This is a genomic window from Pseudoalteromonas tunicata, assembly GCF_002310815.1.
GTDB lineage: Bacteria > Pseudomonadota > Gammaproteobacteria > Enterobacterales > Alteromonadaceae > Pseudoalteromonas > Pseudoalteromonas tunicata.
This window is the reverse complement of the sequence record NZ_CP011032.1, coordinates 3923015-3978968: the sequence shown is the minus strand read 5'-3', so window position 1 is coordinate 3978968 and position 55954 is coordinate 3923015. Positions and strand designations below refer to the sequence as shown.

At 39.9% G+C, this 55954-nt stretch carries 57 protein-coding genes (1 of these 57 only partly in view); 29 read left to right on the top strand and 28 right to left on the bottom strand.

The annotated features are described in order from the left end of the window. The first annotated feature begins 339 nt into the window (after window positions 1-339). The 6 genes from rpmH to mnmE all read left to right on the top strand — a co-directional run bounded on the left by rpmH (window position 340) and on the right by mnmE (window position 4430). The gene (gene rpmH / locus PTUN_RS17990; protein WP_009838893.1) at window positions 340-474 is read left to right on the top strand and encodes a 50S ribosomal protein L34; all 135 of its coding nucleotides are present in this window, start codon (window positions 340-342) and stop codon (window positions 472-474) included. Between the two features lie 4 nt (window positions 475-478). Continuing rightward, window positions 479-886, top strand: a complete 408-nt coding sequence (gene rnpA / locus PTUN_RS17985) for a ribonuclease P protein component (protein WP_009838894.1) — start codon at window positions 479-481, stop codon at window positions 884-886. Between the two features lie 146 nt (window positions 887-1032). Further along, window positions 1033-1299, top strand: coding sequence for a membrane protein insertion efficiency factor YidD (gene yidD, locus PTUN_RS17980; RefSeq protein WP_009838895.1), 267 nt, complete (start codon window positions 1033-1035; stop codon window positions 1297-1299). Continuing rightward, window positions 1271-1381: a PQ-loop domain-containing transporter gene (locus PTUN_RS22605; RefSeq protein WP_119081615.1), complete on the top strand. Its 111-nt coding sequence runs from the start codon at window positions 1271-1273 to the stop codon at window positions 1379-1381. Before yidD ends, PTUN_RS22605 begins: the two co-directional genes overlap by 29 nt. After that, window positions 1350-2945: a membrane protein insertase YidC gene (gene yidC, locus PTUN_RS17975; RefSeq protein ID WP_370302131.1), complete on the top strand. Its 1596-nt coding sequence runs from the start codon at window positions 1350-1352 to the stop codon at window positions 2943-2945. The genes PTUN_RS22605 and yidC overlap by 32 nt, the downstream gene beginning before the upstream one ends. A gap of 120 nt (window positions 2946-3065) precedes the next feature. Continuing rightward, window positions 3066-4430: a tRNA uridine-5-carboxymethylaminomethyl(34) synthesis GTPase MnmE gene (mnmE, locus tag PTUN_RS17970; protein WP_009838897.1), complete on the top strand. Its 1365-nt coding sequence runs from the start codon at window positions 3066-3068 to the stop codon at window positions 4428-4430. A gap of 3 nt (window positions 4431-4433) precedes the next feature. On the opposite strand, the gene PTUN_RS21840 is transcribed toward mnmE, so the two are convergent. Both PTUN_RS21840 and PTUN_RS17965 read right to left on the bottom strand, forming a co-directional pair. Continuing rightward, window positions 4434-4610, bottom strand: a complete 177-nt coding sequence (locus PTUN_RS21840; protein WP_009838898.1) for a hypothetical protein — start codon at window positions 4608-4610, stop codon at window positions 4434-4436. Window positions 4611-4926: 316 nt separating this feature from the next. Then, window positions 4927-5199, bottom strand: a complete 273-nt coding sequence (locus PTUN_RS17965) for a hypothetical protein (protein WP_009838899.1) — start codon at window positions 5197-5199, stop codon at window positions 4927-4929. Window positions 5200-5761: 562 nt separating this feature from the next. Here PTUN_RS17965 and PTUN_RS17960 point away from each other — a divergent pair. The 16 genes from PTUN_RS17960 (at window position 5762) to glmU (ending at window position 22380) form a co-directional block, all read left to right on the top strand. Then, on the top strand, window positions 5762-6202 hold the full coding sequence (locus PTUN_RS17960; protein WP_009838900.1) for a flavodoxin domain-containing protein: 441 nt from the start codon (window positions 5762-5764) through the stop codon (window positions 6200-6202). 428 nt (window positions 6203-6630) lie between these two features. Then, window positions 6631-8520, top strand: coding sequence for a tRNA uridine-5-carboxymethylaminomethyl(34) synthesis enzyme MnmG (gene mnmG, locus PTUN_RS17955; protein WP_009838901.1), 1890 nt, complete (start codon window positions 6631-6633; stop codon window positions 8518-8520). Between the two features lie 14 nt (window positions 8521-8534). Next, window positions 8535-9155: a 16S rRNA (guanine(527)-N(7))-methyltransferase RsmG gene (gene rsmG, locus PTUN_RS17950; protein WP_009838902.1), complete on the top strand. Its 621-nt coding sequence runs from the start codon at window positions 8535-8537 to the stop codon at window positions 9153-9155. A gap of 15 nt (window positions 9156-9170) precedes the next feature. Next, window positions 9171-9956 carry a ParA family protein gene (locus PTUN_RS17945; RefSeq protein WP_009838903.1) on the top strand — a complete coding sequence of 262 codons (786 nt, stop codon included), beginning with the start codon at window positions 9171-9173 and terminating at the stop codon, window positions 9954-9956. Between the two features lie 21 nt (window positions 9957-9977). Beyond that, window positions 9978-10901 (top strand): ParB/RepB/Spo0J family partition protein, encoded by a 924-nt coding sequence (locus PTUN_RS17940; RefSeq protein WP_009838904.1) that lies wholly within the window; start codon window positions 9978-9980, stop codon window positions 10899-10901. 145 nt (window positions 10902-11046) lie between these two features. Continuing rightward, window positions 11047-11427 (top strand): ATP synthase subunit I, encoded by a 381-nt coding sequence (locus tag PTUN_RS17935; RefSeq protein ID WP_009838905.1) that lies wholly within the window; start codon window positions 11047-11049, stop codon window positions 11425-11427. Window positions 11428-11442: 15 nt separating this feature from the next. Then, window positions 11443-12285 carry a F0F1 ATP synthase subunit A gene (gene atpB / locus PTUN_RS17930; RefSeq protein WP_009838906.1) on the top strand — a complete coding sequence of 281 codons (843 nt, stop codon included), beginning with the start codon at window positions 11443-11445 and terminating at the stop codon, window positions 12283-12285. A 75-nt stretch (window positions 12286-12360) separates the two neighbouring features. Next, window positions 12361-12594, top strand: coding sequence for a F0F1 ATP synthase subunit C (atpE, locus tag PTUN_RS17925; RefSeq protein ID WP_009838908.1), 234 nt, complete (start codon window positions 12361-12363; stop codon window positions 12592-12594). A gap of 55 nt (window positions 12595-12649) precedes the next feature. After that, a complete protein-coding gene (atpF, locus tag PTUN_RS17920) occupies window positions 12650-13120 on the top strand; it encodes a F0F1 ATP synthase subunit B (protein ID WP_009838909.1) in 471 nt (156 codons plus the stop codon). Between the two features lie 16 nt (window positions 13121-13136). Further along, complete coding sequence (gene atpH, locus PTUN_RS17915) at window positions 13137-13670, top strand: F0F1 ATP synthase subunit delta (RefSeq protein WP_009838910.1); 534 nt, start codon at window positions 13137-13139, stop codon at window positions 13668-13670. A gap of 15 nt (window positions 13671-13685) precedes the next feature. After that, on the top strand, window positions 13686-15227 hold the full coding sequence (gene atpA / locus PTUN_RS17910; RefSeq protein ID WP_009838911.1) for a F0F1 ATP synthase subunit alpha: 1542 nt from the start codon (window positions 13686-13688) through the stop codon (window positions 15225-15227). 50 nt (window positions 15228-15277) lie between these two features. Further along, window positions 15278-16138, top strand: a complete 861-nt coding sequence (atpG, locus tag PTUN_RS17905; RefSeq protein ID WP_009838912.1) for a F0F1 ATP synthase subunit gamma — start codon at window positions 15278-15280, stop codon at window positions 16136-16138. Window positions 16139-16172: 34 nt separating this feature from the next. Further along, window positions 16173-17558, top strand: coding sequence for a F0F1 ATP synthase subunit beta (gene atpD, locus PTUN_RS17900; RefSeq protein WP_009838913.1), 1386 nt, complete (start codon window positions 16173-16175; stop codon window positions 17556-17558). Between the two features lie 14 nt (window positions 17559-17572). Then, complete coding sequence (locus tag PTUN_RS17895) at window positions 17573-17989, top strand: F0F1 ATP synthase subunit epsilon (RefSeq protein WP_009838914.1); 417 nt, start codon at window positions 17573-17575, stop codon at window positions 17987-17989. A 223-nt stretch (window positions 17990-18212) separates the two neighbouring features. After that, the gene (locus tag PTUN_RS17890; protein ID WP_162892533.1) at window positions 18213-20528 is read left to right on the top strand and encodes a methyl-accepting chemotaxis protein; all 2316 of its coding nucleotides are present in this window, start codon (window positions 18213-18215) and stop codon (window positions 20526-20528) included. Window positions 20529-21021: 493 nt separating this feature from the next. Next, window positions 21022-22380: a bifunctional UDP-N-acetylglucosamine diphosphorylase/glucosamine-1-phosphate N-acetyltransferase GlmU gene (glmU, locus tag PTUN_RS17885; RefSeq protein WP_009838917.1), complete on the top strand. Its 1359-nt coding sequence runs from the start codon at window positions 21022-21024 to the stop codon at window positions 22378-22380. Between the two features lie 65 nt (window positions 22381-22445). Here glmU and PTUN_RS17880 read toward each other — a convergent pair whose 3' ends face one another. Beyond that, window positions 22446-23159 (bottom strand): pesticin C-terminus-like muramidase, encoded by a 714-nt coding sequence (locus tag PTUN_RS17880; RefSeq protein ID WP_009838918.1) that lies wholly within the window; start codon window positions 23157-23159, stop codon window positions 22446-22448. A gap of 206 nt (window positions 23160-23365) precedes the next feature. On the opposite strand from PTUN_RS17880, the gene PTUN_RS17875 reads away from it, so the two are divergent. Then, the gene (locus PTUN_RS17875) at window positions 23366-24172 is read left to right on the top strand and encodes a PhzF family phenazine biosynthesis protein (RefSeq protein ID WP_009838920.1); all 807 of its coding nucleotides are present in this window, start codon (window positions 23366-23368) and stop codon (window positions 24170-24172) included. 8 nt (window positions 24173-24180) lie between these two features. Here PTUN_RS17875 and PTUN_RS17870 read toward each other — a convergent pair whose 3' ends face one another. Together PTUN_RS17870 and PTUN_RS17865 are read right to left on the bottom strand one after the other, a co-directional pair. Further along, window positions 24181-25440, bottom strand: coding sequence for a serine hydrolase domain-containing protein (locus PTUN_RS17870; RefSeq protein ID WP_009838921.1), 1260 nt, complete (start codon window positions 25438-25440; stop codon window positions 24181-24183). Window positions 25441-25528: 88 nt separating this feature from the next. Next, the gene (locus tag PTUN_RS17865; RefSeq protein WP_009838922.1) at window positions 25529-26596 is read right to left on the bottom strand and encodes an AraC family transcriptional regulator; all 1068 of its coding nucleotides are present in this window, start codon (window positions 26594-26596) and stop codon (window positions 25529-25531) included. Window positions 26597-26717: 121 nt separating this feature from the next. On the opposite strand from PTUN_RS17865, the gene PTUN_RS17860 reads away from it, so the two are divergent. Both PTUN_RS17860 and PTUN_RS17855 read left to right on the top strand, forming a co-directional pair. Next, window positions 26718-27149, top strand: a complete 432-nt coding sequence (locus tag PTUN_RS17860) for a hypothetical protein (RefSeq protein WP_009838923.1) — start codon at window positions 26718-26720, stop codon at window positions 27147-27149. A 45-nt stretch (window positions 27150-27194) separates the two neighbouring features. After that, window positions 27195-27590: a DUF3224 domain-containing protein gene (locus PTUN_RS17855; protein ID WP_009838924.1), complete on the top strand. Its 396-nt coding sequence runs from the start codon at window positions 27195-27197 to the stop codon at window positions 27588-27590. Between the two features lie 50 nt (window positions 27591-27640). Here the strand turns inward: PTUN_RS17855 and PTUN_RS17850 are convergent, their stop codons facing one another. Together PTUN_RS17850 and PTUN_RS17845 are read right to left on the bottom strand one after the other, a co-directional pair. Next, window positions 27641-28453, bottom strand: coding sequence for a LytR/AlgR family response regulator transcription factor (locus tag PTUN_RS17850; RefSeq protein WP_009838925.1), 813 nt, complete (start codon window positions 28451-28453; stop codon window positions 27641-27643). After that, window positions 28419-29468, bottom strand: a complete 1050-nt coding sequence (locus PTUN_RS17845; protein ID WP_009838926.1) for a sensor histidine kinase — start codon at window positions 29466-29468, stop codon at window positions 28419-28421. Before PTUN_RS17845 ends, PTUN_RS17850 begins: the two co-directional genes overlap by 35 nt. Before the next feature lie 298 nt (window positions 29469-29766). Here PTUN_RS17845 and PTUN_RS17840 point away from each other — a divergent pair, with 298 nt between their 5' ends. The 3 genes from PTUN_RS17840 to PTUN_RS17835 all read left to right on the top strand — a co-directional run bounded on the left by PTUN_RS17840 (window position 29767) and on the right by PTUN_RS17835 (window position 34346). Further along, entirely contained in the window at window positions 29767-31803 is a 2037-nt protein-coding gene (locus PTUN_RS17840) for a winged helix-turn-helix domain-containing protein (protein ID WP_009838928.1), read from the top strand. 161 nt (window positions 31804-31964) lie between these two features. After that, a complete protein-coding gene (locus tag PTUN_RS21835; protein WP_009838929.1) occupies window positions 31965-32132 on the top strand; it encodes a hypothetical protein in 168 nt (55 codons plus the stop codon). A gap of 45 nt (window positions 32133-32177) precedes the next feature. Then, window positions 32178-34346 carry a winged helix-turn-helix domain-containing protein gene (locus tag PTUN_RS17835; protein ID WP_009838930.1) on the top strand — a complete coding sequence of 723 codons (2169 nt, stop codon included), beginning with the start codon at window positions 32178-32180 and terminating at the stop codon, window positions 34344-34346. Window positions 34347-34445: 99 nt separating this feature from the next. Here PTUN_RS17835 and PTUN_RS17830 read toward each other — a convergent pair whose 3' ends face one another. From PTUN_RS17830 to PTUN_RS17730, 21 genes are all read right to left on the bottom strand, one after another. After that, complete coding sequence (locus PTUN_RS17830; protein WP_083781283.1) at window positions 34446-34751, bottom strand: 2TM domain-containing protein; 306 nt, start codon at window positions 34749-34751, stop codon at window positions 34446-34448. Beyond that, window positions 34748-35680 carry a 2-dehydropantoate 2-reductase gene (locus tag PTUN_RS17825; protein WP_009838932.1) on the bottom strand — a complete coding sequence of 311 codons (933 nt, stop codon included), beginning with the start codon at window positions 35678-35680 and terminating at the stop codon, window positions 34748-34750. Before PTUN_RS17825 ends, PTUN_RS17830 begins: the two co-directional genes overlap by 4 nt. A 61-nt stretch (window positions 35681-35741) precedes the next feature. Beyond that, window positions 35742-36086: a pentapeptide repeat-containing protein gene (locus PTUN_RS17820; RefSeq protein ID WP_009838933.1), complete on the bottom strand. Its 345-nt coding sequence runs from the start codon at window positions 36084-36086 to the stop codon at window positions 35742-35744. Window positions 36087-36112: 26 nt separating this feature from the next. Further along, window positions 36113-37342, bottom strand: a complete 1230-nt coding sequence (locus PTUN_RS17815) for an ATP-grasp domain-containing protein (RefSeq protein ID WP_009838934.1) — start codon at window positions 37340-37342, stop codon at window positions 36113-36115. Window positions 37343-37367: 25 nt separating this feature from the next. Beyond that, on the bottom strand, window positions 37368-37943 hold the full coding sequence (locus PTUN_RS17810; protein WP_009838935.1) for a hypothetical protein: 576 nt from the start codon (window positions 37941-37943) through the stop codon (window positions 37368-37370). After that, window positions 37933-38340 (bottom strand): hypothetical protein, encoded by a 408-nt coding sequence (locus PTUN_RS17805; protein ID WP_096035260.1) that lies wholly within the window; start codon window positions 38338-38340, stop codon window positions 37933-37935. The genes PTUN_RS17810 and PTUN_RS17805 overlap by 11 nt, the downstream gene beginning before the upstream one ends. An 11-nt stretch (window positions 38341-38351) precedes the next feature. Then, entirely contained in the window at window positions 38352-38726 is a 375-nt protein-coding gene (locus PTUN_RS17800) for a hypothetical protein (protein WP_009838937.1), read from the bottom strand. A gap of 13 nt (window positions 38727-38739) precedes the next feature. Further along, entirely contained in the window at window positions 38740-40005 is a 1266-nt protein-coding gene (locus PTUN_RS17795) for a phenylacetate--CoA ligase family protein (protein ID WP_009838938.1), read from the bottom strand. Window positions 40006-40016: 11 nt separating this feature from the next. Further along, on the bottom strand, window positions 40017-41471 hold the full coding sequence (locus tag PTUN_RS17790; protein WP_009838939.1) for an AMP-binding protein: 1455 nt from the start codon (window positions 41469-41471) through the stop codon (window positions 40017-40019). Between the two features lie 6 nt (window positions 41472-41477). Further along, a complete protein-coding gene (locus tag PTUN_RS17785) occupies window positions 41478-42761 on the bottom strand; it encodes a beta-ketoacyl-[acyl-carrier-protein] synthase family protein (RefSeq protein WP_009838940.1) in 1284 nt (427 codons plus the stop codon). Further along, window positions 42761-43897, bottom strand: a complete 1137-nt coding sequence (locus tag PTUN_RS17780; protein WP_232285015.1) for a beta-ketoacyl-[acyl-carrier-protein] synthase family protein — start codon at window positions 43895-43897, stop codon at window positions 42761-42763. Before PTUN_RS17780 ends, PTUN_RS17785 begins: the two co-directional genes overlap by 1 nt. A 17-nt stretch (window positions 43898-43914) precedes the next feature. Beyond that, window positions 43915-44280, bottom strand: coding sequence for a hypothetical protein (locus PTUN_RS17775; protein WP_009838942.1), 366 nt, complete (start codon window positions 44278-44280; stop codon window positions 43915-43917). 82 nt (window positions 44281-44362) lie between these two features. Beyond that, window positions 44363-45079, bottom strand: a complete 717-nt coding sequence (locus tag PTUN_RS17770; RefSeq protein WP_009838943.1) for an SDR family NAD(P)-dependent oxidoreductase — start codon at window positions 45077-45079, stop codon at window positions 44363-44365. Between the two features lie 23 nt (window positions 45080-45102). Next, window positions 45103-45360, bottom strand: a complete 258-nt coding sequence (locus PTUN_RS17765) for a hypothetical protein (RefSeq protein ID WP_009838944.1) — start codon at window positions 45358-45360, stop codon at window positions 45103-45105. 1040 nt (window positions 45361-46400) lie between these two features. Continuing rightward, window positions 46401-47183 carry a 4'-phosphopantetheinyl transferase family protein gene (locus tag PTUN_RS17760; RefSeq protein ID WP_009838945.1) on the bottom strand — a complete coding sequence of 261 codons (783 nt, stop codon included), beginning with the start codon at window positions 47181-47183 and terminating at the stop codon, window positions 46401-46403. 64 nt (window positions 47184-47247) lie between these two features. Further along, complete coding sequence (locus tag PTUN_RS17755) at window positions 47248-48012, bottom strand: outer membrane lipoprotein-sorting protein (RefSeq protein WP_040643984.1); 765 nt, start codon at window positions 48010-48012, stop codon at window positions 47248-47250. A 37-nt stretch (window positions 48013-48049) separates the two neighbouring features. Next, a complete protein-coding gene (locus PTUN_RS17750) occupies window positions 48050-49267 on the bottom strand; it encodes an ABC transporter permease (protein WP_009838947.1) in 1218 nt (405 codons plus the stop codon). Next, window positions 49255-49980 carry an ABC transporter ATP-binding protein gene (locus PTUN_RS17745; RefSeq protein WP_009838948.1) on the bottom strand — a complete coding sequence of 242 codons (726 nt, stop codon included), beginning with the start codon at window positions 49978-49980 and terminating at the stop codon, window positions 49255-49257. Before PTUN_RS17745 ends, PTUN_RS17750 begins: the two co-directional genes overlap by 13 nt. A gap of 2 nt (window positions 49981-49982) precedes the next feature. After that, complete coding sequence (locus PTUN_RS17740; protein WP_009838949.1) at window positions 49983-50624, bottom strand: hypothetical protein; 642 nt, start codon at window positions 50622-50624, stop codon at window positions 49983-49985. A gap of 445 nt (window positions 50625-51069) precedes the next feature. After that, window positions 51070-52263 carry a hypothetical protein gene (locus PTUN_RS17735; RefSeq protein WP_009838950.1) on the bottom strand — a complete coding sequence of 398 codons (1194 nt, stop codon included), beginning with the start codon at window positions 52261-52263 and terminating at the stop codon, window positions 51070-51072. Window positions 52264-52441: 178 nt separating this feature from the next. After that, on the bottom strand, window positions 52442-54541 hold the full coding sequence (locus tag PTUN_RS17730) for a TonB-dependent siderophore receptor (RefSeq protein ID WP_009838951.1): 2100 nt from the start codon (window positions 54539-54541) through the stop codon (window positions 52442-52444). A 114-nt stretch (window positions 54542-54655) separates the two neighbouring features. Here PTUN_RS17730 and PTUN_RS17725 point away from each other — a divergent pair, with 114 nt between their 5' ends. Then, a protein-coding gene (locus PTUN_RS17725) for a pyridoxal phosphate-dependent decarboxylase family protein (protein ID WP_119081515.1) crosses the window boundary here: on the top strand, window positions 54656-55954 show its 5' portion. The gene runs 285 nt beyond the window's last position; the window shows 1299 of its 1584 coding nt (coding positions 1-1299); it begins with the start codon at window positions 54656-54658; its stop codon lies beyond the right edge, outside the window.

Here is a 55954-nt window from a genome sequence, read left to right as displayed (position 1 = left end):
TTTATATACTTATATATTTTTAATATTTAAGAAGATAAACTGGTGATAACTTATTAGATCCGGTGAAAAAAAACCGATCTATCCAAGTTTTCCAGAGCTTGTTGACTATTTAGCCACTGAAGTTGTGGAAAACTTTGTTAGTGAAAGGATCTATTTTGATCCAACTGAAAAAACGCTACTATATATAGCTATTATTAAGTTCGATTAAATCATGTGCAAAGCGCTTTTATGATTGACTTTAATAAGTGATGTCTATAACATCTCGCGCTCGCAATGGCACCTGTGCCAGGATCGCGACCTGCATAGGATGTTTTTACTTTAACCGATCGGAGAAATGTTATGAAAAGAACTTTTCAACCAAGCGTAATCAAACGCAAACGTAATCACGGTTTCCGTGCTCGCATGGCAACTGTAAATGGACGTAAAGTCTTAGCACGTCGTCGTGCAAAAGGCCGTAAAGTACTTTCTGCTTAATTTAGTGGAAAGCTTTGGCTTTGGCAGGGAGTTACGTTTACTAACTCCCTCGCATTACTCAAAAGTCTTCAATGAGCCTGTTCGGGCTGCAACTGAAAATTTTACCCTTCTTGCAAAACCTAATGATGTTAACAAACCTCGTTTAGGTCTTACTGTTGCAAAAAAACGTGTTAAACAAGCTAATCAACGTAATCGCATCAAACGACTCGCTCGTGAAAGTTTTCGCTTAAGCCAACATAAACTCGATAATATCGACATAGTGTTAATGGTTAAAGATGGCTGTGCTTTACAAGACAATACGTTACTACGTAAACAACTCGACAAACTGTGGTTAAAAATTAACGAACGCTGTAAACCAGGTGCACCAAAACCCGCTCCGTTTATAAAACGTCCACGCAAGCCTTCAAAATAAAACAATCAATAACATTAGCGATAGAATTCACTAGGCAATTAAGGTATCTTTAGCTCACCTTTTAATCATGCCGTTTTGCCTGATGCAAAACAAACAATAGTAGGTAAATCACTGTTGTTAAATAGGCTATTGTGTAGGCAAATACTATGATTCGAATTGCTAAAATACCGCAAGCTATTTTATTGCTTTTGATCACCGGTTATCAAAAATGGATTAGTCCATTCTTAGGCCCACATTGTCGCTTTAATCCAACTTGTTCGAGTTATGCCATGGGCGCAATTAAAAACCATGGTGCAATAAAAGGTGGTTGGTTAGCATTAAAACGCATATTAAAATGTCACCCTTTGCATTCAGGCGGAGATGATCCTGTGCCTGAAATAAAACATCCAATTAATCATAAATACGAGAAATAAGAGCTGTTATGGAATCTCAACGCACGTTTTTATTTATCGGTTTATTGTTAGTGTCATTTTTATTATTTCAAGAATGGAATAATGACTATAACCCTCAACAACAAGCCGTACAGAGTGCTTCAACACAAGTAAAAGATGCAACCCAATCAACTGGTGATACGTTTATCCCATCATCAAGTGACTCTTCTGTTCCGGGTCAAATTCAACGTCCAAGTCAATCTTATATTTCAGTCACTACTGACGTATTGAAAGTTAAGTTAGATACCAAAGGCGGTGATATTGTAGAAGCAGACTTAATTCAATATCCTGAAAAACAACATGGCGACGTGCCATTTATGTTACTAGGTGAATTTACTGGCAATCAGTATTTTTCTCAAAGTGGTTTAATTGGTATTGATGGCCCAGATGCAAGTCAGCAAGGTCGCCCTGTTTATAGCGCTGAGCAACAAAGTTACACGTTAGCCAATGACGAACTTCGTATTCCATTGACGTATGTAAGTGACGCTGGCATTGAATTTGTTAAAACCTATGTGTTCAAAAAAGGTGATTATGCTGTCGATGTTGAATACACCATCAATAATAAATCAGCTAATCCAGCTACGGTACAGTTATTTACTCAAGTAAAACGTACTATTCAAGCTAAAGGCAGCATGGTTGACCAATCCTATTTAGGTTTTGCTTATGGTGCATTTGAAAAACCTTACGAAAAATATTCTTTTTCTGATATTGAAGATAAAAACTTAAGTATTGATACCCAAGGTGGTTATATCTCGTTTATTCAGCATTATTTTGTTAGTGCTTGGGTACCAAAACAAGATGAACAAAACACTATTTACTCACGTAAATTATCAGATAATTCAGCCATGATGGGTATTAAAGGTCCACTTACCACCATTGAAGCAGGTCAACAGCAACAATTAGCTTCGACTTATTATATGGGACCAAAAGACCAAGAAGCGCTTAAAGCACTGCATGATGACCTACATTTAACGGTAGACTACGGTATTTTATGGTTTATTAGCCAGCCACTCTTTGCATTACTAAAATGGCTTTATGCACTTCTAGGTAACTGGGGTTTAGCTATAATTTCAATCACGATTATCGTTAAAACCTTCTTATACCCGCTAACAAAAGCGCAGTACACCTCAATGGCGAAAATGCGTAACCTACAACCAAAAATCATGGCGTTAAAAGAAAAACATGGCGAAGACAAACAAAAGTTTGGCCAAGCTATGATGGAAATGTACCGTAAAGAGAAAGTAAACCCTATGGGTGGTTGTTTCCCTCTACTATTACAAATGCCTATTTTCTTAGCCTTATTTTATGTATTCCTTGAATCTGTAGAATTACGCCATGCTGAATTTGGTTTATGGATAATGGACTTATCTGCAAAAGACCCATACTACATTTTACCAATCTTATTTGGTGCCAGTATGTTCTTAACCCAAAAACTGCAACCAATGACTGTAACAGACCCAATGCAGCAAAAAATGATGACCTATATGCCGGTTATCTTCTCTGTATTCTTTTTATGGTTCCCGTCAGGTTTAGTTTTATACTGGTTAGTATCAAACCTTATCTCTATTGCTCAGATGCTTATCATCTACCGCGGTATGGAGAAAAAAGGAATTAAAGTTAGAGGCTAATTATCTAACGACTAAAAAGGCGACTTAGGTCGCCTTTTTTTATTGCTATTGCCCGTCTGCGTAGCCGCATTAAATGCTTTGTTATACAATAAAAGCCATGTCCTTCTTTGAAATAACATCATGATCAATCAAGAAACAATCGCAGCACAAGCAACAGCCCCTGGTCGAGGCGGCGTTGGGATCATCCGTGTATCGGGAAAACTTGCGCGTTCTGTCGCAGAACAACTGCTTGGTAAGTGTCCAAAAACGCGTTATGCCGAATACGTTCCTTTCAAAGCCTTATCGGGTGATGAATTAGACCAAGGCATCGCATTGTTTTTTGAAGGGCCCAATTCATTTACTGGTGAAGATGTCCTTGAATTACAAGGTCACGGCGGTCCAGTTGTACTCGATATGCTACTCAAAGAAATCTGCAAAATAAACGATGTTCGCCTCGCCAAACCAGGTGAATTTAGTGAACGTGCATTTATGAATGATAAGCTCGATTTAACGCAAGCCGAAGCAATTGCCGACTTAATCAATGCAACCTCAGAACAAGCAGCTAAAAGTGCCCTACACTCGCTACAAGGTGAATTTTCAAAACATATTTCGACGCTTGTAGAACAAGTAATTCATTTACGCATGTATGTCGAAGCGGCTATTGATTTTCCTGATGAAGAAATCGATTTTTTATCTGATGGTAAAGTATCAGCCGATTTAAATGCCATTATCAGCCAATTGAGTGAAGTAACTAATCAGGCGAAGCAAGGTAGCATCATTCGCGAAGGCATGAGAGTGGTGATAGCTGGGCGCCCGAATGCGGGTAAATCAAGTTTACTTAATGCCCTTGCGGGGCGTGATGCAGCCATTGTAACTGATATTGCAGGCACGACTCGAGATGTATTACGAGAGCACATTCACATCGATGGCATGCCGCTTCATATTATAGATACCGCAGGACTTCGCGACAGCCCAGATATTGTTGAACAAATAGGGATTGAACGCGCTTGGGATGAAATTAAACAAGCCGACCGCGTATTGTTTATGCTTGATGGCACAGAAAGTACAGACACCGATCCTGCGGCAATTTGGCCTGAATTTATCGATAAATTACCGGCCAATTTAGGCATTACGGTGATCAGGAATAAAATTGATTTATCCGGTGAGCAAGTCAGCATTCAAGAACATCATAACCATCCAGTGATCAGTTTAAGCGCTAAAAATAATCAAGGTATCGATTTAGTGCGTGAACATTTAAAACAATGTATGGGCTATCAAGGCGCTACCGAAGGTGGATTTATGGCGCGTCGTCGCCATTTAGAAGCACTTTCAAATGCAGCTTACCATCTTCAAACAGGTAAAGATCAACTAGAAATGCATATTGCAGGTGAAATATTAGCTGAAGAGCTTCGCCTTACTCAGCAATTCCTCAATGAAATAACAGGTGAATTTACTTCCGATGACTTACTCGGAAAGATATTCAGCTCATTCTGTATCGGTAAATAATTACTATTTAAATAAAAAGACCCTCAGTAATTGGATAGTCCAACTATTGGGGGTCACTTCAATCAGCGCCTTTTTACTTTCCATCCACTGCCAAATCAAACGATATTGGTGCCATGCTCTTTTCAATAAAGTAGCAAAACGATGCTTTCTTGCTGCAATAATATTATATAAACAACGCATTAAAATGGCTCAGAAACTAGCTAATGGGTGGTGCTGACTGCATATTTTTAGCTAGTTTAATCGACGAAAAACATTGATATGATCAAAAAAGATAACGCAAATTCTCAATATTATTGAGTAAAAATGATGAATTTTAATATCAAAAAACTACTTTATTAAACATTCATCGCCTCTCTATTAGTGATGCTTTATCGAATGACGCGCTCTCATTTATCAATAAAATATGCAGTATTCTGGATAAAAATAACGACACAAACACCCTATTTAGCCGTTCAGAACTAGCATCTAAATTCAAATTTAAAGGCAAAAATCAGCGTTAATCGGTATAATCTGGATTCATTCTGACGTTAAAACAAGTAAATCCTAAGCGCTTGATAAGGGCTGCCAAAATGTCTAAACGCCACTCTCGCATGCTATCAGTGCGGCCATGACGGACAACATAGCCTATTTTTGTTTGCGTATTAATGCCAAGTAAGTGATACTTGTTTGGCGTTATTTGTGACTCTTGAATGAAAATATCGTTGATCCCATGAGCTTGTGCTAGCCGAATGAACTCCCCTTCTTTGATCCGATGAAAGATCACACTCATACAAAACCTCAAAATTAACACTACATAATGACATTATGTAAATAATAACGAGTTTTAACCATTATTCAAAATCATTAAATCAGGCATAAACCTATTTTATAAAATTATTTTTTCTGCAATTTAGCTTTTTTACGCTATTTCGGTGTTAATTCTCTCTTCATTAAAAATTTTTTAAAAATAATTTACTGCTTAAATTAATGAGATCGAGCCTCTTTTTGAATAGATCTATCCACAAGCATCAAAAAAATAACAAAAACTGATTTTTTAGTCTGATTGGAGTTAAATGCACAGCTTTTGTATCGCTATCCACATATTAAAAATCACCTTACCCTCACGTTAATGACACATTAATCAGATCTTTCCCCACCTTTATTCACAAGTTGATCAACTTATAAAAACATACAAAAACTTAATTAAATGTTAAAAATCATAAAGTTAATTAACAAAACCCAACTATTGTACATAAAAAGGTCAAAACTTTTTTATTAATACCCACAGATGATCTTCTGTTAAGCAGTTTAATTGTTTATGATCATCACATGTAAGGCTTACACAATAAAAAATGAAAACGATCCATATTATAGTTGGCAGTCAAATGGGATCTGCTGAGTACACGGCAGATCAGATCCATCAAGAACTTAACGCAATTAATATCGCGAATGAACTCCATGAATTTCCCGATCCAACCATGATCCCATCTGAAAATGTGATCTGGTTAATTTGCACTTCAACTCATGGAGCTGGTGATTTACCTGATAATTTACAAGAATTTGCAGCGTATATAACTGAAGTAAATTCATTATCAGAAATAGAATATGGCATAATTGGTTTAGGTGATCGCAGTTATGACACCTTTAATCTAGCCTGCAAAACAATTGATGATTTGCTAGCACTTAAAGGTGCAAAACGCATCGGCCAAAGGTTAGAAATAGATGTGCTTGATGAACAATTACCTGAAGACAGCGCACTTGCATGGTTACCAACTTGGTTAAAGCAGATCTAAAGCAAAATTATAAAAGATCGTTTTCAATAGCTTATCCACAAAATATCATTTTTTTAGATCTGATTGTGGATAAGCACTGCTTAACCTGCATTTATAGCATGTACTATCCACTGGATAAAAAAACACTTGGATCACCCTGTGCATAAAAGAGGCTTTTAAACAGAGCTTACACAGAGGAAGATCCGATCATATCAACACGATTAGATCTGTTCTAACTTCATGATGCTACAAATGAAAAAAGACTTATCAACAGAAAAGCCGATCACTAGTAGTAAGATCTAATAAAGATCTCTTTAAAAGATCCTTTATTTATATAAGATCTTTTCTTTAGATCCTGCGTAAAATTTAACCGTTTCCCTTCTGCGAATTTATAGGTAGAATACGCTCCCTTTGGTAATTTGCTGACACTTTGTAATAGGATCTGATAGATGATTTTTCATGAGCATTTCGATGTAATCGTAGTAGGTGGTGGACATGCTGGCACTGAAGCCGCTTTAGCCTCTGCTCGAATGGGAATGAATACTCTGCTGCTAACGCATAATATGGATACACTTGGCCAAATGTCATGTAATCCTGCGATCGGTGGGATCGGAAAAGGTCATTTAGTAAAAGAGATTGATGCACTTGGCGGTGCTATGGCTCAGGCGATTGATAAAGGTGGTATTCAATTTAGAACACTTAATTCATCAAAGGGCCCTGCGGTCCGTGCTACGCGAGCACAAGCAGATCGCAAGCTTTACAAAGAAGCAATCCAACAAACGTTACAAAACCAAGAAAATTTAAAAATATTTCAACAATCATGTGATGATCTGATTGTTGAAAACGATCACGTTGTTGGTGTTGTCACACAGATGGGACTTCGTTTTTCAAGCCGCTCTGTAGTATTAACCGTTGGTACATTTTTAGGTGGCCAAATCCATATCGGTATGGAAAGTTTTAGTGGTGGCCGTGCAGGTGATCAACCTTCAATCGCTTTAGCTAAACGTCTACGTGAGTTGCCATTCAGAGTAAGCCGTTTAAAAACGGGTACTCCACCACGTATTGATGCACGTACTGTTGATTTTTCTAAAATGCAGATTCAGCCTGGTGATACACCAACTCCTGTATTTTCATTTATGGGTAAGCAAAGCGATCATCCAACTCAGATCCCTTGTTACATTACTTACACTAATGAAAAAACACATGATGTGATCCGTAATAATTTAGATCGTTCACCAATGTATGCAGGCGTTATTGAAGGTATTGGTCCGCGTTATTGCCCGTCGATCGAAGATAAGATCATGCGTTTTGCAGATAAAGATCGTCATCAGATTTTTGTTGAACCTGAAGGATTAACAACACACGAGTTATATCCTAATGGGATCTCAACAAGTTTACCTTTTGATGTGCAATTACAAATTGTGCAATCAATCACCGGTTTTGAAAATGCACATATTTGCCGACCAGGCTATGCCATTGAATATGATTTCTTCGATCCGCGAGATTTAAAACAATCACTCGAAACAAAATTTATTAGTGGTTTATTCTTCGCTGGCCAGATCAATGGTACAACAGGTTATGAAGAAGCCGCTGCGCAAGGTCTTATTGCTGGTATGAATGCCGCGCTTCAGGTGCAAGGTAAAGATGCTTGGACTCCTCGCCGTGATGAAGCTTATGCTGGTGTACTTATTGATGATTTAGCGACACTTGGTACAAAAGAACCGTACCGCATGTTTACCAGCCGTGCTGAATATCGTTTATTACTGCGAGAAGATAATGCAGATTTACGCTTAACTGCTAAAGGCCGTGAGTTAGGATTAGTAAATGACGAACGCTGGGCGGCATTTAATATCAAAATTGAAGAAATAGAAAAAGAAGCACAACGCTTAAAAGAAGTGTGGATCCATAAAGATCATCCTCAACTTGAAGCGGTAAACAATTTACTAAAAGCGCCTTTATCAAGAGAAGCAAGTTTAGAAGAATTGATCCGTAGACCTGAAGTAACTTATAACGAGCTAGTTAAGATTGAAGGTTTAGGATCTGAAAGCACTAATGAGCAAGCTTTAGAGCAAGTTGAAATTCAAATTAAATACGCAGGTTACATCGCGCGTCAACAAGAAGAGATTGATAAACAGCTTCGTCATGAAATGACTTTATTACCTGCTGATTATGATTATGCAGCCGTTTCAGGTTTATCAAATGAAGTTGTTGCAAAACTTTCAGATGTACGTCCGCAAACTATAGGCCAAGCATCTCGTATTTCAGGTATCACACCTGCAGCAATTTCGTTATTATTAGTTTATCTTAAGAAGCAAGGTCTGCTTCGTAAACTGGCTTAACCAAAAGGCTTAGTGTGTTACTCGAAAAATTAAATCAATTGTTAGCTCAAACATCTATTGAGCTAACACAATTGCAAAAACAACAGCTTGTTAAATATGTTGAATTATTAAACAAATGGAATAAAGCCTACAATTTAACCTCAGTGCGTGATCCTAACGAGATGATGGTTAAACATATTTTAGATAGTTTAGTAGTTGCACCACATTTACCGGGAAAGCATTATATTGATGTTGGAACTGGGCCTGGTTTGCCAGGCGTTGTTCTTGCGATTGCATTACCTGATACTCAGTTTATTTTGCTTGATAGTTTAGGTAAGCGCGTGCGCTTTTTAACTCAAGTAAAACATGAATTAGGCTTAAGCAATATTTCTCCAGTGCAATCTCGAGTGGAAGACTTTCAACCACCTGTTAAACTAGATGGTGTTCTGAGTCGCGCATTTGCATCGTTACAAGATATGGTAGATTGGTGTAGTCATTTGATAGACAGTTCTGGTAAATTTATTGCCTTAAAAGGTCAATATCCAGAAGAAGAATTAACGTGTTTGCCTCAGAATATTAAATTTGAGCAAGATATTTCGCTGGAAGTGCCGCAGTTAAATGCACAAAGGCATCTAATAATACTAAAAAAAGACTAAGCGTCAGGGGATACTGTGGCAAAAGTCATCGCAATAGCTAACCAAAAAGGTGGTGTAGGTAAAACTACGACCGCGGTTAATTTGGCTGCTTCAATGGCGGCAACAAAACGTAAAGTATTACTGGTTGATTTAGATCCTCAAGGTAATGCAACTATGGGCAGTGGTGTTGATAAATATGCCGATATTGCAACCGTCTATGATTTATTAGTTGAAGAAAAACCGTTTGATGAAGTTGTTCAAACAGAAACTTCAGGTGAATACCATTTGATTGCTGCTAATGGTGATGTTACCGCAGCAGAAGTTAAATTAATGGAGTTATTTGCTCGAGAAGTGCGTTTACGTAATGCACTAGACCTTATTCGCGATCGTTATGAATTTATCATTATCGACTGCCCACCTTCTTTAAATATGTTAACCGTTAATGCAATGGCTGCCGCAGATTCGGTATTAGTACCGATGCAGTGTGAGTATTATGCACTTGAAGGTCTAACTGCGTTAATGGATACCATTACTCAATTAGCTAAATTGGTGAATCCAAAATTACAAATTGAAGGTATTTTAAGAACGATGTACGATCCTCGAAATCGTCTTGCGAATGATGTATCTGAGCAATTGAAACAGCATTTTGGTGAAAAAGTATATCGCACCGTAATCCCTCGCAATGTTCGTTTAGCAGAAGCGCCTAGCTTTGGTACGCCTGCTATGTATTACGACCGTTCGTCTTCAGGTGCTAAAGCTTATTTAGCCTTGGCAGGTGAAATGTTACGTCGTAAAGAGAAAATCAACTCTGCAGTCGCATAATATTTAAAAATAAGGGTTACTATGTCAGCAAAAAAACGTGGACTAGGAAGAGGTCTAGATGCTTTATTGATGTCATCAAAGCCCCCTTCAGCCACTGCTGTGGATCATGATTCGTCAGTTACTCCAGATTCACCTGAAGCACAATTACAAACACCTAGTGAGCTACAAAAGCTTCCTATCGAGTTTTTGCAATCTGGTAAGTACCAACCTCGCAGAGATATGTCAGAAGAAGCGCTTGAAGAACTTGCAGCTTCTATTCGTGCTCAAGGCATTATTCAACCAATCGTGGTTCGTACGATTAGTGAAAATAAATATGAAATCATTGCCGGTGAAAGACGCTGGCGCGCTGCACAGATAGCGCAACTTGATGTTGTACCTTGTTTAATCAAAAATGTACCAGATGAAGCGGCTGTTGCGATTGCCTTAATTGAGAATATCCAACGTGAAGATCTCAATGCAATGGAAGAAGCGGTTGCGCTTGAGCGATTGCTGACCGAGTTTGAACTAACACATCAACAAGTTGCTGATGCAGTTGGAAAATCACGTACCACAGTCACTAACTTACTTCGTTTAAATAATTTAAATGAAGATGTTAAAAAGCTGCTTGAATATGGTGATATCGAAATGGGCCATGCCCGCTGTTTACTTGCGCTAGAAGCTGAACTTCAATCAGAAACAGCACGTCATGTGGTTGCAAAAGCACTCACAGTTCGTGAAACTGAAAAGCTTGTAAAACAGACTCTTGAACCCCTACCAGCTAAACTTGAAGTTGCTAAAGATCCTGATGTTGAACAATTAGAGCGTCAATTATCGGATAATTTAGGGGCACATGTTGCGATTAGCTACAACAAAAAAGGCAAAGGGAAATTGGTTATCAGTTATACCAGTCTTGAAGAACTTGATGGCATTATTGAACGAATAAATTCTGAACTGATAAATGAATAAATATCAGGCTTTAACGGCTGTTTAAGTTATTTTTATTTACTGCAATTATGTGTCAGCCAAGTTGCAATAACGCTAGAAATCGGTATAATTTTGCGAGTTTTTTTATACTCTGATGATTAATTGTCATACGAAAAGGGTTGAATAAGTGCAAAACCGTTTAGCTAATCATTTTCGTTTGGCTGCATTTAAACTAATCGCCCTCCAGAGTGTTATTGCTGTTGTATGTGCAGTGTTTGTTTTTGTTGGTTGGGGAGTCAATGCTGGCTTATCTGCTTTTGCAGGTGGCTTAGTATCTGTACTTCCTAATTTTGTTTTTGCTGCTTATGCTTTTAGATTTGTGGGCGCAAGTAAAGCAAAACAAGTGTTTGCCTCGTTTAAACGCGGCAATGGATTAAAATTTTTGCTAACAATCTTGTTGTTTGCACTGATATTTAAACTTTATCCGGTAATGTTTTTACCGTTTTTTAGTAGTTTTGTATTGGTGATGTTCGCTGGATTGTTCGCGCCAGTTTTTTTTAATCATTAACTTTTGGGATATAACATGGCTGCAGGTGAAGAGCTAACTCTAACGGGTTACATCAAGCACCATCTTACAAATGGTCAGGTGCGTCTAACAGACGACCCTAACAATTTGTTTATGGTACTTAATGTCGATACCCTAGCATGGTCTATCGGTTTAGGATTAATTTTTCTATGGATTTTCAAGCGCGCTGCCAATAAAGCAACGCTTGGTGTTCCTGGTAAAATGCAATGCTTTATCGAGATGGTCGTTGAATTCGTTGATCAAAACGTGAAAGATACTTTTCATGGTAAAAGTCGACTAATTGCCCCTCTTGCTCTGACAATTTTTGTCTGGGTATTCTTGATGAACTTAATGGATTTAATTCCTGTTGATTTCTTACCTACGTTAGCTGCGCTAGTGAGTGGTGAGTCATGGGAAGTGATTTCAAGCGGTCAATCACACACATATATGAAAGTGGTACCAACAACTGATCTTAACTTAACGTTAGCGATGGGTTTAGGCGTATTTGCACTTATCATTTTCTATTCGATTCGTGTTAAAGGTGTAATGGGTTTTGTTAAAGAACTTACTTTACAACCATTTAACGTAAAGAATCCTGTGATTCAAGCCTTCTTTATCCCAGTGAATTTAGTACTTGAACTAGTAACTTTATTTGCTAAGCCAATTTCATTGGCACTACGTTTATTTGGTAACTTATACGCAGGTGAATTGATCTTCATCCTGATTGCAGCAATTGGTTTATTCCAATTACCTCTGCACTTCGTATGGGCTGTATTCCATATTCTCGTAATCGTATTGCAAGCATTTATTTTTATGATGCTGACAATTGTGTACCTGAGCATGGCGTCAACTGATCATTAATCAGATCAGATGCTTGCACAAAAAAAGATTTTTTTTACTTAAACTTTAAACTTTGAAAATTAATCGGAGAAAACAATGGAAATCGTACTAGGTCTTAAATATATCGCTGTAGCGTTACTAATCGGTTTTGGTGCTTTAGGTACTGCTATCGGTTTTGGTAACTTAGGTGGTAAATTCCTTGAGTCTGCTGCACGTCAACCTGAATTAGCACCACAACTACAAGTTAAAATGTTCATCGTAGCTGGTCTTATCGATGCGATCGCTATGATCGGTGTTGGTATCGGTCTATACATGTTGTTCGCACTTTAATATCGAAAAAACACGTTATACGCGAATAATAATTGACTTGTAAGGAGGAGTGGTTGTGAGTTTAAATCTTACTCTACTCGGTGAGTTAATCGCATTTATCGTTTTTGTTTGGTTCTGCATGAAATATGTATGGCCACCATTAAACGGCGCGATTGAAGCTCGTCAGAAAAAAATTGAAGATGGCTTGGCCGCTTCTGATAAAGCTGAAAAAGATCTGGAACTTGCTCGTCATAAAGCAACAGAACAGCTTAAAGAAGCAAAAGCACAAGCTGCTGATATCATAGAACAAGCTAAAAAGCGTGCCACGCAAATCGTTGACGAAGAGACTACTCGTGGTCACGAAGAGCGTGAAAACATCATTGCTCAAGGTCGCTCTGAAGTAGAAGCTGAACGTAACCGTGCAAAAGAAGAATTGCGTAAGCAAGTTTCTGCACTGGCTATTTTAGGCGCAGAGAGAATTCTTGAGCGCGAAATTAATGAAGCCGCTCACAGTGACATCGTTGAAAAACTTGTTACTGAGCTGTAATTAGGAGGGTCTGAGCATGTCTGAATTGACTACTATCGCTCGCCCATACGCTAAAGCGGCTTTTGAATTTGCCGTTGATAAAGGTGTTATCGCACAGTGGAACGAGATGTTATTTTTTGCCGGCGAAGTCGCAAAAAATGAATATATCGCTCAAGTGTTAACAAGTAACACTGCTGCTGAAAAACAAGCTGAATTAATTATTCAAGTTTGTGCTGAGCAACTCAACGAATATGGTCAAAACCTTGTTAAGGTAATGGCTGAGAACAAACGTTTAGTCGCCCTACCAGCTGTTGCTGAATTATTTGCTGAATTTAAGGCAGATTATGACAAAGAAATCGACGTAACTGTGGTTTCTGCAACAGAGCTTGCTGCTAGTCAGCAAGAATCATTGGTCGCGGCACTAGAAAAACGTTTCGCACGCAAAGTTAAGCTGAATTGTAGTGTAGACGCTGCAGTTGTTGGCGGTCTTATCATTAAGGCGGGCGACACTGTAATTGATGGCTCTATTCGCGGTAAATTAAACCGCTTAGCCGTAACACTTCAATCGTAATTGGGAAGAAAGAGCATGCAACTTAATTCCACTGAAATTTCTGATCTGATCAAAAAACGTATTGAGCAGTTCGAAGTTGTAAGTGAAGCGCGTAACGAAGGTACAATCGTATCTGTTACTGATGGTATCATCCGCATTCACGGTCTAGCTGACTGTATGCAAGGTGAGATGATTGAGCTTCCAGGCAACCGTTTCGCTATCGCATTAAACCTTGAGCGCGACTCTGTAGGTGCGGTAGTTATGGGTCCATATGCGGATCTAACTGAAGGCCAAAAAGTATTATCAACAGGTCGTATTTTAGAAGTGCCAGTTGGTCGTGGTTTACTAGGTCGTGTTGTTAACACACTAGGTGCACCGATCGATGGTAAAGGCGCTTTAGATAACGACGGTTTTGAACCAGTAGAAAAAATCGCTCCAGGCGTAATCGAGCGTCAATCTGTAGATGAGCCAGTGCAAACTGGTTATAAATCTATTGATGCGATGATTCCGGTAGGTCGTGGTCAACGTGAATTAGTAATCGGTGACCGTCAAACTGGTAAAACAGCATTAGCAATCGATGCAATCATCAACCAAAAAGGTACAGGCGTTAAATGTGTGTACGTTGCGGTTGGTCAAAAAGCATCAACAATTGCAAACGTAGTACGTAAACTTGAAGAGCATGGCGCATTAGCAAACACTATCGTTGTAGTGGCATCTGCTTCTGAGTCAGCAGCACTTCAGTTCCTAGCTCCTTTTGCTGGTTGTACTATGGGTGAATATTTCCGTGACCGCGGTGAAGATGCCTTAATCGTATATGATGATTTATCTAAGCAAGCAGTTGCTTACCGTCAAATCTCATTACTATTAAAACGTCCACCAGGTCGTGAAGCTTACCCTGGTGACGTTTTCTATCTTCACTCACGTCTACTTGAGCGTGCATCACGTGTAAACGCTGATTACGTTGAAAAGTACACTAACGGTGCTGTGAAAGGTAAAACAGGTTCATTGACTGCATTGCCAATCATTGAAACTCAAGGTGGCGACGTTTCTGCGTTCGTACCAACAAACGTTATCTCTATCACTGATGGTCAGATCTTCTTAGAAACTGACTTATTCAACTCAGGTATCCGTCCAGCTGTAAATGCTGGTATCTCGGTATCGCGTGTTGGTGGTGCAGCGCAAACAAAAATCGTTAAGAAACTAGGTGGTGGTATCCGTCTAGCATTAGCTCAATATCGTGAATTAGCAGCGTTCTCTCAGTTCGCTTCTGATTTAGATGACGCAACTCGTGCACAGTTAGAGCACGGTGAGCGCGTAATGGAGTTAATGAAACAGAAACAATACGCACCAATGTCTGTTGCTGAAATGTCTCTGTCTTTATTTGCTGCTGAAAAAGGCTATTTAAAAGATATCGAAGTTAGTAAAGTAATCGACTTCGAAGCTTCAATGCTTTCTTTTGCTAACAGCACATACGCAGAGCTAATGGCTCTAATCAACGAAACTGGTAACTACAACGCCGAGATCGAAGCGCAGCTTAAAGAACTTCTAGAGAAGTTTAAAGCAACGCAAACTTGGTAAGTTATTAATTAGGTGACTTCGGTCACCTAGATTGATTCGGAGATTAGGTCATGGCCAGCGGAAAAGAGATAAAAAGCAAGATCGGGAGTATTAAAAATACTCAAAAGATCACCAGTGCAATGGAAATGGTTGCTGCTTCTAAAATGAAGAAAGCACAAGACCGTGTGGCTTCAAGCCGTCCATACGCTGACAATATACGCAAAGTGATCGGTCATATCGCACATGGTAACCTTGAATATCGCCATCCATATTTGGAAGAGCGCGAGGTAAAACGTGTCGGTTATATCGTCATCTCTACTGACCGTGGTCTGTGTGGCGGCTTGAACACTAATGAGTTCAAAAAAGTTGCACTTGAAATTAAAGCGTGGAAAGAAAAAGGTGTAGATGCAGATTTCGCCGTTATAGGTAGTAAAGCTGCAAACTTTTTTAAGCGTTTTGGTGGAAAAGTATTAGCACAAACTTCAAGTTTAGGTGATGTACCTTCTGTATCGGATGTAATTGGTCCGGTAAGAGTAATGCTTGATGCATTCAATGAAGGTAAATTAGACCGCTTGTTTGTTGTTTACAATAAGTTTGTAAACACGATGAAGCAAGAGCCAACGATCGATCAGTTATTGCCTTTGCCAAAAGCAGAAAGCCAAGAGCTTTCACACCGCTGGGACTACATCTATGAGCCAGATCCAAAAGCAATTTTGGATACATTAATGGTTCGTTTCGTAGAGTCTCAGGTATACCAAGGTGTTGTAGAGAATGCTGCCTCTGAACAGGCCGCCCGTATGGTTGCAATGAAAGCTGCAACAGATAACGCTGGCGACCTAATGGATGAGCTACAGCTGATATACAACAAAGCTCGACAAGCAGCGATCACGCAAGAAATCAGTGAGATCGTAGCAGGTTCAGCGGCAGTTTAATCTGCTTAGGCAAAGTTTAACGAGAGGAATAGACATGAGTTTAGGTAAGGTCGTCCAAATTATCGGCGCCGTTGTGGATATTGAATTCCCACAAAATAGCGTGCCTGCCGTATATGACGCAGTCAACATTACAGATGGCGATTTAGCTGGTTTAACTCTAGAAGTTCAACAGCAGCTAGGTGGCGGTGTGGTACGTGGTATCGCACTTGGTACTACAGACGGTTTACGTCGTGGTGCTACAGTACAAAACACTGGTAAAGCAATTCAAGTGCCAGTAGGTAAAGCAACACTAGGTCGTATCATGAACGTACTTGGTGAGCCAATCGATGAAGCAGGTCCAATCGGTGAAGAAGAGCGTATGTCTATTCACCGTGCAGCACCAAGCTACGAAGAGCAATCAAGCTCAATCGAACTTTTAGAAACGGGTATCAAGGTTATCGACCTTGTATGTCCATTCGCTAAAGGTGGTAAAGTTGGTTTATTCGGTGGTGCCGGTGTAGGTAAAACCGTAAACATGATGGAACTTATCCGTAACATCGCAATCGAGCACAGCGGTTATTCAGTATTCGCTGGTGTTGGTGAGCGTACACGTGAAGGTAACGATTTCTATCACGAAATGAACGAATCTAACGTACTTGATAAAGTATCGCTAGTTTACGGTCAGATGAATGAGCCACCAGGCAACCGTTTACGTGTTGCTTTAACGGGTCTAACTATGGCTGAGAAGTTCCGTGACGAAGGTCGCGATGTACTTTTCTTCGTAGATAATATCTACCGTTACACACTAGCTGGTACAGAAGTATCTGCACTTTTAGGTCGTATGCCATCAGCCGTAGGTTACCAACCAACGCTTGCTGAAGAAATGGGTGTACTACAGGAGCGTATCGCTTCTACTAAAACAGGTTCAATTACTTCAATCCAAGCGGTATACGTACCTGCGGATGACTTAACAGATCCATCACCAGCAACAACGTTTGCTCACTTAGATGCAACAGTTGTACTTTCTCGTGATATCGCATCTTTAGGTATCTATCCAGCGGTTGACCCACTAGATTCATCATCTCGTCAACTTGATCCATTAGTAATCGGTCAAGAGCATTATGATGCAGCACGTGGTGTTCAAACAGTTCTTCAACGTTATAAAGAACTAAAAGACATCATTGCGATTCTAGGTATGGATGAATTATCAGATGAAGATAAGCAATTAGTATCTCGTGCTCGTAAAATCCAACGTTTCCTATCTCAGCCGTTCTTCGTTGCTGAGGTATTTACAGGTGCGTCAGGTAAATACGTTTCATTAAAAGATACTATTGCAGGCTTTAAAGGCATCTTAAACGGTGACTATGATGCGCTTCCTGAGCAAGCATTCTACATGGTTGGCTCTATCGATGAAGCGATCGAAAAAGCTAAAAACATGTAATTTTGGAGGCTAGAATGGCAATGACTGTTCACTTGGATGTAGTAAGCGCCGAAAAGACTATCTTTTCTGGTCGTGTAGAAACGCTTCAAGTTTCAGGTAGTGAAGGTGAGTTGGGTATTTACCCAGGACACGCTCCATTATTGACAGCCCTAAAACCTGGTATGGTTCGTGTAGTTAAGCAAAACGGCGACGAAGAGATGATCTACGTTGCTGGCGGTACATTAGAGGTTCAACCTGGAAATGTAACTGTACTTGCTGATATTGCTACTCGTGCAGAAGACCTTGACGAACAAACAGCACTAGATGCTAAACGCCGTGCTGAAGAGCATATGGCTAAAGCTGATGCTGGTGATTTTGATTACGCAGAAGCTGCAATTGAATTGTCTCGTGCAATCGCGCAGTTAAAAGTACTTCAAACACTTCGTAAGTAAGCATTGTACCAAATTAAAAAGCCACCCAAGGGTGGCTTTTTTTATATCTAAAATTATTTAAATCTACGTAACCTCTTATTAATTCGATAAAGAACCGCGTCCGAATTAAATATGAAAAAAAAACACGTTCCTTTTTTTGCTTAAACAACGGTTTTACCCATACTTTCTATGAGCTAGGTAAATGCTGGTTTGGATTGAATGTCATCAAGGAAAGGAACATAAGATGAAGATTAGGACTAAATTAATCCTTATGATGATAGCGCTCGCTATCATTCCACTAATTAGTCTTTCTATATTGCTTGGAAAGACAACAATTAACAGTGTGCTAAATACTGCAATAACCGAAAGTGAAAACTCACTAGTTGCATCTCGAGAGCAGAAAAAGCAGCAAATAGAGGGTTATTTTCATGGCCTTGAAAGCCAGGCTATTTCCTTAGCTAATAACTTAATGGTGGTTGACGCAGCGACGCATTTTAAACAAGGTTTTTTTGAACCAGCTACCTTAAATAGTAGTGAGCTTTTTCGTAATGTGAGCCAGTTTTATCAAAATCAATTTGATGGTGAGTACGCCCGTCGAAATGGTAATAAAAAGATCGACAGTGCCATTTTATACCAATCGGCAGACCCAATAACCTTATATTGGCAAAATCAATACATAGTACAAAATAGCAATAAATTAGGCGAGAAGGAGTTACTTAATAAAGCAGTTGATGGGTCTAGCTATTCACAATGGCACCAACTTTATCATCCAATTTTTAGAGATTACGTGAAACAATTCGGTTTCTACGATCTATTTATTATCGATGCCAGTACCAGTAAAGTGCTTTATTCAGTTTATAAAGAAGCTGATTATGCTACTCAGCTCAATAGTGGCGAAATGCAAAAAACTGGACTGGCAAAGGCTTATTCGAATGCAATTAACTTAAGTAAAGATCAAACTTATCTATCAGATTTCTCTCCTTATTTACCGTCATATTTTGATGGTGCAGCTTTTATTTCAACTCCAATTTATCAAGGTGATCATTTGGTTGCTGTTCTAGCCTTGCAAATGCCTATTGGTAAAATTAATACGGTAATGACAAATAATAAAAACTGGCTCAATGTTGGTATGGGGAAATCGGGTGAAACTTATTTAGTTGGACCCGATAAGCTGTTACGAACAGAAAGTCGATTTTTAATTGAGAACAAAGCAGGGTTGATTGATGTCTTAAGTCAAAGTGCCCCTCAAGTTGCAGAGAAAATAGCTAATAAACACACAGCGATAGGTATTTTACCAGTCACAAGTCCAGGAGTCGGATTAGGTCTTGCTGGTAAATCAGGATTTCAAGAATATATCGATTATCGGGGCGAACCTGTTTTTTCAGCGTATGCGCCAGTTAAAGTCGGCGATATGACTTGGGTATTGATGAGTGAAATTGATAAGGCAGAGGCGCTAGCCAGTGCCAATACCTTGCTTGAAAATATCGTATTAATCTCTTTTGCGGTTACGCTCTTTATTGGTTTAATTGCATTAGTAGTGAGTTGGCTGTTTTCTCAATCAATTACTAAACCTTTGCAGCATCTTATTAATAATCTGAAAGATATTGCTACTGGTGGCGCAGATTTAACTCGTCAGCTAGAGGAGGCTAATCGTAAAGATGAAATTGGTGAATTAGGTAAAGCCTTTAATCTGTTTAATTTATTCATCAAAGAACTAGTAATCGATATTAAAAATACCAGTGAGCATCTAGCAGCTTCATCATCTCAGCTAAGTGGCAGTACTGAAATTGCCATGGATGCAGCCGCTAAACAAAAAACTCAAACCGAAATGGTTGCAGCAGCAGTTGAGCAATTTCATGCATCGATTAGAGAAGTAGCAATGAATACTGAACAATCATCAGATTCTTCTGAAAATGCCGATTCAATTTCTAAACAAAGTGCAGAGTTTGCAGAGCAAGCACGCCAGCAAATAGATAAATTAGTTACAGGCGTTAAACAAGCGTCAGTAGCAATCTCAGATCTGAATAATGAAGTAGATGAAATCAACTCAATTTTAGTGGTAATTGATGAAATTGCAGAGCAAACAAATCTACTGGCACTTAATGCAGCGATAGAAGCGGCCAGGGCGGGTGAACACGGTCGTGGCTTTTCGGTTGTTGCCGATGAGGTACGAAGCCTTGCAGCTCGCACTCAGGTCAGCACAGTTGAAATACAAAATCGTATTAATGCATTAAAAACCGCGGCAACAACGGCGGTTTCATCGATGGATCATGCTGCATCAATGGCTGAGTCGGGTATCGATTTAGTGTCACAAGTACGAAACCGCTTAGTTGATGTTTCAAATGTAATCGCGAGCTTATCGTTAATGAATGCATCGATAGCACAGGCGGCTAATCAGCAAAAATTTGCAGCAGACTCTGTATCTGAAAGCATTTGCTCAATAGATGAATATGCTCAGTCTAATGCTGCTCTTTCTATTCAAGTGAAAACATCATCACAAGAATTAAACTGCCAAGCCACCAGCCTTTCAAATTTAGTTGGTCGTTTTAAAACGTCTTAATTAAATTACATGCCCAGAAACAAAGGGTTAACTTTTTAGTTAACCCTTTTTATTTTTCACATGAAATATTTAAATCCAGTCTTGGATGAGAGATTTTCTAACTCATTGAATTAAAAGTAAATATCTGAATTATTCATCTCTAACCAGAGATTTTCAAGGCTAACAAAGCAGATTGGCGCGTCAATAGCTAGCCTATTGCAAGTTAATTCAACGTTTTTAGTGTTGAAAATAGCTGCCTGATAGTGATTTCTTATCCAGTATTGAGGTTATTTAATAAGCGATAACGCTGTCTTAAGTTATTTTTGACTTATATCCGTCAACGATCCCCGTTACAATAGCGCCCATTCAAATTGGGTTATTTTTGATTCACATTTTACTATTTTCAAACTGAATTTAATTCGGTTATGCAAGCGCACAGGACAGTGGCTGAAAATAATGAAGAGCGTGAAGCTGACCAACTCAATTAAAACAAAGAAAAAAGGAAATTGTTTTAATGTCTTTAACTACAGTCATCCTTGCCGCAGGCAAGGGAACACGTATGCGCTCAGCGTTACCAAAAGTTCTGCATAAAGTAGCAGGTAAAGCGATGGTGCAACATGTCATCGATAACGCTAAAGCACTGGGTGCGACCACCACTAATTTAGTTTATGGTCACGGCGGTGAGTTGTTGCTTGAACAACTTGCTCATAACGAAGCTAATTGGGTATTACAAGCCGAGCAGCTCGGTACAGGTCATGCGGTGGCGCAAGCTGTGCCTCACATCAATGATGACGATACCGTATTGGTATTGTATGGCGATGTGCCACTGACGCGCCAATCAACACTTGAGCGTTTACTTGCTGTTACGCCTAAAAATGGCTTAGCTGTACTTACCGTGCATTTAACCAACCCAAATGGTTATGGACGCATGTTGCGTGATAACGGCAAGCTGGTGGGTATTATTGAACAAAAAGATGCAAGCCCAGAGCAGCTGGCTATCACCGAAGTTAATACCGGCATCATGGCGGTAAATGGTGGGTTATTAAAAGGCTGGCTTAGTCGTTTATCTAATAACAACGTGCAAGGCGAATATTATTTAACGGATATCGTCGCCATGGCGCACGCAGATGGCATCGAAATCACCTCAGCGCATCCTGATCACCCAATGGAAGTTGAAGGCGCTAATAACCGTGTTCAGTTAGCTGGCTTAGAGCGAGCATTGCAACAATGGCAAGCCGAAACCTTAATGCTGAATGGCGCAACGCTTGCCGACCCTGCGCGTATTGATGTGCGTGGCAACGTTACAACAGGTGAAGATGTCTTAATTGATATCAACGTTATTTTTGAAGGGAATGTCACCCTAGGTCACAATGTGGTGATCGGTCCTAATTGCGTACTGAAAAACTGCACTATTGGTGATGGCACTGTGATTAAAGCCAATACCATGATAGAAGATGCCACTGTTGCCGCTAAATGTACCTTGGGCCCCTATGCGCGCTTACGTCCAGGCTCAGTGATGGAAGAAGACTCACACGTTGGTAACTTTGTCGAAATGAAAAAAACCCGCTTAGGTAAAGGCTCAAAAGCCAATCATCTTACTTATTTGGGTGACGCGGAAATTGGCGAAAAAGTAAATATTGGTGCAGGTACTATTACGTGTAACTACGATGGCGTAAATAAATCAAAAACCATCATTGGTGATAATGCGTTTATTGGATCTAATTCATCACTGGTTGCGCCAGTTAACATTGGCACTATGGCAACCATTGGTGCAGGCTCAGTGATTACAACTTCAGTGAATGATGAACAGTTAGCGGTCGCACGCGGCAAACAACGTAACCTTGATGGTTGGCAACGACCGGTTAAGAAGTAATAAATAAAAGAATTTATTAAGTAAAAATGCCATCTTAAGATGGCATTTTTATGGTGATTTTTCAGTTAAAACCGCAGCTTAATTTTCTTTATTAAAAAAGCACCAGCCCATTTAAGTATTTTTTTCCATAAAGCGGCTTTTATTGTGGCATGTTTTCTACTCTTACTGCGCTGTGGCGCTTGCATCGGTTTTTTACCTGCCGCACTTAAAAACAAACTTTTTATATGCTCATTACGCGCTGCCTGAATACCTTTTCGGTTACTTTCTTGTGCCGCTAGTTGCCAGTTTTGTTGTTTAATAGCCTGATGTAATTTGGGCCACTTGTGCTGTAAATTAGTGGTGCCGACGTTGTAGGCTAAATCGAACAAGGCAATTTGTACTGGGCTAGGTAGTTGTTCAAAGTCGCAGTTATAACCTCGGCTGCGTTTAAAAACTTGGCGCAATTCGTGGTGAAAGCTGCGCAAATGTTCTTCATGAATGCTGTTAATCGTTTGCTCTGGTAAACGCAATTTACAAAAGGCGTGATACCACGAGGCATTATAGCCTGCTGGTTTTTGTTTTATGGTTTGATATTCAGCAATTTTTTCTTGTTCAGATGCAGGTTCTCCATCACTGATACGGATCATTGCCAGCTGAGTAAAAGCGGCTAAGTTAGCTACACAATGACCAATCCCTATTGTTGGATAGCCATTGGTATTTAAATACAAATGATCCGTTTTACCTTCAAACAGTACTAAATTTTCGGCAATACATTGGCGAACAGCAGAGTTGAGTGGCATAGCGAGTAAGCAAAAAAATACAATAATACATTTTAAGCGAGAGTTTTAATGCTGAAACTCGATTTGCGCCCAGATAGCAGGCATCAGCGATGAACTACCAAAGAAATGACAATAAAAGAGATGCCCAGAGCAAATATGCAAAACTTGTTTTCCTTTTTTAATCATGGCAGTTTGTTTGCCAAGCTTATTCACGCAAGGACGTAGAGTTGAAAATCAAGATTAACATTGTTGATGCCTTTACTCATACTCGATTTAAAGGTAATTCAGCGGCGGTGATCATTACCGACACTTGGCTCACTGATGATCAAATGCAGCAAATTGCGACGGAAAATAATTTGTCAGAAACCGCTTATCTTATTCCACAAGGTTTACAAGAATTTGCCATTCGTTGGTTTTCACCGTTAACAGAAATAGACTTTTGTGGCCATGCCTCGCTCGCCAGTGCCTATGTTTTGTTTCAAAGCCATCCTGATTTTGAGCACCTTATCTTTCATACTGAGAAATTGGGCAGTTTTAAGGTGCAGCAATGTGATAATGGTTTTATCGAAATGGACTTTCCTAATTGTTGCCCCCAGCCCATTTCTGATATTCCCGCTGCATTATTGGTGGGTTTATCGATTAAACCGCAGCAAGTACTGAAAAGTGAACAGGCTTATTTTGCGGTGTATGCCAATGCAAGCGATGTTGAAACTGTTCAATATGACAGCTCGCAACTTAAATGCCTTGCCCCGTTTGATGTGGTCGTCACAGCGCAAGCTACGCAGTTGAGTCCGTATGATTTTATTTCTCGTTATTTTTGGCCCGCCAATGGCGGTGATGAAGACCCTGTTACAGGTTCAATTCATGCCGGTCTTGCGCCATTTTGGGCTGAAAAGCTCAATAAAACCGAGCTTTTTGCCTATCAAGCGTCCAAACGAGGTGGCGAACTGCATTGTAAAATCCAAAATGACCGGGTTTTAGTTTCAGGTCAAGCTGTGCAATATCTTGAAGGTGTGCTGACCCTGACGGATTAGCATAAGTATTAGTTAATGGCTGCGCTGTGGTTATTAAGAAAGATCTCAGCCAGTTGTAAACTGATTTTACCAAAGTCCCAAAATACCTCTGTATTGGTATTAATATTAATCGCAATGGCGGTTTTATATTTTGGTAATACTATTAATAAACTTTGCGACCCTCTAGAAACTCCTCCGTGATGAATGAATTTGGTTTTACCCAATGGAGCGGCAAGTGCTGCTTCCCCAACTCGCCAGCCCAACGCATAATTTTGTTCATTTACTTGGCCATTTGCCAACTTTTGGGGTGTCCAAAAGAGCGATTTTATTTCGTCAGATAAATAATGTGGGTTTAAATAAGCGGAGCCTAGTTTAACTAAATCGCTCGGAGTTGATAAAAAACCACCAGCAGCGAGTCGATGACTTAAATTGACACTTCGCCAAGGTCGTAAAAGATGGCTTTGTGACGCATTTTGCCAATAAAAAGTCGCTTGGTTAGGGGTTTTATTACTTTGTGATTCAGCTTGAGTGGCATCCATTAATAAAGGCGAAAAAACCCGTTGTTGCATCACATCTAAATAGGTCGAACCGCTTACCTGTTGCATCAACGCGCTTAAAAGCACAGTACCATAACTTGAGTAGCTAAATTGTGTGCCAGGCTTAAACAATAACTCGCTACTATCAAATAATTCAAGTGCATCTGTAACATCATCAAATTGCTCATTTAGAGCGATGCTTTTATATAAACCAATTAAATCGGTATTGTTCTTATAGTGAGGTAGGCCTGATGTATGTGAAGCTAATTGACGAGCGGTGACTGATTGCCAAGCAGGATTCGCAATAGGATTAAAGTAATATGAAAGTGGTGCATCAAGGTCAATCATTTTATCTGCGACCAATTGCGCCAATGCCGTTGCCGTAAGTGCTTTTGATGTGCTGCCAATTCGAAATTGAGTTGCTGTGGTTGCGGAGCATTGGCACGCTAAATCGGCATAACCAGATGCCCCAGCCCAAATGAGTTGCCCGTCTATTGCAACAGCGGCAGAGATTGCAGGGCTATTAATACGCTGTTGTTGCTGATGTAATAATGCCATAGCTTGCTTTGCAGAATTGGCATATTGCACTAAATAAGTGGTTTGCTGCTGAGGCAAACTTTCGGGTAAATGAAAAGTAGCATCTTGCCAATAAGGCAAATCGCCTTTATGGGCATAAAAGCCATAGACGGGTACTAATAACCAGACTAGTAGTGCCAAAATAATTATGACAATGAGTGATTTTAATTTAGACATTATATTTGCTCCATAAAATTCAATGGCGGCTAATATGCTGTTTTTAATGTGGTTAAATCTTGCTGATTTTAAATAATTAACACTGATTTTAAATATTTTTGCGAAATTCGCTCGGGGTGATCCCTAGTTGCTCCTTAAAAGCTCTATTAAAGGGGCCAATCGAACCATAACCTAAATCTAAAGCGATGGTTAAAATCGGGATGCGAATGTTATCTATATCTGAAAACGCTTCACACGCTGCTGCAATGCGATAGCTATTTAAGAAGGTGGTAAAGTTTTTGAATCCCAGCTCTTGGTTAATTAACTCACGCAAATGATGTTCAGGCATGGCAAGTTGTAACGCTAGGGCTTTAACCGTTAAGTTACTTTGTTTAAAGCCTCCGTTTTCCATTAATTCAAGCAAGGTCTGGTATTGTTTTTTAAACGTCCGTGAAACCGGATCAGATATGGGGGGTGTCGATTGTTCAAGGTTTATATTGGGCTCTTCGCTGTTTTTTAAGGTAATTAAAGGTATGTGCTGGATAAATTTGAGCTGATAAATTGAAAAGAGGCCAATAGAGATAAAAATAAGCAGCGCATTAAAAAGAGTAAAATACTCGGAGTTTTTTATATTGGTATTGAGTAATTCAATACTAGCCAGCGAGATAAAATAAATACAGCCATAAACCATTAAGTAAACTCGGTGCTTGCGTCGTTCATTGATTAAATCATCTGCTAAATCATGTGCGCAGATATAAATAATATGAACTAACAAAATAATGGCCATTAGGTGATTAAAAGTATGAAACCAACCTTGGCCTTGTAAGACAACAAAAAAATAAGCAAACCACCCTAAAGCCAAACATAACAAACTATTAAACCAAAAAGGCCACTTAGCGGGTGAACAGGTCTGATTGACTAAGGAATAGGCAAATAACCAAAAAACCCAAGGCAGTAATTCGGTTAAGAATAAAAATACCCCTCTAAATGGAGTAAAGCGCAGAGCATCATTCGAAATTGTCATGATTAAGTAGCCAGCAATACAAGCGATCAGTACCCGAGCAAGTGTTTGGTTAAATCGTGTTTTTGTACTTACTAAGCAAAATAAAAGTGCTAATTGGCCAAGTGCCATAAAGCGGATTAGGAGCTCGGTTAATTGAAAGGTTGAAAATTGCATTGTTGCCTAGCTCCAAAATACTTAGCGATTAAACTAACAAAAATAACCGCTAAAAAATAGCGCTGTAAGATCCTATTTATTGTGAGATAGTTAGCTTATCTGTACCTCATTAATAACTAAAATGAATAAACTCTTTTTGATTGCTGGTGGTTTAAGTGCTGTGGCTGCGTTGTTGCATTTAGGCTGTATTTATTTTGGTGCATCTTGGTATCGCTTTTTTGGTGCCGGTGAACAAATGGCGCAATGGGCCGAGCAAGGCTTAATAAAACCGACACTCATAACGTTATTTATCTTTAGCGTATTAAGTGTATGGGCTATGTATGCATTTTCTGCTGCTGGGCTTATTTTGCGACTGCCGCTGTTGCGATTAGGGTTAGTATTAATTACAGCAGTGTATTTAGTGCGAGGGATTGCAGGGTTTTTCTTTTATGCCAACCCAATGGGGCGCAGCCCTGAGTTTTGGCTTTGGAGTTCAGGCATTTGTTTAACCATAGGTGTAATTCATAGCGTAGCACTGGCGCTGTCATGGCAAAAATTAGCAGTGCCAAATTAGTAGTATCAAATTAGAAATATAATAAAACATAAAAAGGAACAGGATATGACACAAACACAACTTATAGGCACGTTTCAAATCACCAATTGGCAAGAAACTCCTTATAGCGAAAGTGATACGGGTGCTAAACAAAGCCTTGCAATTATTAGCCAGCAATACAGTGGCGATGCCGAAGGCACAAGTGAGCTGAGGTATTTAATGAGTTATCAACCTGATGGCACAGCGCAGTTTGTTGGCTTTGAAACGTTTACTGGCACTATTAATGGTCAAGCTGGCACCTTGGTTTTACAACACCAAGGGCAATTTGTTGCGGGAGTTGCCAGCTCTACGTTTAGTATTGTTGAAGGCTCTGGTACAAGTGAACTGGCTACGGTCAAAGGTGAAGGATCTTTTACCACCGTAGAGCATAGCCAAGCTAATTATCAAATCTCACCGAGCTAGTTGATGGCAAAACTGTTGTTGATGAGGGCTGTGCTCCTAATCGATTAGCGTTACATTTGCTTAAAAAGATGCTGATAGCTGCGGCTAACATTTAAGCGGACAGGCTGGCCGGTTTTGGCGCTTTGTTTTAAATAAACAAACAAATATCCCGAGAAATCGCGCTCAACTTTCGCAATTTGGCTGACGCGGACAATGCAATTGCGATGCACCCGCCAAAAGACATCAGAGTCGAGTTGTTCTACTAAGCTGGTGATAGTGGTTTTGATTAAATATTTTTCCTCATCGCAGCTTACTGTGGTGTATTTATCTTCAGCCAGAAAATAGTCAACTTCTGCAATATCAATCATATGAATCACATTGTTTTTACTGGCTCGGATCCATTTCAGTTGTGCTGTAGGTGCAGTAGCGGGTAGTACTTTTTCGAGCAAGGCGAGTAGTTTTTGTTGCTCAGTAGTGTTATTTGCCTCGGGCTCGTTGTTTTGTTTTTCGGCCAGCTGAGTTTTTAACCTTAGAATCGTTTTATTAAGCCTTTCTTCTTCAATTGGCTTTAATAAATAATCAATTGCTTGGTTTTCAAACGCTTCAACAGCGTGCTGATCGTAAGCGGTGGTAAATACCACATGAGGAATTTTATCTAATCCCGTAAAGCGTTTACACAAACTAATGCCGTCAAGCGCCGGCATGCGAATATCTAAAAATGCAATATCAGGTTCTGTCTCTAGTACTTTTTCCCACGCATCTTCGCCATCACTCGCTTGCGCAATAATGGTGAGTTCAGGCCAAAGTTCATCGAGTAAATGAATTAAATGACGGCGTAATAAAGGTTCATCATCCGCAATGAGCGCTGTGTAAACTTGTGACATTAATTGGCACCTCCATATAAACTTTTACCCCATTTTCGAGATACGAAAACGAGAATTGCGCTGCATCACCATAGAGTTGGCTCAGGCGATCTTTAATATTTTGCAGGCCAATATTATGGCCTTTATGCGAATGTGATTCGTGTTCTTGGCAGTCATTATAAATGGTGAACTGCAGCTTATTATTGTGCACCGCAATCGTTAAGCTCAGCAAGCCACCGTTTTTTAACGGCTCGATACCATGTACCACCGCATTTTCAATTAAGGGTTGTAGTAACATGGGTGGCAGTAGCATGGTATCGCTAAGTTGGTCGGTAATATCAAACTGGGTTTGTAAACGCTCGCCCAACCGTATTTGTTGGATGGCTAAATAAGCTCGATTAAATTTGAGTTCTTGATTAATTGTCAGCCATTCATCACGTGTACGAGTGAGGCTTTGGCGTAATAACGATGTGAGAGCGCTCAGCATTTTACTGGCTGTTTTTGGCTCAATGGCAATGAGTGCCTGAATATTCGCTAAGGTATTAAATAAAAAATGCGGCTCAATTTGTGACTGTAATAAACGCAATTGGGTTTCGAGTAGCTTTTTATCTTGTTCAGAACGCTCAAGGGCTGCTTTATCAAGTGCTTGCTGTAATAAATACGATTGTTCATTACGATAATAAAGATAACTGATGAGTATAGTAATCACTGTCGTGATCAGCATGATATTGATATACGCATCAAGGGCCAAGTTTAAGGTTTTAATGTGAAACTGGGCACTGAGCCAAGCGGGGATTGATGCACAGAGCGTAATCGCAAAAAGCGATGCAATAGCATATTGGATGGGTAACGGCATCTTAGGAAAATAATGCATCAGCATGATTTTGCTGTAGCGAATGGTAAAACCCATCACAATAGCAATGCTCACCGACAGCCAGAGGTACGTTGATAAATCGATTAAAAATAACAGCGTACCAATTAAACAACAAATTAATAATAATCTAAGGTCTTTTAATCGCTCGGGATTTAATTGCACAGTGGGTTCCTATTAAAAACATTCATAATGAATATTCTCTGTTCCTTACATAGTACTTTGTTTTGCAATAAATTTTAACAATAAATTGACATTATTATCTCTGAGAGTGGAGCCCAATAATATCAATAAAATCAGTACTAAGTTTGCTTTTTGTGTCAGTTTTTTCTGGGTCAAATAATGTGCTTTGTAACGTTTAATATATAACATCTCATTGTTTTTAATGATTTTTACTGTATCCTGATGCCGTCTCTAATTTCGATAAATACTGGAAGTTGTTATTTTGTTGTTGTGCTCTGAAGTGGCTAAAAGTTATCGATTTGCAGATTTCACTTTATTAGTAAATCAGACTTTGAGTAAAAGTGGTGTTGAATTAACAATCGAACCGCAGGTTTTGACCGTATTAGTTTATCTTATTGAAAATAATGACCGATACATCAGTACGCAAGAGTTACACGATGCACTTTGGCAAGGGCGTGTAGTTAGTGATACTGCTATACGTAGAGCTGTCGGTAAATTACGTGTGATATTGGGTGATGATGCAAAAGAACCCAATTTTATCAAATCTGTTTCAAAGCGCGGTTATCGATTTGTGGCTGAACTAAGTGCAAATGAGACCGTGGACCTCAAAGCCGATGAGTTCGCAATATCTGCTACTGAAATTAACCACAATAGGGGAAGGTTGTACTTTATCGTTTCGGCGATTTTTATATCTTGCTGTCTCCTTTATTATTTTTTTTGGAACCAACCTAGTTTTACTCCTCGTTTATTAAGTGAAAAAATAGACTTTCCTGGTGATAAAGTGGCGTTGAGTTCTTCTATAGATGGCAGCCAAATTGTGTTTGCTTCACAAGTCCATCAAGTTGATGGTTATCAGCTATTTAAATACCTTCCAGCAAATAATACTTTGCAACAATTGACCACTAATCAACATAACGTTGTGAGTAGTGCAATTATAAATAATGATAGCCAATTGGTGTTTGTGGACTTTATTTTAGGCCAGTGCTCTATAAAAATACTGCAACTAGATAAGGGTAATATTAATAAAATTAAAGTATTAGTCGATGGCTTTTACCTTATTTCAGATGTGGTTGCGATTGCTGGAGAGGCGGGGTTTTATTTTAATGGTTTAAAAGAAAGTAATGGTAATACACAGCTTTATTATTATGACACAGCCCTTCAAACAGTCATTCCAATCAGTAAAGAATTTATAGTGGGTGAGCATACTTATAAAACGGCTGTATCTCCTAATGCAGAACTGCTAGCGACCATAACTTTGCATGATGTTAATAATCAGCATGAAATTCGAATTAAAGACCGCCACAGTCAAAGCGTATTAAAGCGTTATTATCATCCAAGTTCAATTTATGACATCGAATGGCTCGATGCGCATACTTTGGTTATTTTAGACTCAATAGCCATGACATCGATTAACCTAGCAAGCGGTGAGAAAAAACAACTGCTTAACAAACATAATATTACTGAAATATCGGTTGGAAAAAAACGAGGTTTGATTGCATTACAAAATGAAATTAGCTCAGGATATTTCACAGAATACAATATTGAACAATCGCAACTTGTGAATGCAAAAATAATCGATAGTAGTAAATCGGTACTGCAAATTCGATATATTGGCTCTGGCGAGAGTTATTTATTATATAAAAAGAACCATGATCAATACGATGTGATCTTAAAAGAAAATAACCAAGAAAAAATCCTGTTTTCTTCAACCAAAAAGCTAAGAATTATCGATTTTAACCTCGCAGAACAGCAGCTTCTTTTAAAGCTAGATAATCGGTATTTACTTGTTGATATAAAAAGTAGCGAAAAGATATATATCACTCAACCCGACCAATTTATAAGCGACACTGCAAATTTTAGCTCAGATAATGATTTTATTTTATATGCTGAAAAATCTCGCCAAGGTTGGAGAATTATACAATATGAAATAAAAACAGGGTTAAAAAGCGAGTTGTTTCAAGGTTTCAAAATCATAAAACCTCGACCTGAAGGCTATATCTTGATAGATGAGGATGATGGTGTCGTACAATATGATAAAGCTACTGAGCAATTTAAAAAACTCGATATTGAGTTACTTAAAGAGCTTAATAGCCAGTGGGTATTACTCGATAAAGACTTGTATTGGATGAGTTTTGATTTAGGTAATAAATACCTAAATAAATTCGATATTCTAACTGAAAAATTACAGCGTTTTACCGTTGATAGTACCTTATCAGATTTAAATTTCGATCTAAATAATACTGGGACTAAAGTGGTAGTAAAGGTGGGAGCTCATAAAAATACAGAAATAGTTTCTTTGCCATCTTGTTGTTTTTAAAAAAATAAATCGTTGGTTATAAAAAAGTAACAGCTTGGTTGTTTTGTTTTGTCGCTAAAAAACATACATATTGTGCACTTTGATTACTCAACCTAAAGTCTGGCATGATGAATAAGGTTGAACAGTCAAAGATCATTAATTAAATTAAGGAAAAGTACATAATGAATAACAAAAATACTCTTTTACTCCCTGCATTGGTAATTGCATTTTCGATGACTTTCTCTGCAGTATCACAATCAGCGATTACAGCTAAAGACGCGACAGCTACACCATCAAATGACACTATTATCTGTAAATTATTACCTCAAGTTTGCAAAGTCCAAGATTAATATCTTCGGCAGGTTGGTGCTTTTTAAGCATAGTAAGTTGCTATTATGAAATCATATAAATCAGCTCATTGGATATTTGATGAAAATAAACAAGAGCTAAAATATCTTGATGGAACAACAAAGCGGCTTCCTGCTCGCTTAAATAATTGTTTGGCCTCATTGTTAAAAGCACAAGGTCAAACGGTTATTTATGATGAGTTATTAGAGGCGGTATGGGGGACTATTTATCGTGATTATAATACCATTGCATCGGTAGTTTCTGAGTTAAGAAAACTAATAAATTGCCGCAGTTCAAAAGTTAACTATATAGTTACCGTGCCAAAAAAAGGCTATCGCTTCTCATGTTATGAGCATATTCAGCTAGTTGATAGCCAAGAAAATAATGCATTAGAACAAAACATTGATAGCCATAATACTGAACTTAAAGACGTCGCAACAGAAATTGAGCCCCAATTAGCGCCTCAAAATGCGATTATTGAATCACCACAGGTGATAAAATCACCTTCTTCAATTAATACCGTTGTTAATTCTTCCTCTTCCTTTACTGGCCGTAAAAAAGCTCTTACTTACAGTTTTGCGTTAGTCATTCTTTTAATTGTATGCGCCGCTGTATTACTGAGACCTTATTTTTCATCAGATAATTTAAATATTCACAGTAGTAAAACAGAGGTGCTAACCCATGAATATGGGCGTGAATTAGAATTCGACTTAAGCCAAGATAAGCAATGGCTTGCCTATGTACACGAGAATGATTTAGGTAAAGATTTATTATTAAAAAATATTAAAACAGGAATTACAGCCGGTTTATTTGCAGATCAAAATTTGTATTATTCATCTCCATCGTTCAATTATACCAATAATGCACTTTTATACTTGGAGCATAGTGATAGAGGCTGTGAAATGTTTCAAATTGGTATTAATAACGAAGGCTTTTTGGCAAATGAAAAGCGCAAAATAACTCAGTGCGGCCTAAAAGATTCTTGGGTGACTACCGCATACGATAAACATAGCGATGCCGTTTTTTTTGCTCGCTCTGAGTCAATTGCTGAGCCATATCGAATTTTCAAACATGATTTACAAACCGGTTATGAGCGTAATATTACTTCACCACCTTCAACTGGTCGTGGCGATTATTCCTTTGCGTTATCACCAGATGGTTTAAGCTTGGCTTTTGTACGTAATGTCTTATGGGAAAAGTCGAGTATTTGGCTGCTCAATTTGGCCAATGGCGAAACCCGTCAGTTGTTTGAAATCCCCTATTTATTAGAGTCGATTGCTTGGATGGGTGATCACGCCATTTTGTATAGCACTGGGCATGATTTAATGCGTTTTAATCTTGCGAGCAAAGAAAGTGAATTGGTAAAGCGGTTTTCTAAACCGGTGAAGTATCCAAATACTGACGAAAGTAATATTTATGTTTCGCGCGGTCAGTCACTTGTTTCAGATATTTGGCAATTAAATCTTCAACGACTGACTACGGAACGCATTATTGCGAGCGATTATATCGACAGCGCCCCTATAATTTCAGCACAAGGAACATTATTTTTATCGAATCGCTCTGGTCATCATGAGTTATGGCAGCGAGGTGGGAATCAAGAAATCAAAGTGATGGATCTAATCGGAGAGCTTGAAAAAGTAAAAAATATTAAAGAATTAGATCATGAATTTTTGGTGGGAATTCTAGGCGGTCGAATTGTAAAAATAAATAAAACCAGTCATGAGGTGGTGTGGTTAAGCGCAGAGGAAAAGAAAATTGATAGTTTCACGCTTTCTGCCAAGCAGACTAAATTAGTCTACGCCACTGAATTAAATGAAGCCTGGTTTATTGAGCAGCTTGATATTGCCACTGGCAAGCTTGAGTTCTTTGGTATTGAAGGTTTCACCGCTAAATATTGGCAAAATAAAATATTATTAACCAATTTTAGAGCTCCGGGTTTGTGGCTTTACGATCCTATTACTCGGGAGCGGCAATTAATTGATGCAAGTTTTGAGGTTTTTTCTGCTAATAAATGGGCGGTACTTAATAATCATCTTATTTTAGTAAAGAAAAATGAAGTCTCCGTTTTTGCTTTGAATGCAGGGCAGCTGACATTGATTAAAGCTTTAGCTGTACCTGGTGATCCACGTAGTATTTCGTGCGACAGTGTTAAACAAGTGTGTCAGTTTGATTTGTTTGCCAAAGGCAGTACTGAGATTATCAAGCTCGTGTTTTAACTTATTATAATAATTTAAAATAAAAACAATGGTTTGAATTTTTAAAATGAGCATTCAAACCATTATCGACCCGATTTAAGTCATCTATTTAGCTTGGGATTATTTTGTTTGAGCTTGGCTCAGTGAGGCAAGACGTTTATTTATCTGTTTTTGCTCCCAGTGACTATCAAAAATAGCCATTTTTGCGAATAACCCAATTGTACTGAGTCCTTGTAATACAATACCAATACCCCAGCCTAAAGCGGGCCAAATAACCCAAATATAGTCAGGCGATATAATAAAGTTGAGTATGCTTAGCAGTAACATTACAACTACATACTGTAAAACATGGCTATAAAAAGCACGTAAACGCTGCACTTTTTTAATTATTTCAACGGTATTTATTGAATCTGGATGGTTCATCATAACTCCCTATTTAATTGTTGAGCTTGGTAGATTTGTAAGTGATTAAATGCAGCCTCTAACAAAGGTGTAGGCACATTTTTATCGTGGGCGTGCTCAAGTAAATTTCCTAATAAGTTTTCAAGTTCAACAGGACGCCCTGCTTGCATATCTTTGTGCATTGAGGCTGAAAAGGTCGAGTTTGCAACAAGCATGGCGTCTCGTGCCATTTTGTCTGCGCGTGCACGAACCGGATAACCCACTTGTTCAGCGACAGCTTGGCATTCTAGTAATGTGGACTCAATGTATCTTTGGCCATAATCACACGCCATGATTGTGCCTATATTGGCATTCATTAATGTGGTGGTGGCAGCCAATGTATTGATAAAAACAAATTTTTCCCACAGCTCTTGGTGAATATTTGCTGGGGTTCTGGTATTAAAATTAGCTTGTTTGAACAGTGTGAGCATCGATTGGTATTGGCTCGATTGTGCTGTGGCAGCATCTGCAGCGCAGCTCAATTCATGAATAGCGTTAAAATGCTCAATTTGATTAGACGCATTGAGACCAACACTAATATTGCAATAACCAAATAGTACTTGTTCTGTACTAAATGCTTGTTGTAATTGAGCATAATGATTTAGGCCATTAAGCAGCGGCAATATTAGCGTTGTATCGCTCACCGCTGGACGAATATCTTCGATACAGGCCGCTAAGTCGTAAGATTTACACGTTAAAACGATGAGGTCGTAGTGTGAACTAAGTGTGTTATTTGTTACGGTTTTAACTGTTAAGCGGCTGTTTCCTCGACAACTAATCAGGTTTAAACCCGTTTGTGCCAGCATTTGTTGCCGTGCATGGCGCACTAAAAAAGTGATGTCAGCTCCAGCTTCTATCAATCGAGCGCCAAAGTAACCACCAATGCCACCACAGCCGACAATTAGTATTTTCATATCAACTCCTTATTAAGGTGAATAGCAATGACTTGATATTCACCTATTCAACGCCACTCAGTTAGGCTTGCATTGCTTGTTGTTGATAGGCTTGCAGTAAAGCAAATACAGGAATGCCTTCAATAGTCATACCTTCATAATTACAGCTGCTAATAGCAAGGCCATGCAAATTGCTTTCTTTTACTTGGGCATGTTCTAAATTAGCGCCTTTAAATGAGGCGTGTTGATAAGAAACAGACTCAAATTTGGCATGGTCGAATTTCACTTTAGTAAATGCCGATTGGCTAAAGTTAACTTGTTCAAAAGAGGACTCTTTAGCCTCAGCTTCTTCAAATTGACTGTTAGTCATATCAATGTTTAATAGCTCAAGTGAGTGTTCGCAGTTTTCTAATTTAATTGTGTTCATGTTGTTCTCTCTTATTATTCGTTAGGTTAAATGCAGTTAAGGATCAGTTTTTCTTGGAATTTTTCATTGATTGAGCGCCAAGTTTGTTCAAAATGAGCATGATTAAGCGCATCAAAAATAAATAGACCTAAAAAGTCAGTGCAATGGGCGGAGGCGGCTTTAAAGTTACCCACATCGACAGCAATGTGTTTGAGGCGAATTTGCTCATCAGAAAAGTCGTCGTTGTGGGCTGTTTGGGTAATAAAGCCCGACAAATTAGAGCGAATACCAATTAGCCCAGATAAATTATTTGGTTTATCAATTGGTTGAGCTATGAGTTGTGCTTCATTGGCCTCAAGCGCAATCACAGCTTGGCTGTAATTGATGCCATATTGAGATTCGATCATCCAAACAATGCCACCGCCGCCTGGGCGCAGACCGACTTCACAAAATACAATTTCTTGTTTTTCGGTGACAAAACACTCCAAATGAGTGACGCCATTTTGTAACTCAAAAGCCTGATTAACTTGGTCTGAAAATGCAATTAAGCGATTGCGTAGTTGCTCGTCTTCAACGATGACACTGACAAACGGAGTACCAGCACTAAAATCAACGTTACTCATACCCGGTAAATAAGCCGCAGCAGCTGTGAGTCTGGTTTGGCCATCAATCACAAGCGCATTGACATGAAACAGTTGGCCATCGATAAATTCTTCGGCTTCATAATGTTGGATTTCATTACTATTTTCTTGATACCAGGCATCAAGTTCTTGTGGATGGCTTACAAACGTCACTTGTTTGCTGCCAAAGCCTGCGCGAGGTTTAATCACAATTTGGCCAAATTGTTTTAAAATGGCAGTGACTTGAGCTTTGTCCTGACATTCGCAGAACAAAGGCACACGAATATTGAACGGCTGTAATTGCGCCTTCATTTTCACTTTGTCTCGAAACCATTCTGCTTGCGCAGGTTGCATGCCAGTTAAATTGAGTTGTGCTCTTAATTCTGCGGCCAAACTAACATTGGATTCGTCAACTGTAGCGACACCACAAAATTGATGTTGTTGATGTAATTGCGCCACCGTTTGTTTTAATGCATCTTCGTCAGACCAACGCACAGTCACCAATTCCAAGTTGCCAGCTAACTGGGCAAGCTGCTTTTGATTACCACGGTCAACCAATAGTACGGTTTTAAAAGGTAAGTCTTGGAAAATCGACTGACCGTTTATGGTGTGGAAACTTTTTAAGTCTCCTCTAGCTAATACAAGTAATGTTTTCATAATATTCTCTTTTATTTTTTATAAGTTAAGCTGCTGATGGTTGCGTTGCTTGCTGACGTCGTTGCATCGCTTTGTTTTGCAAATAAGGGGGGTAATACTCACTAAATACAATGGCACTACTTAAAATGACGTAGGTAGTGATCAATGTGAGCCACGGGAATTGATATTCAAACATCATCACCATGCCATTAGTGGCAAAACAACAAGCCCAAAAACCGGATACTCGATTATTGATGCTGAGAAATAGCGGGTGGTGCCAAAACTCTTCCGGAGTATTCATTTTTGAATGTGTCATGGTAAAGGGGTGTTTAAATACAATGGTTGCAAAGGCAGTTAGAGCAAATACGCCGTAGCAAATCTGCGCTCCGTATTGCAGTGCCCAGTAAACCCAGCCAAACACACTGTTTAAAAATAGGGCGACAAAAATAATGGATGAAGCCCAAGACAGCGGATTGCCAGCTTTTAAGTACTGCCAACCAAAATAGGTGTGCAAAATAAAAAAGCTAATCCAAGCAACATTAATTAGTTCTAAAGTACCAAAGCGCAGCACTAAACTAAAAATAATCCACGGGCCAACACCCAATAATAATTTACGCAGCATCAGACACCTCCAAAATTGGCGTTAGCAAACCGCGGCAGTACAAAACCCCCGAATCATCTGAAATCGAGAAAAGCGTTTTATCTAATTGCTGGTTTTTAAATTCACAACGGTAGTGTTTATGCGGCACCATGGCATTATTAAAGCGAATGTTTTCTAAGCTATATTCGCAGCGGATCAGCGGTTTGGCTTGGGTTAAGTTACTGCTTACCAAGTTGATAATGAGCGATGCTGGCACTACGGCAAAGCCAGGAAAATGCTCAGCTAGTAATGAGCATCGATCATTGATTTGAAAGCTAAATCCATCCTCAGGGTTAGTTGATGGCTGTACTAATTCAAACAAACTATCGCAGAGTAATGCGTGCTGCGGGCTATATAATGGTGCTATGTTTTTATTCATTTGGAGCTCCTTCATAATAAAGCCACTGTAATTTCGGCATTGGCTAAAGGGGTGTTATCACGTTGATCAAACACGTTTATTTTGACTCTAGCGCTATGGCCAAAGGGTTCCGCGCAGCAATGTACGTCATAATGAGCAAGCTCAATATTGGCAAATGCTTGAAATGATTTGATGCACACGGGCAATACTCGAGCCTGTGCTTGTTTGGCGTTGGGGATAACGGTTCGGCCCAAACGCACGGCACTTTGGTGAATACCTTCGAGTAATAACGCATCGGCAGTAAGCTGCATGTTGCCTTGGTATTTATCTAACCGAAGCGAACCTGTTGCTTGGCCTGCCTCGTTGAATGCAAGTGGGCCACAAATATCTAAAAATTGACTGTTCATCTTGGTTCCTAAATTAGCGGCGATCGACTATGGTGCGATGTTTGTTGCGTTCTGATAGTGTGGCTGCTTGTGGTGGCGCACAAACGACAGAGACAGTACCTGCGCGTTTATCAAGCGCTTCGCGAAAGTCTTCTAATTGGCATAGCTGTGCTTCAAAGGTTTGGCATTGTGCCAGGCTGAGGCCATCAACTAACAAGGTGATCACCAAGTTATCCCGCCCTTGCTCATCGGTATCGAGAGCAACTTCAATTAAAACGTCTTTTTGCGCTAAAAACTCACTCGCAAGTGTGGTGATGGTGCTGCATTTAATTAAATTACCAATGAAGTTAAAGCTGTTATCAGCTCTATCTAAATTGTCTAAAAAAATCTTATTAGCCAATGAGATAAAGTTAAATTGATCACCAGTGTCATAGCGTACAACAGGTGTTGGCAAGTTTGGATTTAAGCTAGTAACTAACAGACGACCTTGTGCGCTTTTTTCAAGGAAGTAAGCATAATCACGTACTTGGTATTTTCCGTTAAATTGCTCTACCGCGACAAAACCACATTCAGATAAACCGTAACAGCCAATAATGCGCACACCTGGAAAAATAGCTTTTAATACATTCGCTTTTGCTTCACCCATGCACTCGCCAGTAAATAAAATGCGTTTAATATTTAAGGTGATACCACTGTCTTTGACTGCATTAGCCATTTGAATCAAAGTGCCAGGAGTGCCAACTAATACATTCACCTCTGCGTTTGCCATAAATGTCAGTTGATTATGGAGATGATCGGTATTGAGCGAGCCAAGAGGGATCACTGAGCAATAACATGCTTCTAAAATTCGGTTAAACCCTTGGTGTAGCAAAGAATACATGCCAACCATAAAAAGGTTGACCACTACATCGCCAGGATTAAGCGCGCCCGCCATGCGCAGCTCAGTAATAAGTTGAATGTCATCTTCACTTGGACGGCTTCCGGGTGTATTGGTGCGCTCCAAAATGAGCTTGCTTGGCCCAGTTGTGCCACTTGAACCGCCAATTAAGACAGGTACTTCTGTATGTTGCTTAAATGCCTGTTGGGCCAGCTCAGTATATTGGCTACCATTCATGGTCGGAACCAGAGCTGCAAACTCATCATATGAACTGATTTTGGGTGCCGCTTCTGTATTGTTGCTTTTTAAAGCCCAAAGTTTGTCGACAATTGCTTGAATTTTATCGGCATCAAACGGTGTATGTTGGATATCGACGGTTTTTTCAGCTATCGCTGGTACTGGTTTTTCGATTGAGATAGTCATATTTGTTAACTCTAATGGGTTGTTTGTAGCGCTTGGGCCACAACCGAATCGGTTTGATTAAGGTGTAGTAGTGAGAAATCGACTTTGCCGTTTTCAGTTCTTGGTAGTTTGTTGATAAAACGCACCTGCGAACGTTTACCTCGCAGTGTTTCGGTCATCATATTTGTGAGCATCGAGCGAAAATTTTCACATTGGCTTTGTGATTCAACAAAGGCACATAAATCGCCTTTTTTATTCGTCACATAACCAACACCAGATACGCCTTTTTGCATTAATAGTTGATTGGTAACTGAATTAAGAGGCACGAGCTCGCCATTTACTTTGATGGTGTGACTATTACGGCCAACCCAGTACCATAAGTGATCGCTGCCTTGATAAAATAAATCGCCACTATTTATCCAGCGTGATGGTTGAATAATAGAACCATCATCTTGCAGGTAACCTTCCATGGCGTAAGGGGTGTGATACCACAAAGAGCCAATGCCATTTTCAACATTTTTTAAGCGGCATTTTATAGCGGGGTCAACGGGGTAACCCGCTGCAATTGTGCCTTTAAATGTCATGGCCTCTAAGTTGTTGCGGGCAACAAGTTCAACCGCAAATAAGCGAGGAGCGGACTCCGTTTGTCCTAAGTTATTCCAAAACTGGCTTGCCCAAGGTAATAAATCAGCAGCTTGCTGGTTGATTAACCGGTCTGAAGCATTGATTAAAATTAATCGTTTACTGTCAAACTGGTTTATTTGCCAAGTATCTTTAAGCTCGGTGCTCCAATCTCCGAGCAGTGGCAGCACAGTGACCTGATGTTGTTGAACATAACTTGCCACTAAACTTGGCATGACAAATTCGCCATAGCTGATATGACTATCAGACCATAACGTACAGAGCGTACTTGATAAGCCATACATAAATTGCAGTGGAAAAACGCAATAAGTGTGGTCATCTCGCTCAAGTTGTAAGTAATTGGCCACCACTTTGGCATTGGCAATTAGCGTTTGCTCGTTGTGAATAACGCGTTTAGCTTTACCTGTTGTCCCTGAGGTGCAAAAAATAAAACGCGCACTTTCTGTCGAGCTATTTAAATTTATATTGCCAAAACAAGGTGTGGATATTTCTAGATCTATTTTGAGTACTTCACCGCTCCAAAAGCGGTTTGGACTCTGATGGCCGTTGGGAATAATCATCGGACCTAAAAGTGCAGGTTCGAGACCATCTAATAGTTTTTGTAGCCCTCTGGGGGATACAATTGCAACCATTAAGCCAAAATGAGATGCAACAAAATAAGCCATTAAGGTTTGAATAGGCGTAAATGTACAAAAAACATGGAGTTTTTTCTTATCGACAGATGCAAGTTCGCTTTTTTCTAACTCAGATAAAACAGCTGCAACCGCCTGTGCGTTAAGCACACATTCTTTATATTGCGCAGACCAACTGGCTTGCTGATGAAGGAAATCAATAAAGCGCATCATGCATCCTTAACCAAGCATTGCTGGATTTTGTAAAACCAAAGAAGCTGCCAAGCCACCCATACCAAACGAGTTTTTGAGCACATTTTTTGATTTTGTGTACTGCGTTTTAGCAACTACAGGCACTTTTATAGCCGGATCTTGCTGCTCTAGATTGGTAACCGCGGGAATAAAATCATCACGAAATGAAGCGATAACGCCTAATACTTCCATCGCACCGGCAGCAGCAATTAAATGGCCATGCATTGATTTAGTTGAGGTAACAGGTGGTACGTTTCCTTCGCCAAAGATTTCTCTAAGCACGGTGGTTTCGTGTAAATCATTTAACTTAGTTGAGGTACCATGTGCATTGATGAACGAATACTGATCTAAAGGTAAATCAGCTTCTTTCATTGCACGTTCCATACATAAACGCATTTCGCGTCCTTCGGTGTGCGGTGCCACAATATGCTGAGCAGCTAAGCTTGCGCCGTATCCCATAATTCGGCATAAATTATTGCCATTACGAGCATTAACTACAGTTTCTTTTTCTAAAATAAATAACACTGAACCTTCGGCAGGCATAAAACCTGAACGACGGATATCAAATGGGCGTGAACGTTCGGTGCCTGCCAGTAATGGGTCAACACAGACAGCACCAACAGCTTCTAGTTGCGCTAAGTTAAACGGAGTAATTTTTGCAGATACGCCGCCAACAATCATTGCATCAGCTTTGCCATCTAAAATTGCCTGGCGAGCCATACCTAATGCTTGTAGTGAAGCAGAGCATAAACCGACATGGCAACGGGTATAACCAGTAAATGGAATTCGACGCTGAATAGTGCGGATCACTGAGCTAACATCGAGGTCTATCATTTCAGATACTCTGAAATATTCGGTCGCTTTGGCCACTACTTTTTCGCGGTTATTAATGTCATCACTACCAACCATGTTAGTTAATTCAACACAGCGTTCAGGGTCAATTGATGGTTCATCAACACCAATAATGCAGCCAATACGGCTAGGATCGTAATTCGCTAGCGGATTATATTGCGACAGCAATTGCTCGGTTGCGACATCCGCATAAAGTAATTCTCCTGGTCTGCTGGCGCGTTTAGATGCTTTCGGCCAATGAATATTGTCATTACCAAGGTGAGGCACACCTGCCCATTTTGTATGGTAGGTACTGGTATCAAATTTTTTAATTGCACGAATGCCCGAAATACCATGCTGTAAATGATGGCTAATTTCATCTAATGTATGGCCAAGCGGTGTCACTGCGCCGTAAGCACTAATACAAATATTGTTATTCATTATTGAGCCTCCAAAGTTGATGGATTCATTGGTAAGGAATTGTGGCGTAACTTCTTAATCACTATGTATCCAATCCCTACGCCAAAACCTGCGCCGTTGATTAATACAGTTGCACCGGTTGGAATTGCCGGATCACTGAGAGCCGTCACTAAGTCCAAGGCATTATTTGCTTTACTGGTATAGCCAAATAACGATTTGTAGTTATGTTGTGGTGTATTTGGAAATACCGACTCAATAGCTGCAAGTTCATTGGCATCATTGCTTTTAACGCCATTGCAATAAGTCACAATCACATCTGGTGTAATGCCATTTACTGCTACATCTTGTAATAACGAAGTCCAATCTTGTTCGCTTGGAAATGGCGCGGCGTTATAACGGCTCGACACTCGCAAAACTTGCGCTAAGGCGTTGTCACCCTCAGTTAGGTTATCAAGCAGTAAAACCGCAGAACCGTATGATGGATTAACCGTGCCCGCTTCGCTTTGTGGGTCTAACAGGCCTAACTTGCCAAAAATTACTAACGAATCAAAATTACGCATACTGGCTGCTGCTACTACAACACCTTGCTGCGCCCTGTTGGCTGCAATATCTGACATTGCATCTTCAATGGCATATAAGCCTGATAATGACATGCCGCGAATTGGGTAGCCGCCGCCCCTTAAGCCCATGCGCTTGGAGGCGTGATAAAGCGGGTTAGTAGATAAAAATCGCATCATATTGATTGGATTTGTCATGCCGCTCAGTATTCCAAGATTTTTCATTGCGGTATTGGCATCACCAAAACGGTCAATGAGTTTGCTCAGTGCACTAAAGCTATATTCAGCCACGCCATCGGTACCGGCATAAAGTGGAGTCGCTTCTGCGTTATCTAGACCCGCAAGTTTGTTGGCATGGCTTAGCATGTCGCCACTGGCATTTAAAATGCTGGTGGCTAAATCATTTAAAATTGAGCGGTCTTCCCGGGCAATCGCGTGGCGCTCAAGCTGATTTAGCTTGAGATTGGCTGCTTGGTAGATATCAACATCAGACAAATCAATTTGCTTTGGCGGCGCAAGGAACGCCGCATTTAAAGCATTTAAATCTTGATATTGTTCTGTGTGGATCCCGGTCGCTCTGATATAAACTGGATTCATCATCGAACTCCCATCATTAATTAGATTTGCGCTAGGCGATGTTGCACATAATCAACACTGAAAAGGTTATGCAGTGCTTCGGCGCTTAATTGGTCATCTGTGATAGGGTGAAAGCCTTCAAAAATAGTTGTTAATTGCGCTTTACCTGCTTCAGTCCACTGACCAGCTTGATAAAACTCAGGGTTATCCATCATTGAGTTGATTGGCCATAATTGGTCTGGGGTAAAATCTTTTGCTGATTCACTTTTTAGTTCGAAGGCAAAATCAACAAAATCTAATGATGACATTGAGTAATCATTAAAAAGTGAGCGTGAAAATTCGATTTCACTGATGTCGTCGATATACATAACGTTTGCAGCAATAGTAGCGATTGATTGAGTGTTCATAGTTTTTTACCTTATTTAAGTTTTAAGTTTTAAGTTTTAAGTTTTAAGTTTTAAGTTTTAAGTTTTAAGTTTTAAGTTGTTGTTATAAAACGGGTTGACCATTGGTCAGTGCTAATGTGATACCTGTGGTTTTGATGTCTCCGCGGATGAACGCCATCGCAGTATTGGCAACATCTTCCACTTTGAGCACTTCTCGCAGTGGTAATGCTTTTAGAATTTCTTTTTCTCGACCTTGGGCAAATTGCTGAAACATCGGGGTATCAACAAAGGCTGGGGCAATACATAAAGTACGCACTTTAAAGCGGGCTATTTCTAGGGTTAATGTGGCAGTAAAGCGCTCTAATGCTGCTTTTGCGCTACCATAGGCAGCATTGCCAGGGCGAGGAAATTTAGCCGCAATTGAGCTGATATTGATAATCGAGCCTTGGCGTTTTTCCATCATTAATTGAGCAACTTTGCTACAAATTGTCGCTGGTGATAGAAAATTAACGGTATGTACGTGTGCCAGTGCCGCACCTACATCACCTAAAGACAAGGCATCATGGGTGATCCCTGCTACGTTGATTAGCACATCAGGTGTATCTGCACTCGTTAAAGCAGCTGTGAAGGCGTTAACGGCTTGTGCATCGGCTAAATTAAGTTGTTTAGCAGTACATTGAGTCCCCATTGCGGCACACAAGGTGTCAGCTTTGTCTGAATTACTGTTATAGGTAAATTCAACGGTAAATTGATTGGCAATTAATTGTTTGATGATGCCTTCACCAATGGCGGATGTACCGCCGATTACAAGTGCTTTCATTTTTTAGTTCCTATAAATTGTTGTTATTTTTTCAATTCTTTAATTAATTTTTGGATGAGTACGTCAATGAAATTAGCTGGTTGTGGTTCATTCTTTTTATCTGCAGTTGGGCGCTCGTTACACTCAGGGAATGGGTCACATACATAACTGTTTTGAGTGGTTGTTGTTGCTGTTGACTCGTCTGCTTGTGCGCTATTAATAGGTGTAAAAGTAATTACTGCGCTTAAAAGTAACGTGGCTGTTAGTGTTGTTTTTGCCGAAGTCAAAGTAGTTAATTTCATTGTGCAATCCTGTTTTATCTTATTGTTAGGTTAGCCAGCGTATTGTTGTTTTCGCTGGGAGTGATTGCATTGTTGGTGTGAGAAAGTATGAAGTCCTTGCGAAAACCCCCTGCTTTACTGTTGTTTTTATAACTGTTAAATATCAATAACTTGAGTTGTCACTCAGAAAAACCAAATGTTTTTATGTGCTTTTTATGAGTGTTTTTAGGGACTTTTATCGTGAAATAAGGGCAGAACTGACCGAGTTATCAATTAAAGAAAGAAAACGGCATCAATCAAAAGCGGGTATTTGGCTATGGTAAAAAGATATGGATTGTTTTTAAGTTGAATGGGTCGTATGGCTATGATTTTTATTTACCAAAATCGAGGATACGAAAAAATACAGGCTAACTGATGGATAAAGTCAGGTTTGTATTGCTTGAACTGGCCACCTAAAAATATCACCAGAACTACAACATTATATTTTGTTTTTAGGGGTGAACTTTGATGTATCGTATGTTGTTTTTATAGCTAATTTAGGATGTTAAAATCGCAAAAACGAAGGTATTCTTTTGCTTTTTTTCGAACAATAAGCCGCTAAATTTAATGTCTTGTGATGGTCAAGATTTTTGTTTTTAGCTATGAGCCTGCTCTGTGCATTAATTCGCCATAGCCTTGCTCTTGGCGATTCAATTTATCTTGTTATCAATGACATTATCTTGTTCGAGAAAGAATGATTTAAGACGGATTTTATTTAATGGCTTTAATAGCTCACTTTGTTCTGGGTAAGGTAATTTCTAAGTTTCTGAATTAAAGCTAAATATCAAATGTTCTCTCTAGCTAGATAGTGTTAAGGGAACATGCAAGTTAAACCAATACCTTAACGTTAAACTTAGTTGCCTTAGATAGATTTATGATCCAGTTTTGAGGTTTTGATTGGCTTGGTGATGAAGTTTGCAGGGAGTGTTAAAGTCTAAGGTTAGGCTTAAATTGTTAGCTCAGTTATGAGTAAACTGAGTATAGTTTAGGTTTGAAGCCAGTTTAATAATTGAAGAGCGCTGTTACGCGCTCAGAGGGAGAGGCTCGGATGGAGCAACGTCAAAAAGAGTGTTCGATGTTGCCGGGAAAAAGTGAAAGCACCTAATATCGGTCGGTTCAGGGTGTTGTTTATCTAATGTAATCGCTAAACGATGTTGCTGGCTGATTGGCCAAAGATAACATTGCCAATGTTTATCGCGGTCGATAAATTCAGTCGCCAACTGTAGTTGCGCCTTTATATGACCTGGCTGACAAGTAATCGACTGTAATGGTGTGGTTAACCCTGCGCCAGTTGCTTTGACAAAAGACTCTTTTAATGTCCAGTAATCGAAGAAGCGACGATGCTGTGCTGGGCCAGTGAAACTTGCGATATCAGTTAGTTCTTGCTGGTTAAAAACCGTTTCACCCATTTTGAGTAATGAAGGTTTATATCTGATTTTTTCGACATCGATACCAATTTGAGCTTGTTTAGTAATGGCACACATTACAAAATCTGCGCTATGTGAGAGATTAAACGATAACTCACACTCAGGTGACGCAATGCTGGGTTTACCATGTAGAGACTTCTTAAATACAATTTCTAATGGGTCAACCGTGAGGTACTTCGCTAAAGCATAGCGAGCCAATGCACGCGTTACTAATTTGGTATGGCGTTCAAGTGGGCGTTTGCATTGTAAAATGGTTTGATGCTCTTCAACCGTGACTAAACTTTGCAACTGCGCGAGTGTACTTGGGTCTTGCAATTGCATTGGAAATGCTTGCCAAACATCCACTTGGTTTTTATTTAAAGACAAGGTGTTATTCATGTTTTTACACTCTTAGTGTGGGCTTTTTAGGGCTAGCAGCAAAGCCGCTAACCCGTTTTTTAAATTATTCAGCAAGTAACTGCTCTAGGTCGCTGCGAATTAAAATTTGTGGATTAAACAGTTTCTCGGGTATTTCCATCGCTTGGGTTTGGCGATAATGAATTACGGTTTTATTATCGGTTTTCATTTGATCTTGTAAGGTCATTGCTACTACACGAGTTTCGCCATCACGTTCGCCTCGGGTAAAGGTGGCGGTTTTAGCTAACATGCCAGAGCGCAGGTATAAATCGGCGCTAATCGGAAATGAGTCTTGGCTATTAAGGGTTAGCTCAATTTTTTGGTAGCTGGCGGCATCAGTTTTTGCTTCAAGGGTAAAATGAAGCGTTGAATCAGTTTGTTGCTGCGCGGTCACTTGATATTGTTTGCTCCAGCTTAATGTTGCAATATCACCGAGCGCTGCATCACCGAGTAGTTTTTGCATTGGGGTAATACGAATTGGGCGGCGGCTTTTCGGCATAAACATCCAAAAATCTTTGCCTTTCATTAATACTTTTTGTCCTGCATCGGCTGGTGATTGAAACACCACCAATGAGCGCTCTTGCGTACCTGCAAATACTTTGTAAAGGCGGGTTTTTTGTAGTTGTTCGGCTTTAAAAACTTCGACCTCACAGTTAATAACCGCAGATTCGTTTTTAACGCGATACTGTTCTGCTTTTTCTAAAATTTGCAATGTATCAAGCGGTGCTGCTTCTAATGTGCCGATACTTAATAGACCGATTGTGAGTAAGGTGCTTAGGCGTATTTTTTTATTTAAATGACTGAAAAACATAATATGATCCTTTGATTTGAGGGAGGTTGGCGCATGGTTAAACATGAGCCAATGCATCCGTAATATTTTTATTACAACCAGTATTCGCTGCTTTTAAAGCTGCTAACATACAAATCACGGTTAAAATTAAGCTGGTGGCAATGGCAAGTGGCCATGAGAACTCAATCATTAACGGGTAACCTTGGCTGCTACCTGGTGGTGGTGGCATCTCTAAACCAAAAACCAGTAATGCCCAAGTCGTGACACCCGATAACACCACACCTAACGCCGCACCCATCAGGCCAATAATGCAGGACTCTAAAGCGAAGTTACGGATGATTTCGCTTTTGTAGCTGCCCATTGCGGCAATAGTGCCAATTTCACGAGTACGTTCAGCCACTGTCATGCCCATGGTGTTAGAGATAGAGAAAAACACTACTAAAATCATAATGAAACCGAGTAAACCAAAGATACGATTATATAAATCACGTACTGATTGATAGTAAAATGCACGTTGCCACCAAGGCGTGAATAACAGTGAACTATCACGGGCCGCATAGTCGTTTAATTTGCTTTGCGTTTTTTCAATATCGAATAAATACACTGCTAAGCTGCTCACTTTGTCTGTATTAATCAGTGATTTTGCATTTTCAATGTCGATATAAAGTTGGCGTTTATCAAGGTCTGGTACGCCAGTGGTATAAATTCCTTTTACGCTAAAATCATAGGCATTTAATGCGCCTTCTGTGGTGGTGCTGAGTAAGGTAATCACGTCACCAACTTTTACCTTTAAGCTGCGGGCTAAACCTTGCGCTAAGACAACTTGTGGTAAATCTGTTTCATTAGTAAAGCTTGATAAGGCGCTGCCTTCGAGCATATTCAAAAATGGCCCTTTGACTCTAAATTCGTGCGCTTCAACACCGAGACCGATAAAAATAGCGCTTTTATCACCGTTCGACACCAAACCATTAAAGTTGATGCGGGGCAACACAGCTTTTACTTCGTCATCGGCGAGCATTTGGTCACGAATACTTTCAAATCCGGCTAGACCAAATTCCATTGGCGCATCTTCTTCATCGGTAAAAAACTTCGGGTGGCTAATGGTCATGTTACCTTCATCACGCGCGGCTTTTTCAGCCAATGAGTGGTAAGTAAATAATGCAAAACCGCTACTCGTTAAAATGGCTGTCATGGCAATTGCTGTAACTAAAATGGTGAAAAATGAACGGCGACCATTACGCAAAACGTTCAAAAAAGCATAGTTTAACCAAAGCATAAAGCCTCCGAAGTGTGGTTGTGTGAAACAGGGTGTAAAGGAGTGGTGGTTTGCTCAACAATGTTGCCATCACTTAAGGTTAAAATTCGGTCACAGCGGTCTGTCATACGGTGATCGTGTGTCGCAATTAAAAAGGTGCAACCGAGTTGTTTACCTAAAGTGCGCATTAAATCAATCACTAAGTGTGCTGTTTCAGTATCAAGGTTTGCTGTTGGTTCATCAGCAATAATGAGTGCTGGTTCTTTTACTAAGGCGCGGGCAATCGCAACACGCTGTTGTTGACCTCCGGATAATTGGTCGGGACGTTGCTTGGCAAATTTTGCTAAACCAACGGCTTCAATCATTTTTGCTACACGTTTGTAACGCTCGCTTTTGCTGATGCCCAACATTAATAATGGATATTCTATATTTTCGAACGCAGTCATCACCGGAATTAAGTTATAACGCTGAAAAATAAAGCCTATTTTTTCGCGGCGTAGTTGGGTTAATGCTTTTTTATTGTGCGGTACTAGCTCGTTGTCGAGGTAAATTTTACCTTGATACTCAGGATCTAATAGGCCGCAGATATTAAGCAGCGTTGATTTACCGCTCCCAGAAGGACCGCATAACGCCACGGTCGTTCCTTTTTCAATGTGGCCTTGTACGCTTTTCAAAGCGTGAACCTGATTGTGAGCAGTACAATAAGATTTAGTTAACTCTTCAAAGCGTAACATGGCTATTCTCCTGCTTGTGCGAGTTCAGTGTTTTGCGCTTTAAATTTTTCAAGCGCTGCAATGTGTGGACCTTGTGGTGCAATCTTGTTTACTTGTTCAATAAAGGCGAGTGCTTGTGTGGTATTTTTTGCTGCGGTCGCCGCTTCAATCGCGCATAAATAAGCACCGACTTTGGCGCGGGCTGGCGCGTACGCAAAACCTGGTGCACTGACTAAACCTTGAATTAAACCGTAACCTTGCTCAAAACGATTAAACATTTTTGGTACTTTTATAAAGGTGCAAGCCGCTGTCGTGGTGACTTGGAATGTTACATTCGGTGCTGTGTCTGGGCGTTTTAATAAATTGAGTGATTTGTCTAAATGCGCTAAGCCTTTTTCAGCAAATTTCATTTTTTGCCAAGGTTGGTCAACATAACGTGCTTGTGCTGTTTCACTACTACCTAACAGCGAATATAACACTGCATCGGTAGCGTCTTCTTTAGCTAAAATTTGTAACGCATCAATCGCGTTTTGATTGGCATTGGCATCGCCATTTAAGCCAGCAGTGTGTTGCGTAATAATTTGCTCTGGAATTTCAACCGCAACACTGGCGAAAGAGAGGCTGATAGCAGCAGTTAAAATTGAAAGGGTTGTTAGTTTTTTCATTGTTCGTGTCCAGTTGATTTATATGTAAACCACGTTTTGTTGTGGTGTTATTTCTTTTGATGAAATAAGCATAAGGGGAAATGACAAGCGGTGTTGGCCGAGGCGATAAACTGTCGTTTTAGCGGATGAGTTGTCAATAATGGCGATAAATGGCAGTAACAGAGATTGGCCGATGCCGCTTAGGTGTTCAGAATTTAACGCTTTGGCTGTTTTAAGTTGCCGTAGATGGAAGTGTCGAGTATTCATGTTTGGCTATATACCCGCTGTCTTTGAAGATCACGGGTGTTGGCCGCGCGCCTTCACCTCAATCATGCAGAGAATCTATGCTGATGAGGGTTGAGGTGCTTGCCGCCTACGTGGATGTTGAAATCCATTGGCTATAAAAGCAAAAGCCGGCTAATCAAATGATTAACCGGCTTATAAAAGTGCGCTAGGTCGATGGCTTTTAGAAAACCAAGGTAAATCCTGCATAGGCTGTGGTATCAAAATCGAGTTGTTTATAAATACTGTCAGCTGGGCCTAAATAGCGCTTTAAGCCCAGTTGCGCTGCGTGGCCATTGGGCCAAATATAATTCATTTTGGCATTGACCGATAAACCTAAATCGTCTGGGTTGAGCAATAACGTGAGCTCAGGACGCCAATTGTTGTAGCTATAACGAGCATGAAGCATGAGGTTATTTTTAAATAAATTTTGGCTCGAAAACAACTGCTGCTGCGCTGCAATATAATGGCGGCTAAGCGGATTGCTTGCGCGGGTGGCAACTTGGGCATCAAGGCCTTTTATCATATTTTTCCATTGGTTTTTTGATGGCGAACGGCCATCAAACCAATATTCAGCAATCAAAGTCACCCCATATGAGGTACTAAAATTAACGCCCATTAAACTTTGGAGCGCACCCTGTTGCCAAAGCGATTCGACCGGATTAACAAACTCGGTTGCGGTTAACTCTGGTGGCGTAAATTGTGCCCCTAAATAAGTGTGTTGCCACAGGATTGAGGCATGTACTTCAAGGTTGTCGTTGAGAACACTTAATGCGCTGCCACCAAAACGCAGTTTCATATCTTGGTCGTAATGCGCTAAACCTTGTAATTCCCACTGATCAAAATAACCATAATATCGTGCACCACAGCCCAGACTTTTATCTTGTTGCTGCCCTGCTACTTTGTAAAATGCTTGGCTTTGGTTGCACAATGTTGTCCATGTACCATCGCTGCTAAACCAATCTGCGCTTAACTGCCAAGTCCCCGCTGCAACCGCAGTATTGATAGCCAGAGGGTCAATTGGTGAGAACAAATCAAGCGGGCGAAAGCCATAACCGACACCCCAATCAACCTTTTTTTTACCCAGCGAGAGTTGCCAATCTGCAATCGAAAAATCATATAAAAACTCAGCGAGTTCAAGTTTATGCTCGCTGGCTTGGCCATCACGTTTTTCGTGCCAAGCGGTTGCGGCAACACGAAACCCCTGATTTTCATAATCGGCATCTAAGGCAAAAAAGTAGCTGTGGCTATCTTCGGCGGCAAACAGCACGCTGTTGGCACTATTTTGCAGCTGATTGAGGTTGCGCACACTGATATTACTGGTACTTGCTAATGAGCAAAACGAACAAAGTAGTAAGCTCAAAAAAATATAGTTCATAACGACGAGACCCTAATTTTTACTATCTATGAGGCAGTGTATGAAAAGTCCAATAGCAATACATGGGGAAGTGATAAAGTGTATTTTTACCCGATAAACGGTTTGTTTGGCCGATGAACGAGCGGTTAAATCTTTAGGCAAACCCATTTAGTAGCAGGTTGCCTAAAGAGCAGTTTAATTAAAACGATGCATTGAGTGTTAATTCGATACTACGCTCAGCACCCATCCAACAACGCCTAACATCAACACAGCTGCCAACATAGCGTTTATCTGTGAGGTTACTGACAGCTAAACCCAGTCGATATTGATCGCTGAAGTCATAAGACGCTGCAAAATCAAGCAGAGTATAGCCGGGGATCACATCCGTATTATGTTTATCAAGTTGACTTTCACCAACATAACGCAGGCCGCCATTGAGCTCAAAATTTTGACTAAAATAGTAATTAAGCCATAAAGAAGCCTGCTGCTGTGCAACCCAGATTGGCGTCTTGCCGATTAAACTCGGGTCGTTTGGATTTTCGGTTACGCTAATATCAAGCTTGGTCATGTTAGCTGTTATATCAATATAATCATTGACTTGCTGAAAGATACTTAGCTCAATGCCTTTTGATTGCACTGCACCGCTTTGTGTTTTTTTCATAAAATCGGGAGTACTGGTGATCATATTTTTTTTCTTTAAATCAAAGATTGCGGCGGTGATCCGCGTTGTGGCAGCGTCATTTTGATATTTAACTCCAGCCTCAATTTGGCTAGCAGTTGTTGGTTTAAATGCTTTGCCAGTGATGGAGTCTTTGCCTGCTGTTGGCTCAAATGATTCGGAATAACTTAAATAAGGGGCGATGCCATTATCTAGAGTGTAAATAGCAGCTAAACGTATACTCAGTTCATTTTGATTGATATGAGTTTCACTTATATCGCCACTTTCATCATCCTCACTAACGCTGGTAAAATCGTCGTAGCGTAAGCCAATAATGGCAGTAAATTGATCTTGAGATAGCTCATCTTGTAAATAAAAACCACGCTGCTGTTGTGCTAATCGGCTAAATTGCTGGTAGGTATCTAAGGGCAGTTGGTCAATATTAAATAAAGTATAATCAGGTTGAGATAAATCGATAGCGGGGGTGTTATTACCAAAGGTATCTGAGTAGTTAAATGTCGAATCTAGGGTTTGATATTCAAAGCCTACTAATAGGTTATGATTAAATTTTCCGGTGCTTATATGAGTGCCATACTGATTATCGACAACAAACCCTTCGATATCTTCAATGGTTTGATAGGCACTGCGTTTATAAATTTTATCACCATCGGCGAGTCCTTTACCGTAAGTATTACGTAGCGTTGAATCACCTAGGGTATAACGGAAGTTTTGTAAAAATGAGCTGTTATCATTAAATTCATGATTGAGTTTAAAGCCCAGCATGGTGACTTCCCGCTCAAACATGGTCCAATTTTTATCGCCCGCATAGGCATCGGCATCGAGTTTGCCATAACTGGCTGCGTAAACAGTGCCTTGCCCTGGTAGCGAGGATGAAGGCAGCATATTTGGGTCATCTTGATAATAAACATTTAGGTTTAAACTGGTTTTTTCACTGATTTCAAACGTGACCGATGGAGCAATAATAGTTCGTTGCTCTTCAGTTGTTTTTTGTTGGCCATCGCGCCTGCGCCCTAATGCAATAAAACGATAATTGACCTGCTCAGTTAACATGCCGGTACTATCAAGTGCGAGTTCAGCTAAATTGTTTATACCAAGACGTGCGCGCACTAAATGTTGACTAATTTGCTGTGGCATTTTAGCGGTTTGATTAACCATGCCACCTGGCGGTGCCGAGCCATATAAAACCGAAGTAGGGCCTTTGAGTACTTCAACATTCTCGGTGGCAAAAGCATCAACTTGAGGCGCTAAGTTATAAGCCAAGTTGTACTGCAACAGTAAACCATCATAATAATTGCGATAACTTTCAAATCCGCGAATCGAATATTGGTCGAACAAGGTCGCCACCCCGCGGCTTTCTGGTGTCACCCCAGGTACATAACGTAATGCTTCATTAACGCTGTCTACTTGGCGCAGTTGCAATAATTTATTGTCATACACTTCAAAGCTCATCGGAGATTCAATCGGGGTTAATCCTGACTTTGTACCGGTTGAACGATAGCTTTTGCTGTATATTTCAATGGTTTCCAAATCATTACTGACTTTTTTTTCGTCGGCTAAACACCATGAACTAATAAGAGAAAGGGTGAGTAGTGATATGTTGAAAGTAGATTTAAGTAACAAATGACCTCCTAGTCAAAATTAAAAAACGAATGGTTGACACCAAAATAGAAACGCGAATAGTATATATTCTCATTTGCGTTTATGAAAGCTGTTTTTTAAAAGGTGGTCAGGCTTATGGTTCAGTTCAATGTATTGCAATCGACTCAAACTCAGTTGCACCGTCCTTCCCAATCCACGATGGTTAGTTCTCTGTTCAACGATAAAAATCTTGCGCTGTTTCAGATGGGGATTAAAAAAGTTGTTGAGCTGTTGTCAACAAATATGAAAGATAATCAACAGCCCTTCAGCGGTATTTTACCTCATGAATTAGCTGTTTCATTTCAAGGCGTTGATCTTGATAAGCCTTTAGATAATCTCGATGACGCACTCACAGAGATATCTGATTTATATTTAAAAGATGCAGTGTATTTTCATCAGCCTAAATATTTAGCGCATTTAAATTGCCCGATTACATATCAAGCAATTTTGGCGGATCTACTTGCAACATCGATTAATACCGCAGTTGAAACGTGGGATCAAAGTGGCGGGGCAACATTTATTGAGCAAAGCTTAATTGATTGGACGGTGGCAAAAATTGGTTTGGGTGATGCTGCAGACGGTGTTTTTACCAGTGGCGGAACACAATCAAATTTGATGGCTATGTTGCTTGCCCGCGATTACCAATGTCAGCAATATTTTGGGAGTAGCAATAAACAGCAAGGTTTAGCAAAAGACTTCCATCGTTTAAAAATATTTACCTCACAAGTAAGTCATTTTAGCATTCAAAAAGCGGCGGCTATTTTAGGCTTAGGTTATGACGCGGTGGTGAGCGTACCTTGTGATCCGTACTTCAGGATGGATGCGGTCAAATTAGCGCAAGCCCTTGAGTATTGTCATCAGGCGGGTGATATCCCCATGGCGGTGGTGGCAACAGCAGGGACCACAGACTTTGGCAGTATCGATCCCCTTGGTTGCATCGCAGGGTTAGCCAAGCAATATGGTGCTTGGTTTCATGTTGACGCGGCTTATGGTGGCGGATTATTAATTACACCCCACTATCATCATAAATTAGCTGGAATTGAACAAGCTGACTCAGTGACCATTGACTACCATAAATCTTTTTTTCAACCGGTGAGCTGTAGTGCTTTTTTTGTTAAGCAGAAAAAGCATTTATCAGTTGTGACTTATCATGCTGAATATTTAAATCCGTTAAGTCAGCAGCAAGCTGGAGTGCCTGATTTATGTAATAAAAGTATCCAAACCACACGTCGCTTTGACGCGCTAAAGTTATGGCTGTCTTTAAGAACGGTCGGTGCTAATAGTTTAGGGTTGGCGTTAGAGCAGGTGATGCATCTAGCTCAGCAAGCTTATTCATTATTAAGCTCTGATTCTGAAATTGAGGTCGTTCACTTTCCACAATTAAGTACTTTAGTT

Bases quoted from the DNA above. Each gene is read 5' to 3' on its own strand.
- PTUN_RS17820 (WP_009838933.1), bottom strand. From the start codon at position 36,086: ATGAACACAATTAAATTAGAAAACTGCGAACACTCACTTGAGCTATTA.
- PTUN_RS17860 (WP_009838923.1), top strand. From the start codon at position 26,718: ATGAATAAACTCTTTTTGATTGCTGGTGGTTTAAGTGCTGTGGCTGCG.
- atpD (WP_009838913.1), top strand. From the start codon at position 16,173: ATGAGTTTAGGTAAGGTCGTCCAAATTATCGGCGCCGTTGTGGATATT.
- PTUN_RS17780 (WP_232285015.1), bottom strand. From the start codon at position 43,897: ATGATGAATCCAGTTTATATCAGAGCGACCGGGATCCACACAGAACAA.
- PTUN_RS17960 (WP_009838900.1), top strand. From the start codon at position 5,762: ATGAAAACGATCCATATTATAGTTGGCAGTCAAATGGGATCTGCTGAG.
- PTUN_RS17850 (WP_009838925.1), bottom strand. From the start codon at position 28,453: ATGTCACAAGTTTACACAGCGCTCATTGCGGATGATGAACCTTTATTA.
- PTUN_RS17740 (WP_009838949.1), bottom strand. From the start codon at position 50,624: ATGAAAAAACTAACAACCCTTTCAATTTTAACTGCTGCTATCAGCCTC.
- PTUN_RS17800 (WP_009838937.1), bottom strand. From the start codon at position 38,726: ATGAACAGTCAATTTTTAGATATTTGTGGCCCACTTGCATTCAACGAG.
- atpA (WP_009838911.1), top strand. From the start codon at position 13,686: ATGCAACTTAATTCCACTGAAATTTCTGATCTGATCAAAAAACGTATT.
- PTUN_RS17775 (WP_009838942.1), bottom strand. From the start codon at position 44,280: ATGAACACTCAATCAATCGCTACTATTGCTGCAAACGTTATGTATATC.
- PTUN_RS21835 (WP_009838929.1), top strand. From the start codon at position 31,965: ATGAATAACAAAAATACTCTTTTACTCCCTGCATTGGTAATTGCATTT.
- PTUN_RS17965 (WP_009838899.1), bottom strand. From the start codon at position 5,199: ATGAGTGTGATCTTTCATCGGATCAAAGAAGGGGAGTTCATTCGGCTA.
- PTUN_RS17755 (WP_040643984.1), bottom strand. From the start codon at position 48,012: ATGTTTTTCAGTCATTTAAATAAAAAAATACGCCTAAGCACCTTACTC.
- PTUN_RS17880 (WP_009838918.1), bottom strand. From the start codon at position 23,159: ATGCCACTCAACTCTGCTGTTCGCCAATGTATTGCCGAAAATTTAGTA.
- PTUN_RS17760 (WP_009838945.1), bottom strand. From the start codon at position 47,183: ATGAATAACACCTTGTCTTTAAATAAAAACCAAGTGGATGTTTGGCAA.
- atpE (WP_009838908.1), top strand. From the start codon at position 12,361: ATGGAAATCGTACTAGGTCTTAAATATATCGCTGTAGCGTTACTAATC.
- PTUN_RS17790 (WP_009838939.1), bottom strand. From the start codon at position 41,471: ATGATGCGCTTTATTGATTTCCTTCATCAGCAAGCCAGTTGGTCTGCG.
- PTUN_RS17895 (WP_009838914.1), top strand. From the start codon at position 17,573: ATGGCAATGACTGTTCACTTGGATGTAGTAAGCGCCGAAAAGACTATC.
- PTUN_RS17815 (WP_009838934.1), bottom strand. From the start codon at position 37,342: ATGAAAACATTACTTGTATTAGCTAGAGGAGACTTAAAAAGTTTCCAC.
- PTUN_RS17765 (WP_009838944.1), bottom strand. From the start codon at position 45,360: ATGAAATTAACTACTTTGACTTCGGCAAAAACAACACTAACAGCCACG.
- PTUN_RS21840 (WP_009838898.1), bottom strand. From the start codon at position 4,610: ATGCGTTGTTTATATAATATTATTGCAGCAAGAAAGCATCGTTTTGCT.
- PTUN_RS17830 (WP_083781283.1), bottom strand. From the start codon at position 34,751: ATGATGAACCATCCAGATTCAATAAATACCGTTGAAATAATTAAAAAA.
- PTUN_RS17890 (WP_162892533.1), top strand. From the start codon at position 18,213: ATGAAGATTAGGACTAAATTAATCCTTATGATGATAGCGCTCGCTATC.
- PTUN_RS17805 (WP_096035260.1), bottom strand. From the start codon at position 38,340: ATGAATAAAAACATAGCACCATTATATAGCCCGCAGCACGCATTACTC.
- PTUN_RS17825 (WP_009838932.1), bottom strand. From the start codon at position 35,680: ATGAAAATACTAATTGTCGGCTGTGGTGGCATTGGTGGTTACTTTGGC.
- rpmH (WP_009838893.1), top strand. From the start codon at position 340: ATGAAAAGAACTTTTCAACCAAGCGTAATCAAACGCAAACGTAATCAC.
- PTUN_RS17810 (WP_009838935.1), bottom strand. From the start codon at position 37,943: ATGCTGCGTAAATTATTATTGGGTGTTGGCCCGTGGATTATTTTTAGT.
- yidD (WP_009838895.1), top strand. From the start codon at position 1,033: ATGATTCGAATTGCTAAAATACCGCAAGCTATTTTATTGCTTTTGATC.
- PTUN_RS17745 (WP_009838948.1), bottom strand. From the start codon at position 49,980: ATGTTACGCTTTGAAGAGTTAACTAAATCTTATTGTACTGCTCACAAT.
- PTUN_RS17865 (WP_009838922.1), bottom strand. From the start codon at position 26,596: ATGCAATTTTCAACCTTTCAATTAACCGAGCTCCTAATCCGCTTTATG.
- PTUN_RS17855 (WP_009838924.1), top strand. From the start codon at position 27,195: ATGACACAAACACAACTTATAGGCACGTTTCAAATCACCAATTGGCAA.
- atpH (WP_009838910.1), top strand. From the start codon at position 13,137: ATGTCTGAATTGACTACTATCGCTCGCCCATACGCTAAAGCGGCTTTT.
- glmU (WP_009838917.1), top strand. From the start codon at position 21,022: ATGTCTTTAACTACAGTCATCCTTGCCGCAGGCAAGGGAACACGTATG.
- PTUN_RS17795 (WP_009838938.1), bottom strand. From the start codon at position 40,005: ATGACTATCTCAATCGAAAAACCAGTACCAGCGATAGCTGAAAAAACC.
- PTUN_RS17750 (WP_009838947.1), bottom strand. From the start codon at position 49,267: ATGCTTTGGTTAAACTATGCTTTTTTGAACGTTTTGCGTAATGGTCGC.
- mnmE (WP_009838897.1), top strand. From the start codon at position 3,066: ATGATCAATCAAGAAACAATCGCAGCACAAGCAACAGCCCCTGGTCGA.
- atpG (WP_009838912.1), top strand. From the start codon at position 15,278: ATGGCCAGCGGAAAAGAGATAAAAAGCAAGATCGGGAGTATTAAAAAT.
- PTUN_RS17770 (WP_009838943.1), bottom strand. From the start codon at position 45,079: ATGAAAGCACTTGTAATCGGCGGTACATCCGCCATTGGTGAAGGCATC.
- PTUN_RS17785 (WP_009838940.1), bottom strand. From the start codon at position 42,761: ATGAATAACAATATTTGTATTAGTGCTTACGGCGCAGTGACACCGCTT.
- PTUN_RS17870 (WP_009838921.1), bottom strand. From the start codon at position 25,440: ATGTCTAAATTAAAATCACTCATTGTCATAATTATTTTGGCACTACTA.
- PTUN_RS17835 (WP_009838930.1), top strand. From the start codon at position 32,178: ATGAAATCATATAAATCAGCTCATTGGATATTTGATGAAAATAAACAA.
- mnmG (WP_009838901.1), top strand. From the start codon at position 6,631: ATGATTTTTCATGAGCATTTCGATGTAATCGTAGTAGGTGGTGGACAT.
- atpB (WP_009838906.1), top strand. From the start codon at position 11,443: ATGGCTGCAGGTGAAGAGCTAACTCTAACGGGTTACATCAAGCACCAT.
- PTUN_RS17735 (WP_009838950.1), bottom strand. From the start codon at position 52,263: ATGAACTATATTTTTTTGAGCTTACTACTTTGTTCGTTTTGCTCATTA.
- PTUN_RS17940 (WP_009838904.1), top strand. From the start codon at position 9,978: ATGTCAGCAAAAAAACGTGGACTAGGAAGAGGTCTAGATGCTTTATTG.